At 66.1% G+C, this 54,130-nt stretch carries 55 protein-coding genes (1 of these 55 running past the window's edge); 25 read left to right on the top strand and 30 right to left on the bottom strand.

What is annotated here, in order from left to right; translation table 11 throughout:
* Nucleotides 1–963: the 3' portion of an ATP-binding protein gene (locus AC3WOS_RS04705; protein ID WP_492714685.1), read on the top strand. The gene continues 996 nt to the left of window position 1, outside the view; 963 of the gene's 1,959 nt are visible here — the last part of the coding sequence; its start codon lies off the left edge, out of view; its stop codon occupies nt 961–963.
* Here the strand turns inward: AC3WOS_RS04705 and AC3WOS_RS04700 are convergent.
* The 4 genes from AC3WOS_RS04700 to AC3WOS_RS04685 all read right to left on the bottom strand — a co-directional run bounded on the left by AC3WOS_RS04700 (nt 953) and on the right by AC3WOS_RS04685 (nt 5,000).
* The gene (locus tag AC3WOS_RS04700) at nt 953–1,954 is read right to left on the bottom strand and encodes a 2-hydroxyacid dehydrogenase (protein WP_492714754.1); all 1,002 of its coding nucleotides are present in this window, start codon (nt 1,952–1,954) and stop codon (nt 953–955) included. The two genes, AC3WOS_RS04705 and AC3WOS_RS04700, sit on opposite strands and share 11 nt — an antisense overlap.
* 99 nt (nt 1,955–2,053) lie before the next feature.
* On the bottom strand, nt 2,054–2,587 hold the full coding sequence (locus tag AC3WOS_RS04695; protein WP_492714684.1) for a DinB family protein: 534 nt from the start codon (nt 2,585–2,587) through the stop codon (nt 2,054–2,056).
* Nucleotides 2,588–2,862: 275 nt separating this feature from the next.
* A complete protein-coding gene (locus tag AC3WOS_RS04690; RefSeq protein WP_492714683.1) occupies nt 2,863–4,161 on the bottom strand; it encodes an NAD(P)/FAD-dependent oxidoreductase in 1,299 nt (432 codons plus the stop codon).
* 137 nt (nt 4,162–4,298) lie between these two features.
* Nucleotides 4,299–5,000, bottom strand: a complete 702-nt coding sequence (locus AC3WOS_RS04685; RefSeq protein ID WP_492714682.1) for an HAD family hydrolase — start codon at nt 4,998–5,000, stop codon at nt 4,299–4,301.
* A 115-nt stretch (nt 5,001–5,115) separates the two neighbouring features.
* On the opposite strand from AC3WOS_RS04685, the gene AC3WOS_RS04680 reads away from it, so the two are divergent.
* On the top strand, nt 5,116–6,093 hold the full coding sequence (locus tag AC3WOS_RS04680) for a LysR substrate-binding domain-containing protein (protein ID WP_492714681.1): 978 nt from the start codon (nt 5,116–5,118) through the stop codon (nt 6,091–6,093).
* A gap of 15 nt (nt 6,094–6,108) precedes the next feature.
* On the opposite strand, the gene AC3WOS_RS04675 is transcribed toward AC3WOS_RS04680, so the two are convergent.
* Genes AC3WOS_RS04675 through AC3WOS_RS04665 form a run of 3 tightly spaced genes read right to left on the bottom strand, consistent with a single transcriptional unit; the run spans nt 6,109 to nt 9,956 of the window.
* Entirely contained in the window at nt 6,109–7,803 is a 1,695-nt protein-coding gene (locus AC3WOS_RS04675; protein WP_492714680.1) for a CYTH and CHAD domain-containing protein, read from the bottom strand.
* A 53-nt stretch (nt 7,804–7,856) separates the two neighbouring features.
* Nucleotides 7,857–8,765, bottom strand: a complete 909-nt coding sequence (gluQRS, locus tag AC3WOS_RS04670; protein WP_492714679.1) for a tRNA glutamyl-Q(34) synthetase GluQRS — start codon at nt 8,763–8,765, stop codon at nt 7,857–7,859.
* 45 nt (nt 8,766–8,810) lie between these two features.
* Nucleotides 8,811–9,956 carry an alpha/beta fold hydrolase gene (locus tag AC3WOS_RS04665; protein WP_492714678.1) on the bottom strand — a complete coding sequence of 382 codons (1,146 nt, stop codon included), beginning with the start codon at nt 9,954–9,956 and terminating at the stop codon, nt 8,811–8,813.
* Nucleotides 9,957–10,083: 127 nt separating this feature from the next.
* Here AC3WOS_RS04665 and AC3WOS_RS04660 point away from each other — a divergent pair, with 127 nt between their 5' ends.
* Both AC3WOS_RS04660 and AC3WOS_RS04655 read left to right on the top strand, forming a co-directional pair.
* Nucleotides 10,084–11,022, top strand: a complete 939-nt coding sequence (locus tag AC3WOS_RS04660; protein WP_492714677.1) for a nucleoside recognition family protein — start codon at nt 10,084–10,086, stop codon at nt 11,020–11,022.
* A 128-nt stretch (nt 11,023–11,150) separates the two neighbouring features.
* Nucleotides 11,151–12,782 (top strand): M28 family peptidase, encoded by a 1,632-nt coding sequence (locus AC3WOS_RS04655; RefSeq protein ID WP_492714676.1) that lies wholly within the window; start codon nt 11,151–11,153, stop codon nt 12,780–12,782.
* A 125-nt stretch (nt 12,783–12,907) separates the two neighbouring features.
* On the opposite strand, the gene AC3WOS_RS04650 is transcribed toward AC3WOS_RS04655, so the two are convergent.
* The 6 genes from AC3WOS_RS04650 to AC3WOS_RS04625 all read right to left on the bottom strand — a co-directional run bounded on the left by AC3WOS_RS04650 (nt 12,908) and on the right by AC3WOS_RS04625 (nt 18,932).
* Nucleotides 12,908–13,600, bottom strand: coding sequence for a cyclic di-GMP-binding domain-containing protein, MshE-related (locus AC3WOS_RS04650; RefSeq protein WP_492714675.1), 693 nt, complete (start codon nt 13,598–13,600; stop codon nt 12,908–12,910).
* 62 nt (nt 13,601–13,662) lie between these two features.
* Entirely contained in the window at nt 13,663–14,667 is a 1,005-nt protein-coding gene (locus AC3WOS_RS04645) for an AraC family transcriptional regulator (protein WP_492714674.1), read from the bottom strand.
* A gap of 152 nt (nt 14,668–14,819) precedes the next feature.
* Nucleotides 14,820–15,401 (bottom strand): DUF2059 domain-containing protein, encoded by a 582-nt coding sequence (locus AC3WOS_RS04640; protein WP_492714673.1) that lies wholly within the window; start codon nt 15,399–15,401, stop codon nt 14,820–14,822.
* A gap of 32 nt (nt 15,402–15,433) precedes the next feature.
* Nucleotides 15,434–17,062, bottom strand: coding sequence for an OmpP1/FadL family transporter (locus AC3WOS_RS04635; protein ID WP_492714672.1), 1,629 nt, complete (start codon nt 17,060–17,062; stop codon nt 15,434–15,436).
* Nucleotide 17,063: 1 nt separating this feature from the next.
* Nucleotides 17,064–18,107 carry a transporter gene (locus AC3WOS_RS04630; RefSeq protein WP_492714671.1) on the bottom strand — a complete coding sequence of 348 codons (1,044 nt, stop codon included), beginning with the start codon at nt 18,105–18,107 and terminating at the stop codon, nt 17,064–17,066.
* A gap of 60 nt (nt 18,108–18,167) precedes the next feature.
* Nucleotides 18,168–18,932 carry a C39 family peptidase gene (locus AC3WOS_RS04625; protein WP_492714670.1) on the bottom strand — a complete coding sequence of 255 codons (765 nt, stop codon included), beginning with the start codon at nt 18,930–18,932 and terminating at the stop codon, nt 18,168–18,170.
* A gap of 562 nt (nt 18,933–19,494) precedes the next feature.
* Here AC3WOS_RS04625 and AC3WOS_RS04620 point away from each other — a divergent pair.
* The 5 genes from AC3WOS_RS04620 (at nt 19,495) to AC3WOS_RS04600 (ending at nt 23,140) form a co-directional block, all read left to right on the top strand.
* Nucleotides 19,495–20,007: a DUF6160 family protein gene (locus AC3WOS_RS04620; protein WP_492714669.1), complete on the top strand. Its 513-nt coding sequence runs from the start codon at nt 19,495–19,497 to the stop codon at nt 20,005–20,007.
* Between the two features lie 158 nt (nt 20,008–20,165).
* Nucleotides 20,166–20,678 carry a DUF6160 family protein gene (locus tag AC3WOS_RS04615; RefSeq protein WP_492714668.1) on the top strand — a complete coding sequence of 171 codons (513 nt, stop codon included), beginning with the start codon at nt 20,166–20,168 and terminating at the stop codon, nt 20,676–20,678.
* Between the two features lie 143 nt (nt 20,679–20,821).
* Nucleotides 20,822–21,334 carry a DUF6160 family protein gene (locus AC3WOS_RS04610; protein WP_492714667.1) on the top strand — a complete coding sequence of 171 codons (513 nt, stop codon included), beginning with the start codon at nt 20,822–20,824 and terminating at the stop codon, nt 21,332–21,334.
* 53 nt (nt 21,335–21,387) lie between these two features.
* Nucleotides 21,388–22,284, top strand: coding sequence for a hypothetical protein (locus tag AC3WOS_RS04605; RefSeq protein WP_492714666.1), 897 nt, complete (start codon nt 21,388–21,390; stop codon nt 22,282–22,284).
* A gap of 1 nt (nt 22,285) precedes the next feature.
* Nucleotides 22,286–23,140 carry a hypothetical protein gene (locus AC3WOS_RS04600; RefSeq protein WP_492714665.1) on the top strand — a complete coding sequence of 285 codons (855 nt, stop codon included), beginning with the start codon at nt 22,286–22,288 and terminating at the stop codon, nt 23,138–23,140.
* An 18-nt stretch (nt 23,141–23,158) separates the two neighbouring features.
* On the opposite strand, the gene AC3WOS_RS04595 is transcribed toward AC3WOS_RS04600, so the two are convergent.
* Nucleotides 23,159–24,205 carry an RNA-guided endonuclease InsQ/TnpB family protein gene (locus AC3WOS_RS04595; protein WP_492714664.1) on the bottom strand — a complete coding sequence of 349 codons (1,047 nt, stop codon included), beginning with the start codon at nt 24,203–24,205 and terminating at the stop codon, nt 23,159–23,161.
* A 119-nt stretch (nt 24,206–24,324) separates the two neighbouring features.
* Between AC3WOS_RS04595 and AC3WOS_RS04590 the strand changes: the two genes are divergently transcribed.
* Nucleotides 24,325–24,792, top strand: a complete 468-nt coding sequence (locus tag AC3WOS_RS04590) for a hypothetical protein (RefSeq protein ID WP_492714663.1) — start codon at nt 24,325–24,327, stop codon at nt 24,790–24,792.
* Nucleotides 24,793–24,795: 3 nt separating this feature from the next.
* Here AC3WOS_RS04590 and AC3WOS_RS04585 read toward each other — a convergent pair whose 3' ends face one another.
* A complete protein-coding gene (locus AC3WOS_RS04585) occupies nt 24,796–25,968 on the bottom strand; it encodes an MFS transporter (protein WP_492714753.1) in 1,173 nt (390 codons plus the stop codon).
* 237 nt (nt 25,969–26,205) lie between these two features.
* Here AC3WOS_RS04585 and AC3WOS_RS04580 point away from each other — a divergent pair, with 237 nt between their 5' ends.
* The 3 genes from AC3WOS_RS04580 to AC3WOS_RS04570 all read left to right on the top strand — a co-directional run bounded on the left by AC3WOS_RS04580 (nt 26,206) and on the right by AC3WOS_RS04570 (nt 29,737).
* On the top strand, nt 26,206–26,979 hold the full coding sequence (locus tag AC3WOS_RS04580) for a substrate-binding periplasmic protein (RefSeq protein ID WP_492714662.1): 774 nt from the start codon (nt 26,206–26,208) through the stop codon (nt 26,977–26,979).
* 73 nt (nt 26,980–27,052) lie between these two features.
* Complete coding sequence (locus tag AC3WOS_RS04575; protein WP_492714661.1) at nt 27,053–28,555, top strand: dipeptidase; 1,503 nt, start codon at nt 27,053–27,055, stop codon at nt 28,553–28,555.
* Between the two features lie 237 nt (nt 28,556–28,792).
* Nucleotides 28,793–29,737 carry a TraB/GumN family protein gene (locus tag AC3WOS_RS04570; RefSeq protein ID WP_492714660.1) on the top strand — a complete coding sequence of 315 codons (945 nt, stop codon included), beginning with the start codon at nt 28,793–28,795 and terminating at the stop codon, nt 29,735–29,737.
* A 45-nt stretch (nt 29,738–29,782) separates the two neighbouring features.
* On the opposite strand, the gene AC3WOS_RS04565 is transcribed toward AC3WOS_RS04570, so the two are convergent.
* Nucleotides 29,783–30,214, bottom strand: coding sequence for a hypothetical protein (locus AC3WOS_RS04565; RefSeq protein WP_492714659.1), 432 nt, complete (start codon nt 30,212–30,214; stop codon nt 29,783–29,785).
* Nucleotides 30,215–30,497: 283 nt separating this feature from the next.
* Between AC3WOS_RS04565 and AC3WOS_RS04560 the strand changes: the two genes are divergently transcribed.
* Nucleotides 30,498–30,836, top strand: coding sequence for a hypothetical protein (locus AC3WOS_RS04560; RefSeq protein ID WP_492714658.1), 339 nt, complete (start codon nt 30,498–30,500; stop codon nt 30,834–30,836).
* Nucleotides 30,837–30,853: 17 nt separating this feature from the next.
* Here the strand turns inward: AC3WOS_RS04560 and AC3WOS_RS04555 are convergent, their stop codons facing one another.
* On the bottom strand, nt 30,854–31,255 hold the full coding sequence (locus AC3WOS_RS04555; RefSeq protein ID WP_492714657.1) for a VanZ family protein: 402 nt from the start codon (nt 31,253–31,255) through the stop codon (nt 30,854–30,856).
* Nucleotides 31,256–31,698: 443 nt separating this feature from the next.
* Nucleotides 31,699–32,463, bottom strand: coding sequence for an SDR family NAD(P)-dependent oxidoreductase (locus AC3WOS_RS04550; RefSeq protein ID WP_492714656.1), 765 nt, complete (start codon nt 32,461–32,463; stop codon nt 31,699–31,701).
* A 144-nt stretch (nt 32,464–32,607) separates the two neighbouring features.
* On the opposite strand from AC3WOS_RS04550, the gene pyrF reads away from it, so the two are divergent.
* Entirely contained in the window at nt 32,608–33,432 is an 825-nt protein-coding gene (pyrF, locus tag AC3WOS_RS04545) for an orotidine-5'-phosphate decarboxylase (protein ID WP_492714655.1), read from the top strand.
* Between the two features lie 15 nt (nt 33,433–33,447).
* Here pyrF and sbcB read toward each other — a convergent pair whose 3' ends face one another.
* A complete protein-coding gene (gene sbcB, locus AC3WOS_RS04540; RefSeq protein WP_492714654.1) occupies nt 33,448–34,893 on the bottom strand; it encodes an exodeoxyribonuclease I in 1,446 nt (481 codons plus the stop codon).
* A gap of 176 nt (nt 34,894–35,069) precedes the next feature.
* On the opposite strand from sbcB, the gene AC3WOS_RS04535 reads away from it, so the two are divergent.
* Complete coding sequence (locus AC3WOS_RS04535) at nt 35,070–35,747, top strand: DUF5610 domain-containing protein (protein WP_492714653.1); 678 nt, start codon at nt 35,070–35,072, stop codon at nt 35,745–35,747.
* A 4-nt stretch (nt 35,748–35,751) separates the two neighbouring features.
* Here AC3WOS_RS04535 and AC3WOS_RS04530 read toward each other — a convergent pair whose 3' ends face one another.
* The gene (locus tag AC3WOS_RS04530) at nt 35,752–36,735 is read right to left on the bottom strand and encodes a GGDEF domain-containing protein (protein WP_492714652.1); all 984 of its coding nucleotides are present in this window, start codon (nt 36,733–36,735) and stop codon (nt 35,752–35,754) included.
* A 166-nt stretch (nt 36,736–36,901) separates the two neighbouring features.
* On the opposite strand from AC3WOS_RS04530, the gene AC3WOS_RS04525 reads away from it, so the two are divergent.
* Nucleotides 36,902–37,693, top strand: a complete 792-nt coding sequence (locus tag AC3WOS_RS04525) for a helical backbone metal receptor (protein WP_492714651.1) — start codon at nt 36,902–36,904, stop codon at nt 37,691–37,693.
* Nucleotides 37,694–37,732: 39 nt separating this feature from the next.
* Here AC3WOS_RS04525 and AC3WOS_RS04520 read toward each other — a convergent pair whose 3' ends face one another.
* The 3 genes from AC3WOS_RS04520 to AC3WOS_RS04510 form a co-directional block, all read right to left on the bottom strand.
* Entirely contained in the window at nt 37,733–38,098 is a 366-nt protein-coding gene (locus AC3WOS_RS04520) for an HPF/RaiA family ribosome-associated protein (protein WP_492714650.1), read from the bottom strand.
* Nucleotides 38,099–38,288: 190 nt separating this feature from the next.
* Nucleotides 38,289–38,954: a DUF1345 domain-containing protein gene (locus tag AC3WOS_RS04515; protein ID WP_492714649.1), complete on the bottom strand. Its 666-nt coding sequence runs from the start codon at nt 38,952–38,954 to the stop codon at nt 38,289–38,291.
* A gap of 127 nt (nt 38,955–39,081) precedes the next feature.
* The gene (locus AC3WOS_RS04510; protein WP_492714648.1) at nt 39,082–40,110 is read right to left on the bottom strand and encodes a CDP-6-deoxy-delta-3,4-glucoseen reductase; all 1,029 of its coding nucleotides are present in this window, start codon (nt 40,108–40,110) and stop codon (nt 39,082–39,084) included.
* 12 nt (nt 40,111–40,122) lie between these two features.
* Between AC3WOS_RS04510 and AC3WOS_RS04505 the strand changes: the two genes are divergently transcribed.
* Nucleotides 40,123–41,031, top strand: coding sequence for an SDR family oxidoreductase (locus tag AC3WOS_RS04505; protein WP_492714647.1), 909 nt, complete (start codon nt 40,123–40,125; stop codon nt 41,029–41,031).
* A 181-nt stretch (nt 41,032–41,212) separates the two neighbouring features.
* Here AC3WOS_RS04505 and AC3WOS_RS04500 read toward each other — a convergent pair whose 3' ends face one another.
* On the bottom strand, nt 41,213–41,479 hold the full coding sequence (locus AC3WOS_RS04500; RefSeq protein WP_492714646.1) for a hypothetical protein: 267 nt from the start codon (nt 41,477–41,479) through the stop codon (nt 41,213–41,215).
* A gap of 277 nt (nt 41,480–41,756) precedes the next feature.
* Between AC3WOS_RS04500 and AC3WOS_RS04495 the strand changes: the two genes are divergently transcribed.
* Nucleotides 41,757–42,002 carry a hypothetical protein gene (locus AC3WOS_RS04495; protein WP_492714645.1) on the top strand — a complete coding sequence of 82 codons (246 nt, stop codon included), beginning with the start codon at nt 41,757–41,759 and terminating at the stop codon, nt 42,000–42,002.
* Between the two features lie 248 nt (nt 42,003–42,250).
* The gene (locus tag AC3WOS_RS04490) at nt 42,251–42,490 is read left to right on the top strand and encodes a hypothetical protein (protein WP_008445950.1); all 240 of its coding nucleotides are present in this window, start codon (nt 42,251–42,253) and stop codon (nt 42,488–42,490) included.
* 193 nt (nt 42,491–42,683) lie between these two features.
* Here the strand turns inward: AC3WOS_RS04490 and AC3WOS_RS04485 are convergent, their stop codons facing one another.
* From AC3WOS_RS04485 to AC3WOS_RS04470, 4 genes are all read right to left on the bottom strand, one after another.
* Nucleotides 42,684–42,866 (bottom strand): hypothetical protein, encoded by a 183-nt coding sequence (locus AC3WOS_RS04485; RefSeq protein WP_492714644.1) that lies wholly within the window; start codon nt 42,864–42,866, stop codon nt 42,684–42,686.
* 104 nt (nt 42,867–42,970) lie between these two features.
* Entirely contained in the window at nt 42,971–43,897 is a 927-nt protein-coding gene (locus tag AC3WOS_RS04480) for a glycine-rich domain-containing protein (RefSeq protein ID WP_492714643.1), read from the bottom strand.
* Nucleotides 43,898–44,308: 411 nt separating this feature from the next.
* A complete protein-coding gene (locus AC3WOS_RS04475; protein WP_492714642.1) occupies nt 44,309–46,069 on the bottom strand; it encodes a CHASE domain-containing protein in 1,761 nt (586 codons plus the stop codon).
* Between the two features lie 324 nt (nt 46,070–46,393).
* The gene (locus tag AC3WOS_RS04470) at nt 46,394–48,157 is read right to left on the bottom strand and encodes a glutamine--tRNA ligase/YqeY domain fusion protein (protein ID WP_492714641.1); all 1,764 of its coding nucleotides are present in this window, start codon (nt 48,155–48,157) and stop codon (nt 46,394–46,396) included.
* 281 nt (nt 48,158–48,438) lie between these two features.
* Here AC3WOS_RS04470 and AC3WOS_RS04465 point away from each other — a divergent pair, with 281 nt between their 5' ends.
* The 4 genes from AC3WOS_RS04465 to AC3WOS_RS04450 all read left to right on the top strand — a co-directional run bounded on the left by AC3WOS_RS04465 (nt 48,439) and on the right by AC3WOS_RS04450 (nt 50,991).
* Nucleotides 48,439–48,732: a J domain-containing protein gene (locus AC3WOS_RS04465; protein ID WP_492714640.1), complete on the top strand. Its 294-nt coding sequence runs from the start codon at nt 48,439–48,441 to the stop codon at nt 48,730–48,732.
* Nucleotides 48,733–48,821: 89 nt separating this feature from the next.
* Nucleotides 48,822–49,325: a hypothetical protein gene (locus tag AC3WOS_RS04460; RefSeq protein ID WP_492714639.1), complete on the top strand. Its 504-nt coding sequence runs from the start codon at nt 48,822–48,824 to the stop codon at nt 49,323–49,325.
* A 2-nt stretch (nt 49,326–49,327) separates the two neighbouring features.
* Nucleotides 49,328–50,104, top strand: a complete 777-nt coding sequence (locus tag AC3WOS_RS04455) for a hypothetical protein (RefSeq protein WP_492714638.1) — start codon at nt 49,328–49,330, stop codon at nt 50,102–50,104.
* Between the two features lie 14 nt (nt 50,105–50,118).
* Nucleotides 50,119–50,991, top strand: coding sequence for a hypothetical protein (locus AC3WOS_RS04450; protein WP_492714637.1), 873 nt, complete (start codon nt 50,119–50,121; stop codon nt 50,989–50,991).
* Nucleotides 50,992–51,089: 98 nt separating this feature from the next.
* Here AC3WOS_RS04450 and AC3WOS_RS04445 read toward each other — a convergent pair whose 3' ends face one another.
* Entirely contained in the window at nt 51,090–51,998 is a 909-nt protein-coding gene (locus AC3WOS_RS04445) for a LysR family transcriptional regulator (RefSeq protein WP_492714636.1), read from the bottom strand.
* Between the two features lie 57 nt (nt 51,999–52,055).
* Between AC3WOS_RS04445 and AC3WOS_RS04440 the strand changes: the two genes are divergently transcribed.
* Nucleotides 52,056–53,330 carry an MFS transporter gene (locus AC3WOS_RS04440; protein ID WP_492714635.1) on the top strand — a complete coding sequence of 425 codons (1,275 nt, stop codon included), beginning with the start codon at nt 52,056–52,058 and terminating at the stop codon, nt 53,328–53,330.
* Between the two features lie 66 nt (nt 53,331–53,396).
* Here AC3WOS_RS04440 and AC3WOS_RS04435 read toward each other — a convergent pair whose 3' ends face one another.
* A complete protein-coding gene (locus AC3WOS_RS04435; protein ID WP_492714634.1) occupies nt 53,397–53,825 on the bottom strand; it encodes a hypothetical protein in 429 nt (142 codons plus the stop codon).
* Nucleotides 53,826–54,130 lie beyond the last annotated feature (305 nt).

Genomic DNA, 54,130 nt, shown 5'->3' with positions numbered 1-54,130 from the left:
TATATTTCGGAAAAATTCCCCCTGTTCGATGCGGACGGCAAGGTCTGGGCCGTGGGCGGGATATCGACCGATATCAGCGAACGCAAGAAGGGCGAGCTGGAACTGATGCAGTACCGCGACCGCCTGGAGGAGCTGGTGCAGCTGCGCACGGCCCAGATGCAGGAGGCCAACCGCGAGCTGGCCGAATCGCTGGCCACGCTGCAGCGGGCCCAGGATGAACTGGTGCGCAGCGAGAAGCTGGCCGCGCTGGGGGCGCTGGTGGCCGGCGTGGCGCACGAGCTCAATACCCCGATCGGCAACAGCCTGCTGGCCGTCAGCACCCTGATCGACCAGACCCGCCACTTCGCCAAGCGGGTGGCCGAGGGCATCAAGCGCTCCACCCTGCAAAGCTTCATCGACGACGTCAACGGCGGCGGCGAGATCGTGCTGCGCAACCTGCACCGGGCGGTGGACCTGGTGTCGAGCTTCAAGCAGGTGGCGGTGGACCGCACCACGTCCCAGTGCCGCCAGTTCCAGCTCGACGAGCTGACGGCCGAGATCCTGCTGGTGCTGGTGCCCACGTTTAAAAAGTCCGGCATCAAGGTGCGCCAGGAGATCCCGCCGGGGATCGCCATGAACAGCTACCCGGGCCCGTTCGGCCAGGTGCTCATCAACCTGATCAACAACGCCCTGACCCACGCCTTCGACGGGCGCAAGGATGGCGAGATCGTCGTCAGCGCCCGCCCGCTGGCGCCCGACGCGGTCGAGGTGACGGTGCGCGACAACGGCGGCGGCATCGCGCCCGAGCACATGGGGCGCATCTACGATCCCTTTTTCACCACCAAGCTGGGCAAGGGCGGCTCCGGGCTGGGGCTCAACATCGTCTACAACATCGTGTATGGCCTGCTGCGGGGCCGGATCGAAGTCGACAGCACGATGGGCCAGGGCACGCGCTTCGTGCTGACCCTGCCCCTCAACAGCTGATGCGGTTGGCGCACGGCTCCCCTTGCAGGTAGCACGCCAGGTTGTGCCAGGTGGTGGCGGCGATGTCGCGCATGGCCTCGACCGTGAAGAAGCCCTGGTGGCCCGTCACCAGCACGTTGGGGAAGCTCAGCAGCAGCTGGAACACGTCGTCGTCGAGGATGTCGCCCGAGCGGTCGCGGAAGAACAGGGCGCTCTCCTGCTCGTAGACGTCGATCGCCAGCGCGCCCAGGTGGCGCGACTTGAGGGCCTCGATCACGGCCGCCGTCTCGATCAGGCCCCCGCGCGAGGTGTTGACCAGCATGGCGCCCGGCTTCATGCGCGCCAGGCTGGCCTGGTTGATCATGTGGCGGGTGCCCTCGAGCAGGGGGCAGTGCAGGGTGACGATGTCGGACGCGGCCAGCAGGGCCGGCAGCGCCACCAGCTTGCCCAGGCTGGCGAAGTGGGGATCGGGCGCCGGGTCGCTGCCCAGCACGCGGCAGCCCAGGCCGTGGAAGATGCGGGCCGTGGCCAGGCCGATCTGGCCCAGGCCGACGATGCCCACCGTCTTGCCGTGCAGGGTCATGCCCAGCAGGCCGTCGAGCGCGAAATTGCCTTCCCGTACGCGGTTGTAGGCGCGGTGGGTGTGGCGGTTGAGGGTCTGCACCAGGGCCAGCGTGTGTTCGGCCACCGCCTCGGGCGCGTAGGCCGGCACGCGGGCGGCGAACATGCCCAGCCGCGCGGCGGCCTGCACGTCGAGGTTGTTGAAGCCGGCGCAGCGCAGCAGCACGGCCCGCACGCCCAGCGCGTGCAGCGCCTCCAGCACGGGCGCGTCGAGGATGTCGTTGACGAACACGCACACGGCCTGGCAGCCGTGGGCCAGCGGCACCGTGTTCGCATCGAGAGTGGCGTCGAAATAGCGCAGCGTGACGCTGGTGTGCGCTTCGTGCTGGGCCAGCGCCTCGTCGAGGAAGCGGCGGTCGTAGGGCTGGGCGCTGTAGATGGCGATCTGCATGGCGTGGCGGGGCGGCGGCCCGGTGGACGGACGGGTTCCCATCATACTCCGTTGGCCGCGCCGGCAGCGCGCGGCGCGTGGGCGGCGCGTACGTGGCGCCTATTCGTTGGGGATGCTGGCCAGCAGGTCGGTGATGCCGAATTCGACGCCGGCCTGGGACAGCATGGTGGTGGTCTGGCCGCGGTGGTGGGTCTGGTGGTTGAAGAAGTGCAGCACCAGGCTGGCCATGCGCTTGCGCGCCACCACGCCCTTGGTGTTGGTGTATTCGAGCACGTGGGCCAGGTCGTCCTCGCGCACTTCACGCACCCAGGCCTGGATGATGGTGTCGAGTTCGATGCGGTGCGGATGCCAGTGATCCAGCTCATAGAACTGCATCTGGGTCAGGGCCGTGGGCGCCGGCATGGCGCGCAACGGCGCCAGCGACGCGTAAACGGCCGGATGGCGGGCAAAGCGCTGCAGCCAGATGGTGTCGCCCACCACCAGGTGGTTCAGGGTGCCGAGGATGGAGCCGAAAAAGGCGCGCCGGTCGGCCAGCAGTTCCTCCACCGGCAGCTGGGCCGCCGCCTCGTACATGCGTTGGTTCATGGCAGCGTTGTAGTCGGCCAGCAGGATCAGGTGTTCGCTCAAACTCATGCGGTGCTCCGGGGTGGATGGTGTGGTGGGCAGATTGTCCCGCCTTCGGCAGAAAATTGCAAATTCGGCTACAGTAACGTCACAGGCTGCCCGTTGGCGGCGGCCCCTTTCCGGAAAGAGCGAGACAGGTGAGCGCCATGAGCGAATTACTGGCAATCGTAGGCATCTTTGGGCTGGGCGCCAGCATCGTCGTCAACCTGGTGCTGATCGCCTGCCTGCGCAAGGCGGACGACGCGCGGGAATAAGCGCGCCGCCGCCTCGCCGGCCGTGAACCGTCAGTACAGCTTGACGGGCGGGACCAGCTTGGCGCGCAGCCAGTCCACCAGCGTGTGGACGGCCATGCGCGCCATGCCGTGCAGGGCCAGCAGGTGCTTCTGGTACATCAGGCGGTACAGCAGGCGGGCCACGGCGCCGCTGACCTGGATGCGCTGACCCGTCACGGCGCCCGACAGCACGCCCACGGCGGCCAGCGGCCCGAGCGACACCAGCGAACCGTAGTCGCGGTAGCGGAAGTCGGGACCGCCTTGGGCGCCGCGCCGGGCCAGCAGGTCGGCCAGAAACATGGCCTGCTGGTGCGCCACCTGGGCCCGCGGCGGCACCACGCCCTTGACGGGGCAGGTGTAGCTGGCGCAGTCGCCCAGCGCGTAGATGGCTTCGTCGCCCGGCGCGCGCAGCGTGGCATCGACCACGATCTGGTTGATACGGTTGACCGGCAGGCCCAGCGTGGCGCACAGGGCCGGGCCTTCCACGCCGGCCGCCCACAGGGTCAGGTCGGCGCGGTGGGCGTGGCCGGCCGCGTCATGCACGGCGTGGGGCGCGACGCTGGCGACGGCCGTTTCCGTCAGCACCTCGATGCCGAGCGAGACCAGGTGGCGCGCGGCCCGCTCCGACTGCTGCGGATGCAGATGCGGCAGCAAATATTTGCCCCGTTCGATGATGCTGATGCGCACGTCCTGCAGCGGGTCCAGCGCATGCACCTTGTACTGGGCCAGGGCGCGCGCGCTGTGGCTCAATTCGGCCGCCAGTTCGACGCCGGTGGCGCCGCCGCCCACGATCACCACGTGGACCTGGCCCTGCACCCGGTCGCCGCGGGCCTTGCGTTCGCCGGCCTGGATGCAGGCGGCCACGAAGCGCTTGCGGAACGCCTCGGCCTGATTGACGTTTTCCAGCGTCAGCACGTGTTCGGCCGCGCCGGGCACGCCGAAGAAATTGGTGACCGAGCCCAGCGCCAGCACCAGCGTGTCGTACGGCAGGCGGCGCCGCGGCTGTACTTCCAGCCCGTCGGTGCAGCGCGGCGCCAGCTCGATGCTGCGGCTGGCGCGGTGCACGGCCAGCACTTCGCCTTGTACGAAGTCGAAGCCATGGGCGGCCGCCTGGGCCGCGAATTCCACCTGGGTCACCTGCGGGTCGCATTTGCCGGAAGCGACCGTGTGCAGAAGGGGTTTCCAGAAGTGACCGGGTGCGCGGTCGATCAGCAGCACGCGTGCGCGGCCGCTCTTGCCCATGGTGTCGCCCAGTCGCGTGGCCAGTTCCAGTCCGCCGGCACCGCCTCCTACGATAACGATGGTTTCCATGTTTTCGTCTCCCGTGTGGTTGAAAAAGGGTGTGACCGCGGCTGCGGCTGCGGTCGTGACCGCATCGCTAGCCTTGTGCAGGGCGGCTCCCGCCGCCTGCTGCCTGCCGTGCCGTGAGCTACGTGCTGTGTGCTGCGCTACGCGGCCAGGCTGTCCGCTTCCTGCGGATTGGGGGTAAACGGGCTGGTACGCAGTTCGCGCAGCGCGTCGAAGGTGATGAACTGCTGCGGGCGCAGCACGTCGGCGCCATACGGCGCCACGGAGACGGTCCACAGGCCGCATTGTTCGGCCGCGCGCAGGGCCGGCGCCACCGTGTCGATGGCAATCGCGGCCGCCGCCTCGATACCCATCGCGTGCAGCGCGTGGCCGAATGGGCCGGGACCGGCCTGGCCGTCGAAGCTGACGCCGCCGGCCACCACCGCGAACAAGCTGGTGACGTCGGCGCCGAAGCAGTATTCAAGCAGCGCGGCCGTCACCGGCGCCGGCAGGTCCGACAATACGGCCAGCTTGCAGCCGGCGGCCAGCGCGTCATCGATCAGGGCCAGCGCGGCCGGCGAGGCCTGGGGCGGATTGGCCGCCACGGCCAGCTGGAACTGACGGTGCTTTTCCGCCTGCAGCGCCGCCAGGCGGGCCTTGTCGCGCGCCAGCACTTCGCCGCTCAGGGCCGCCGCGATGGCGTTGGCGTAACCATGGCTGGCCGCCGCCGCGCGCAGGGCGGGCAGGGTCCAGCGCAGGGACAGTTCAGCCTCCGCAAAGGCTGCGTTGCAGGCTGCAAGGTGCAGGGCTTCGGTGTCGAACAGCACACCGTCCAGGCCGAGGAAGATGACGTCGATGCTCATGTCGCACTTTCTAGTGAGGTCGCGGTTGGAAGAGAAGGTTAGATGAGTGTCAATATAGAGGTAGAATTAGCGAAAGAAAAATTAAAGATTTTCGATAATCGATAAGGAAAAGCTTATGCATCATCCCAGTTTCCGCCAGCTGGAGGCGCTGGTCCTGGTGGCGCGCCACGAGAGCGTGTCGCGCGCGGCCGACGCCTTGCACGTGACGCAGCCCGCCATTTCGTTGCAAATCCGCACACTTGAGGACATTACGGGCATCGCCCTCACCCGCAAGGTGGGGCGCAACATCCAGCTGACGGCGGCCGGCGAGGTGATGCTGGAGTTCGCCGAGCGCATCCTGCGGCTGTGGGAGCAGGCCGGCGACGAGCTGGCGGCGCTGCGCGGCGTGACCAGCGGTACCCTGCGCATCGGCGCCGTGACGACGGCCGAGCACTTGCTGCCGCCGCTGCTGGTGCCGTTCACCATGGAGCGGCCCGACGTGCGGCTCAAGCTACAGGTGGGCAACCGGGCCGAGATCGTCAACATGCTGGCGCGCCACGAGATCGACCTGGCCATCATGGGCACGCCGCCGCGCGAGCTGCGCACCAACGCGGCGCGCTTCGCCCGCCACCCGATGGCCTTCGTGGCCAGCCCGGCGCACAAGCTGATGAAGAAAAAGAAGCTCACCCTGAACGACGTGATGGCGGCCAACCTGCTGGTGCGCGAACGCGGTTCGGGCACGCGCACGGCCATCGAACGGCTGTTCCGCGAGGCGGGCCATCCGCTCAATTTCGGTTCCGAAGTGTCGAGCAACGAGGCGATCAAGCGCATGGTGTCGGCCGGGCTGGGCATCGGCTTCCTGTCGGTGCACGCGTGCGGGCTGGAATTCGAGGCCGGCCTGCTGGCCATCCTGCCGATGCAGGAACACCCGGTGGAGGCGGACTGGCATGTGATGCACTTGACGGACCAGCCGATACCGAAGGTGGCGGCGGCGTTCCAGGACTACGTGATCGAGCACGGGCAGGAACTGGTGCGGCGCGAGCTGGAAGGGCTGTACAAGCAGCTGGGCCGGCAGCGCAAGCCGCGCGCGGGCGGCGTGGAGCCGGTCGAATAGACGGGCCGGCGTCGCTCAGGCCGGCCTGGCAAGCCTGGGTAGCCTGAAACGGCGCACGGCGGCGCAGGCTGCGCTCACGGCGGACGCATCCTGCGCACGCAAGGCGTGGAGGTAGCCGCGCACGAAGGCCAGCGCGGCGTCGGCATCGGCCGCGCCATGCGATGGCGTCGCCTGCCGGCATTGCAGCAGCAGCTGGTCGGCCACCGCCAGATCGTTGTTGCTGCCCAGTTGATCCTGCAGGGACGCCAGCTGCTTCAAGTAGCGTTGCGTGGATCGTTCGCGCAGCAGCGACGCGAAAAATTCCACACCGTAGCGGCAGCGCTTGCCGGCGATGCGCAGGCGGTGGACGGCGCGGGCGCCCGTGCCGTTTGCGGCCGGCGCCTGGTTGGCGGCGGTGGTCGTGTTGCCGGCTGCGGCGGCGTTGGTTCCGGCGGAGGCAGCGGCATGGTCCGGGCCATGCTTTGCGCGGTTCGCCTTGCGCGCGGTGTCGGCGCGGTGCAGCAGCTTGTTGTGCAGGCGCTGCAGGGCGCGGCGTGCGAAGGCGGCGACCGGGCGGGCCAGCGGGTTGTGGCGCGCGGGCGCGGTGGCGGCGGCCAGCTGCAGCTGCAGCAGCCATTGATTCAGTCCCAGCATCAGGTGGGCGTAACGGGGCGATTGCAAGGCGCTGGCGGCGACACGGCGGCGGGTGCGCGCTTCATTGAACACATGGTCGCGCAAGGCCGTCATGGCCGCCGCGCCGTCAAAGCCGTCCGGCGTGGCAAGGCAGCGCGGCAGCGTGACCTTGGCCAGCACGTCCCAGTCGCGCGCGGCGCCCAGCTCCGTCCCCAGCCAGGCGAGATCGCCGAGCAAGGCGGCCGGGCAGGGCGCGCAGGCGGCGAACAGGCGCAGCGCGGAACGCAGCCGGCGCGCACCCACGCGCAGCTGGTGCAGGCTTTCGCTGTCGGCACCGTCGATCACGGCCGCCTCGTTGTCCTGCATGTGGTGCAGGCAGTTGGCCAGCACAGCCTGCAGCGCCTGGCCGGTGCTGGCGTCGCAAGGCAATGCCAGCGGCGCGGCCTTGACGGCGGCGGCGCGCTTGTCCAGGCACAGGGCGTAACCGCGTTCGGCCTTGTTGACGTTGCTGACCTGTAGCGGCACGGTTTCCAGCAGGGCCAGCGCGAAGGCGAACAGGCTGGCCGGGTGGCCGGACTTGAGTTCCAGTTCGATTTCGTTGACGGGCAGGTGCCGGCCCAGGCGGTTGATGCGGCCTTCGTCGAGCACCAGTTCGATGACGCTGCCGTCGTAGTCCAGCTCCCAGGTGCTGCGTTCTACTTCGACCGAAAACAGGGACTGCAGCTGCTGCCCGAGGCCGGGCGCGTCCAGCACCTGCTGCCAGTGGCGGTCGTCGCCCATCAGCTTGCGCAGCTTGCCCAGCTGGGGCGCGTCGCCCGTCACCGGGCCTTCCCATTCCAGGCGCGCGTGCAGGCCGCCTTGCACGCTGCCGCCGGCCTTCATGGTCTGGGTCCACAGTCCGTCGGCCTGGCGCACGCGCAGGCCGGCGCCATGGCGCAACAGGTACAGCTCGGGCGTGTCGAAATAGCGGGCCGTGAGCCGCGCCTTGCGCTGGCGCGCGCGCGCATGGGCCGCCAGCAGGGGATGGCGTACCAGCCTGGCGTTATCGGCCGGATCGAGCAACAGTTTCAGTTCGACTTCCATCGCTTGGTCTGACATGGGGAGGCTGTCCAGTGTAGAGCAAATCGGCACGGCAGGTCGCGCGCCGCGCGTCACGCTTGATGCCGCAGCTGGCGCCAGGCGGAGATGGCGGCGCGCCAGAAATCGTCCAGCGTGGCGGCCTGCACGTCCAGGCCCAGGAAGCGGGCCGCGGGCAGTATGGCTGCACGCAACAGCTGTTCCGGTGCGGCACCGGTATCGAAGGCTTGCGCGCCCGTTTGCTTGGACAGCTTTTCGCCCAGCGCGTTGACCACGACGGGCACGTGCAGGTAGCGCGGCTGCGGCAGGGCCAGCAGCTGTTGCAGGTAGATCTGGCGCGGCGTGGAGTCGAGCAGGTCGGCGCCGCGCACGATGTCGGTGATGCCCTGGGCGCCATCGTCGACCACCACGGCCAGCTGGTAGGCCCAGAAGCCGTCGGCGCGCTTGATGACGAAGTCGCCCACTTCGTCCGTCAGGTCCTGGCGCACGTAACCGGCCCAGCGGTCCTGGAAGCCGATCACGCAGTGCGGTGATTGGGGCACCTTGAGCCGCAGCGCGCGCGCCGTCTTGCCGGGCGCCAGGCCGTGGCGGCAGGTGCCGGGGTAGATGTTGGCCTGGGCCTGTTTGCCCGTCAGGCTCAGCTGGGAGTCGGCGATTTCCTTGCGCGAGCAGCCGCAGGGATAGACGGCGCCGGCCGCTTCCAGCTGGCGCAGCGCCGCTTCATACAGTGCCGTGCGCTGGCTTTGCCATGTGACTTCGCCATCCCATTGCATGCCGCAGCGCTGCAGCGAGGCGAGGATGTGGCGGTCGGCGCCGTCCACGTTGCGGTCGCCATCGACGTCTTCGATGCGCACCAGCCACTGGCCGTCGTGGGCGCGCGCATCCAGATAGCTGGCCATGGCGGCCACCAGCGAACCGAGATGCAGCGGGCCGGTGGGCGAAGGCGCGAAACGGCCGATGTAGGAAGATGCGGAAACTGTCATACCGCAATTTTAGCGCCTGCAGCGCAGGGCGCGCCATGGCCGGGCTTACCGGCCCTGTCCTGGTTCGGCCAAGGGACGCACATAGCGCAGCATGCTGACCAGCACCTTGCCCGGTTCTTCCCAAGGAATCATATGGGCCGAATGTTCGAACCACACGCCCTGCTTGTACGGCGCCTTGAGCCGCGCCAGCCACTGGGCGGTGGGCGCGGACGGCGTGGTGTAGTCGTGGCGGCCCATGAACATGACGACCGGGATGGGGAAGCTGCGCACCTGCGAATAGTCTACCTGGACGAACTCGGGCAGCAAACGGCCCAGCGTCAGCAGGTTGCCCTGGTCGATGTTCTGCACATCGTCGGCCGTGTATTCGGGCGACAGCAGGGGGCCGTCGAAATAATAGTCCGACGATGCGCGGTAGGCCGTCATGCCGCCGTAGAACTGCGGCCACTTGCGGGCCAGGATGATGCGCTCGCGCGTGATGGGCTGGTCGCCGGGGTAGGGAGCGATCGACTGCAGGTCCTTGAGCGCCTCCGCGTTGTTGCGCACCCTGGCCTGCTGCAGCGCGTAGTCGTAGCTGACCCGTTCATTTTCGCGCACGCTGATCACCTGGCCCACCCCCACGTAGGCGGAAAACAGGTCGGGCCGCTTGAGCGCCGCGCCCATGGCCACCACGGTGCCCCAGCTATGCGCCATCAGGATGATCTTGTCCTTGTGGTACTTCTTGCGCAGGAACTCGGCTACTTCCACCGCATCGGCGATGTAGCGGGGGATGTGGATGGTATCGGCCACGGTCTGCGGGTCCGCCTCGCTGTAGGTCTTGCCGGCGCCACGCTGGTCCCAGTTGACGACGGTGAAGTATTCCTCGAGGGGGCGCTGGTATTGCCAGATGGTGGGCATGTTTGGCGAGGCGGGACCGCCGTGGACGAACAGCACCAGCGGGTTGGCGCGGTCCTGGCCGCGCACGTTGAGCCACTGGTCCACGCCGCCGATGCTGGTCTTGTAGGTTTCCTGGATGCCGGACGGGGTGCTGATTTTCTCCAGGTCGGCCACGGCCTGCCTGGCCTTGCGGTAGTTGGCCGCGTCCCGGACCGCAGCGGGATTGGCCGCCGCACTGTTCGCCTCTTGCGCGGGCGGCGTTTGTGCCTGCGCCGCAGTCAAACTCATCAGTATTAAAGCCAGCCATGCCAGTTTCATCGGTGCTCCTTGAACAGGTGGAAAACGGCGGCGCTTGCCGCCCCGGAATTACAAGTTGAGAAATAATAAACTTGTTTGGCCGCACCGGAAAGCGGGGGCGTGCGCGCCAGCGGGTAAGATAGCGGCCATGGAACTGCTCACCGACATCATTCTGCGGGCCGGCAAATCGGCCGTGGAACTGGCTTTCTTCATCCTGCTGCCGGTGATGGTGGTGATGCTGTCGCTGATGCGCCTGCTCGAAGCGAAAGGCATCCTGGACTGGCTGGTGGCGCGCCTGGCGCCGCTGCTGCGTCCGCTGGGCCTGACGGGGCTGTCCATCTTCGCCATGCTGCAGGTCAGCTTTGTCAGCTTCGCCGCGCCCATCGCCACGCTGGCCATGATGGACCAGCGCGGCGCCTCCGACCGGCACCTGGCCGCCACCCTGGCCATGGTGCTGGCCGCGGCCCAGGCCAACATTTCCATCCCCATGACGGCCATGGGCCTGCATTTCGGTTTTACCTTGCTGTGGGCGCTCGTCGGCGGGCTGGCCGCGTCGGCTTCGACCTACTACCTCTACGGGCGGCGCCTGAACGGGACGGAAGTGGGCGTGGACCAGTCCGTGCCCCATCCCGTGGCCGAGGATGCCAAGGGCGTGCTGGATGTGATCAACCGGGCCGGGGCCGAATCGTTCCGCATCGCCGTGGCCGCGCTGCCCATGCTGATCCTGGCGCTGGTGGCGGTGACCATGTTGCGCTCGGCCGGCGCCATCGACCTGCTGACGCGAGCCCTGGCCGCGCCCATGGCCTGGCTGCGGCTGGACCCGGCCATGCTGCTGCCGGCCGTGACCAAGTTCCTGGGCGGGGCCACGGCGTGGATGGGAGTGATGGCGGAAATGATGCGGCACGGCGCGGCCGACGCGGCCATGCTCAACCGCAGCGCCGGCTTCCTGCTCAATCCGTTCGACCTGCCCGGCGTGGCCATCCTCATTTCCTCGGGGCGGCGGGTGGCGGCCGTGTGGCGGCCCGCCGCGCTGGGCGCCTGCACCGGCATCGCGCTGCGCACGGCGGCCCACTTGCTGCTGGCCTGAGCGGCGGCGCCAGCCCGGCCGGCCCCGTTTGCTGCGCTGCGCAACGGCGACCGTTGCGACTTGACTTACAATGTGCGCGCGGCAATTATCCGGACCGCACTTATCCCCCTTTACGCCTACAGGATCCCATGAAGAAAATGTACCCAACCTTTGCCGCAACCGCCATGGCCCTCGGCCTGGCGCTGGCCTTTCCCGCCCATGCCGGCAGCGCCACAAGCGCGCCGCTGGTGCAGGAAGCCCCGCTGCGGGCCCACCTCGCCTTTCTCTCCAACGACGTGCTGGAAGGGCGCGGCACCGGCCAGCGCGGCGCCGATCTCACCGTCGCCTACCTGGAGACCCAGGCCCTGGCCGCTGGCCTGAAGCCGGGCAACGGCAACAGCTATCGCCAGTCCGTCAAGATCGCCGGCGTAGTGGCCCAGCCCGACCAGAGCTCGCTGCACCTGACGGCGGGCGGCCAGCCGCTGGCCATCAAGTTCGGCGACGATTGGGTGTGGGCGCCGGGCGATGCCCAGGGCACGCACGCGTTCAACGCGCCGCTGGTGTTCGTCGGCTACGGCGCCACGGCCTCGGAAGAGGGGTGGGACGACTACAAGGGCCAGGATGTGACGGGCAAGCTGCTGGTGATGATGGTCAACGACCCGCAGCCGACGGCCGAGCAACCCAACCGCTTCGCCGGCAAGGGCCTGACCTATTACGGCCGCTGGACCTACAAGTTCGAGGAAGCCAAGCGGCGCGGCGCGGCCGGCGTGCTGCTGATCCACACGGACGCCAGCGCCACCTACGGCTGGAGCGTGGTGCAGCACAGCTGGGCCGGCGTGGAACGCTTCCAGCTGGCCGAAGGCGCCACCGGCACGGCGCTGCAAGGCTGGATGACGGATGCCACCGCGCGCGCCCTGTTCAAGGCGGCCGGCCAGGACCTGGACCAGCTGCGTGCCGCCGCCGAGCGCAAGGACTTCCACCCCGTGGCCCTGAACGCCACGCTGGACGGCGAAATGAAGGCCGCCGTGCGCAAGGTCGAGCAGTTCAACATCGCCGGCGTGGTGCCGGGCACCGATCCCAAGCTCAAGGATGAAGTGGTGATCTACAGCGCCCACTGGGACCACCTGGGCAAGCAAGGCGACAGCGGCGACACCATCTACAACGGCGCCGTCGACAACGCCTCCGGCTCGGCCGCGCTGCTGGCCATGGCCAAGGCGGCCGTGCAGGCGCCGGCCAAGCGCAGCCAGATGTTCCTGTGGGTGGCGGCCGAAGAACAGGGCCTGCTGGGCAGCGCCGCCTATGCCGGCGCGCCCCTGTGGCCGCTGGCCAAGACGGCCGCCAACCTGAACCTGGACAGCCTGAACTTTGTCGGCCAGACGCGCGACATCGGCACCGAAGGCAGCGAGCGTACGGAACTGGGCAAGCTGGCCGTGATCGCCGCCAAGGGCATGGGCATGCACATCGCCGTGTCGGCGCCGGACCTGATCGGCGGCTACTTCCGCAGCGACCACTTTAACTTCGCCAAGGCCGGCGTGCCGGCGTTCTCGATCGACGCGGGCCGCGAGTTCATCCGCGATCCGCAAGGTTCGAAGGCCAAGGTCGACGCCTACCAGCAGCGCTACCACCAGGTGACGGACGAGTATGACGCCAGCTGGGACCTGTCGGGCATGACCCAGCAAGCCCAGTTCACGCTGAACCTGGGCCGGCTGGTGGCCAACGCGCCCAAGATGCCCGCCTGGCAAGCCGGCGACGCCTTCGGCAAGGCCCGCGCCGCCAAGTAACGCCAAGAAAATGGGGACGTACCCCATTTTCCAAGAAAATGGGGTACGTCCCCATTTTCTTGAGGCCTACAGCTAAGCCCGGCGGTCACGCAAAAGAAAAATGGGGTACGTCCCCATTTTTTTGCTCAGTGGTGGAACGAGAGCGAGATTACGGTGCCCGTCAGGTCGATGCCCTTGATGGCGATGCTGCCGAAGCTGGGGCCGTCCGAGCCGCGGATGCGGATGTTGTTGAAGTTCATTTCGCCGATCGAGGTGGGCAGGCTCAACGTCAGCGAGCCGTCCTTGTTGATGGTGGCGGCTGCCTTGCTGGGGTCGTACAGCACGTTCTTCATCGTCACGTCCGACTCCAGGAAGCCGAGCACGGGATTGACGATCTTGGCCATGTCGCCAATGATCTCCAGGCCGTTGCTCTTGACCGATTGCTTGACCTGCGACACCAGGTCTTCGCTCAAGCCCTGGGCCGCCGTGTCGCTCAGCTCGTCCTCGGTCAGCATCTGCAGGCCCGACTGTTCCTTGCGCAGCGTGACGGGCGTGGTCACGGCCAGCGTGGGCAGCACTTCGGCCGCGTACGTTTCCAGCGGCGCCAGCAGCGAGGTGGCGATGGCCGCCGCCATCCGCAGGTTGCGCTGGGTGCGCAGGATGTCGTGGATGTGCTCATGGGTGATGATGTCCCACTCGGCGAAAATGTCACCGAGGCGCTGGCCCGTGTTGCGCTGGTGTTCGATCGCGCGGTCCAGCTGTTCCTGCGTAATCAGCTTCTTCTTGACGAGCAGCTGACCGAACATTGATTTGTGGTGGTTGGTAGACAGCCATCCCATGGCGTACTCCCCTTCGTCGTGGTTAGGGTGGATCGAAATGCCGCGCCGCGGCCCGTTTCAGCTCAGGCCGAGCGGCGCAGCGGCGGCAACATGGCCGGCTCCTGCGGTCCCGGCTGGTGGGCCAGGTGCACGATGTCCGACGGCGCCATGCCGAACCAGCGCTTGCAGGCCCGGTAGAACGCGCTGGGCTCGGAAAAACCCAGCTGGAAACTGAGCATCTTGAGCGACAGCTCGCCGGCGCTCAGCGACTGGCGCGCCAGTTCGCGCCGGGTGTCGTCCACCAGCGTGGTGAAGCTGGTGCCTTCCTCGGCCAGCCGGCGCTGCAGCGTGCGCTCGCTCATCATCAGCTGGGCCGCCACGTCGTCGCGGTGGGGCGGCCCCTTGGGCAGCAGCGTGGCCAGCAAGCCCTGCACCTTGGCCGCAAAGGTGGGCGGCTCGGCGCGCGCCAGGCTGGCCAGCACGCGCTGGCCGCCACCGTCCTGCAGCGGCGGGTTGGGCGGCAGCGCCATCACCAGGTCGGCGTCGGAAAACTCCATCACGTTGTGCGGCATGCCGAACTTGACGGGGCAGCCGAACGTCTCCTCATAGGCGCGCGCATGGGCCTGGGCCGGCTGGGGGAAGGCGTATTCCACCGCCACCGGGGTGGCGTCGTCGCGCCCGGCCGCGCAGCGCAAGGTGCGCAGCAGCACGCACCACACGAAGTCGTAGCGCTGCTGGGGCACTTCGCGCCGCGCGCCCGGCAGCACCAGGCCGACCCGGGTGTGGCCGTGGCACCGTTCTATCGTGCTTTGCACGGTGGGCGAGACCAGCATGATGTGGCCCATCACGCCCAGCCAGCCGAGCCGGTGCGGGGTCGATACCTTCAAGCCCAGCAAGGGGTCGCCCGATTTTTCCACCAGCAATTCCCACAGGTGGCTGAGCTTGTCGGACAGGGTGAGAGCGTCGCAGGCCAGGCCGTCGCCTTCGTTCAGGCCGGCTTCGGCGAACAGGGCGTCGGCCTCGACGCCGGACTGGGCCAGGCGCGACTTGACGCCGCGGACCAGGTGCAGGGCAGAGGAGTAAGTCATGGCAAGGCCTCCGGCGAGGTCGATGGGGCGCGCTGGGCGCCGCGGGCAGTGTACGTGGACAAGTTGAACCTCCTGTGTGTCACCACTGTAAAAACATGGCCCTAGCGGCCATAAGGGACGTGAAGCGGATGCGGGGGCGCGGCATCACCGCCTCAGGGCGTGACGGCCGCGCGCAGGCGCAGGCCGATCTTTTCCGTCAAACCCTTCATCTTGGCGTCGATCACGGCGCGGCTGTCGGCCGCCACCCCTTCGCCCAGCTTGCGCTGCATTTCCGGCACCATGGCCTCGAACTTGGCCTTGACGGGCGACTCGAGGATGGCCAGCAGCTGGCGCAGCTCGTCTTCCGTGAAGCGCTCGGCCAGGATGGGCGCCACCGTGGTGGGGATCAGCTTGTCGGCGCTGGCGCGCGTGATGGGGGTGGCCTCGTCCATGAACTTGCGGGCTTCCGAGACGATGTCGGTCATGGCCGCGTCGCGCTTGTCGGGTGCGGCGCGCCCTTGCAGCATGGCGCGCGCCTGCTGCACGGCGTCGGCCACGGGGGCCTGCAACATGGACTGGCCGATGCTGTCGACCTTCCACAGCAGCACGATCTTGTTGATCAGTTCCTGCTTGGCCGGCGTGATGGCGGCGGCCGGCGCGGCCGGCGCCGCGGGCGCGGCGGCCAGCACGGCGCTGCCGGCGCTGGCGCCGCACAGGGCCAGCGCCGCAATCATGGTCTTGAGGGTAGGTGTCATAGTCACTCCTTGAAAAATGCCGTTGCGCCGGTTCAGAAGCGCTCGTTCAGCTCGAAGCCGAAATAGCGCACGTGGATGTCGCCCTTCACATCGAGCCCGGCATAGGGGTTGTAGATGATGTTGAGGAAGGTGTTGCAGTTCATGTTGCAGGACGAATTGGCCGGGTTGTTGAACTTGCCCGTCATATAGGAACCCGTCAGGCTGATGTCGGTGTTCTTGCTGAGCTTGAAGTTCAGGCCGGCGCTCAGCAGCTTGGTGTCGGGCAGCGGCGCCAGCAGGTCGATCTTGTCGGACGGGATGGACGACTTGCGCGGCTCGTAGCCAAAGCGCAACGTCAGCCGCCGGGTGGGGAACAGTTGCAGGCCGTAAGCGAAATTGACCATGCTCTTGTAGCCGCGCGGAATGTTCAGCTTGCCCGAATCGGGGATGCCGTACAGGCGCGCCACTTCCAGCAGGCGCACGCTCTGGTCGAACTGGAACGTCAGCGCACTCCATTCCTTCCAGTTGGCATAGCTGGCGTCCACGTTCAGCTGCACCAGCTCGATGGGGCGCAGCTTGATGCCCAGCTGCACGTGGTAGGGGAAGGGGATGGTGGCCGACATATTGCCCTTCTGGACCGCCGGGATCGACGACGGGAAGCCCAGCACGGCGCCGGCGATGGGGCCCAGCAGGCTGGAGTTCAAGCCTTGCACGAAGTTGCGCAGCATGGGGTCGGCGTTGAACTGGTAGGTGCCCGTGAAATGGGTGTTGGAGCCGCCCTGGTAGACGGCGCCCAGGGCGAACCATGGCCGCGGTTCCCACAGCACGCCCAGGTTGAGCGTGGGGTCGACCGGGGCCGTCAGTTCCAGCCGCATGTTGGCCGCCTTCTTGAACGGGCTGACCATGCCGTCCTTGCCGCCGCCGCACACGCCAAAGCCGAAGGTGTCGATGATGTTGCCGCCGTTCTCGGGGCACCAGCCCTGCTGCAGCTTGCCGAACACGCCCAGCAGTTCGTTGGGGAAGCGCATATTGGTGTCGACCACGAACGCTTCGTGGGCGATCGGCACGGCCACCCCGAAGCGCAGCGTGTCGGAATACTTGTAGCCGACGGAAGGCGCCAGGTAGACCAGGCGCTGCAGCTGGAACTGGCGGCCCTGGAACTGGCCCGGGTCGTCCTGCTGGGTGGTGCGGTCCAGGCTCATCGCTTGCGACATATAGCTGTCGGTGGCGAAGGTCCACGGCGAGCCGCGCTTGTTCCAGGCCATGCCCAGGCCCGGCACCAGCACGGCCGGCAGGCGCCAGCCGGGCATGCCGTAGCCGGGCACATAGGTCATCTGGCGTACCGGCCCCGTGCTGCGGCCGGACACCGGGTCCTCGGTCCAGCCGCCCACGTCGAAGCCGGCCGGGGCGTGGAAGCTGGCGCTGGTGCGGATCGAGGCGGCCCAGTTGTGGATGGTCTCGCTGTCGCCTTCGAGCCGGGCCAGGCCGGCCGGGTTGAAGTGGATGGAGCCGATGCCGGGCGGGTCGGCCGTGACGGCGTTGCCCAGCGCCATGGCCGTGACGTTGGTGGTCAGGTTCTCCGTCAGCGCCGCCCGCGCGGCCGGCGCGCAGGCGGCCGCCACGGCCGCGGCCATGGCCAGCCGGCGCAGCAGGGGCTGCAGGGGCGAAAAGGACCGCGCCATGTCAGAACGACAGCGGCAGGTTCAGGCCCACCGTGAGGTTGGGCGAGTCGGCCGTCAGGCCGATGCCCACCGACAGGTTGACGGTGGTCTTGGGCGAGACCTTGTAACCGAGGCCCATGTTGAGGATGGCCGAGGTCTGCATGGTGGTCTTGGCCACCAGGCCGTCGGCGAAGTGCAGCTTGGAGCCGGCCGAGATCGCTTCCTGGAAGGACATGGTGGTGGAAATGTCGTACGACAGGGCGTAGGCGAAGCCCAGGCCGAAGCCGACCGAGGCGCCCGGCTGCACCTTGGTCAGGATGCGGGTGCCGTTGACCTGGTACAGGTGGCTGGCCGGCAGGCTGATGGTGGTGCTAAGCGAGCCGAACAGGGCCACCGGGTCGACGATGCGGTTCACGTTCAGGCCGGCCGAGAACGCCGTCACGCCGCTGCCCGTGGCCTGGCCGCTGCCGGCGATGATCTTGAACGGGCTGCGGCCCGTGGGCAGGCGCACGTTGCCCGTCACGGTCAGGCCGGGCGCGTCGCGCTTCGCTTCCAGCGGCTGGTAGCGTCCGCCCAGCGAAATGTCGCCCAGCGAGTTCGACACGCCGCTGGCCGAGCCGCTGTCGGAATAACGCGACAGCACGGGCAGGGTGACGTTGCCCGTCAGGTTGTCGAACAGGCCGTAGTCGGCCGAGAAGGTGTTGGTGATGGTGTGCGAGCTGGTGTTTTCGATGTTAAACAGCGACACCCCGCCGCCGGCCAGGTCGGTGACGATCTTTTCCTGGCCGATGTAGCTGTAGGTGAGGTCGTAGCTGAACTGCATCTGGTTGCGCCGGATCAGCGTGTACTGTTTGTCGACCGAGGTCAGGGTTTCCTTCAGCAGGGCGCTCTGGTCGCCTTCGCCTTCCTTCTTGGCCAGCGCGTCGCGCACGGCGGCCGCGTCGGCCGGCTTGGCGGCGTCGGCGGGCGGGCTCTGCTGGGCGCGCGCGGGCGCGGCCAGCAGCAGGGCGGACGCGAGGGCACCGGCGAGGGCGGTGCGGGCGAGGGGCGTGATGCGTGCAATCATGGGTAATCCTCTGGCGAAAGTTGGGGCAGACAGATACGGTTATACGGTGTGCGGGGCGCGTTACTGGCGGTGCATCCAGGTGCCGGCGGCGCCCGAATTGACGGCCCGCTCCAGCAAGTGGGCCGCGTTGTTGAGGGCGTCGAGGCGCCCGTGGTTGGTGACCTGGTCCATGTCGACCAGGCCCAGCTCCTTGTCCGTCAGGGCCAGCTTGCCGGCCGCCGTCTGGCCCTTGCCGGGGCTGATGATGAACAGGGCATTCTTGTCCCACAGCTTGGCGAACTCGGCTAGCGAGAACACCAGGTTGCCGCGCGAGGGATCGGCGATGTAGACCACGTCCTGGCGGATGCCGCGCAGCACCACGAAGTGCTTGGTGCCGAAGTCGATCGGCACGATGCCCGGCTCGGTCAGCGTCAGCAAGTCCTTGATCTCGGCCCGGTAGCCGGCGCCGGAGGCGCCCAGCGAGGCCACATAGCGTTTCATGTCGAGCAGGGAAAAGCCGCGCCGCTCGATGATCTTTTCCTTCTCGCCTTTTTCCAGCATGCCTTCCATGGCTTGCTGTTCCGTCACGTTCAGGCCCAGGTGGTAAGTCAGCAGGGTGACCAGCGCGGCCGAGCCGCAGCTGAAGTCATAGGCCTGGTGCACGATGTTGTGGTACTTCAGTTCCGAGTACGGTTCCACGGTCACCGTCTGGTTGTAATGGCCGCCGCCCAGCAGGGCTTGCGGCATTTCCAGCTGGCCCTTGGGGCGGTCCAGCGGCTCGTGGCGCGACATGGCGCCGGCACCACCGATCAGGGCGGCCACCACGCCCAGCAAGATCATCAACATGGGACCGTTCCCCCCCTAGCGGGTGGCGGGCCAGGCCGCGCGTATGCACGGCCGGCGGCCGCTCCCGTGCGGTGAGAGGGCAGGCGCTTCCACTAGTCCCATGACTGCTTTCATCGTGTCTCCAGTAATCTCGATTAGAACGGTCGTGCTTTATTAAGGCAACAACTGTTCTTTGTTTTTTTGTAACTTATTAACGCATTTTTGAGCTGGATCAGCATCTGTTTTTTTAGAAAGTTACTTCTAGCGCGCGTGCGGAAACTTATGCTATCGCAAGCAACAGTGCCACAACCCATCTCTCCCTCTGGGTGGCTCGCGGGGTCAAGCGGTTGGCTTTGCAAGTCAGCGTGTGGCGGTAGACCGGGGCCCGGGGCGGCCAATATCATAAATTTAATTAATATTTAAATATTAAGAATTTCATGGCAGTCCAGCCCGCTGCGCCGCAGTTGGGGGTGGCCGACGACAGGCAGCCATTCCAGAACAGTGGCCCTTTATCCGGGGCCACGGGCCTGGTGGTCATGACACAAATACATAATTTTTAAATAACTTAATCTTGGAGAACAACATGCAGATCATCAAAACCGCAGTCGCCGCCGCCCTGGCAACCCTGGCCCTGTCCGCATCGGCCATGACCCCGATCCAGGATACCGAACTGAGCACCGTCAGCGGCCAGGATGGCGTGTCGATCGCCGCCAACCTGAACATCAAGATGGATTCCTTCGTCTACACCGATACCGACGCGCTCGACGCCAACGGCATGGGTGGCGGTTCGATCAGCTTCAACGGCATCAAGGTCCAAGGCCTGATCGCTGCCAGCATCGACATCCTGTCGAAGAACTCGTTCCTGGCCGCTGCCGGCGCCGCTGGCGTGACCAACCCAGGCACCTTCTACAACCCGGCTTCGGGCGGCGACGTGGTGCAGATCGCCATCCCGGCCGACGTGCAAGTGGCTGCCGGCAAGCTGCTGAACATCTCGGTGGACGCCATCAAGATGGGCAACAACGCCGCTTCCTACGGCTCGGTGGCCATGAACCAGGTCGACCTGCGCGGCACCCAGGTGTGGATCTGGGCCCACTAATCGGGCGTCTGTTGCGCTGGCTTCCCAGGCCGTTTGGTTGGCCTGCAAAGTCAGCGCAGCAAGCTGGACGGGCAAGACGGCAGCTCCTAACATGGACCTGCAACCTTAAAAGAATATAAATACCTCTTAATTAAAACCAAACTTTCGGAGACCACCAAATGCAAATCATCAAATCCGCAGTCGCAGCCGCTCTGGCAACCCTGGCCCTGTCCGCATCGGCCATGACCCCGATCCAGGATACCGAGCTGAGCACCGTCAGCGGCCAGGATGGCGTGTCGATCGCCGCCAACCTGAACATCAAGATGGATTCCTTCGTCTACACCGACACCGACGCGCTCGACGCCAACGGCATGGGTGGCGGTTCGGTCAGCTTCAACGGCATCAAAGTACAAGGCCTGATCGCAGCCAGCATCGACATCCTGTCGAAGAACTCGTTCCTGGCCGCTGCCGGCGCCGCTGGCGTGACCAACCCAGGCACCTTCTACAACCCAGCTTCGGGCGGCGACGTGGTGCAGATCGCCATCCCGGCCGACGTGCAAGTGGCTGCCGGCAAGCTGCTGAACATTTCGGTGGACGCCATCAAGATGGGCAACAACGCTGCTTCGTTCGGTTCGGTCGCCATGAACCAGGTCGACCTGCGCGGCACCCAAGTGTGGATCTGGGCACACTAATCCGGCCCTGGCTGGACCGGCCTGGCTGCCTGTCAGCCCTGCCGGTCTGACTTGACGGATACCCAGTACGGCGGCGCCATTGCGGCGCTGCCGGCAACAAAAAACCATAAGCAAAAACCAAAACTACTTTCGGAGACTACCAAATGCAAATCATCAAAACCGCAGTCGCAGCCGCTCTGGCAACCCTGGCCCTGTCCGCATCGGCCATGACCCCGATCCAGGATACCGAACTGAGCGCTGTTAGCGGTCAAGATGGCGTGTCGATCGCCGCCAACCTGAACATCAAGATGGATTCGTTCGTCTACACCGACACCGACGCGCTCGACGCCAACGGCATGGGTGGCGGTTCGATCAGCTTCAACGGCATCAAGGTCAAAGGCCTGATCGCTGCCAGCATCGACATCCTGTCGAAGAACTCGTTCCTGGCCGCTGCCGGCGCCGCTGGCGTGACCAACCCAGGCACTTTCTACAACCCGGTATCGGGCGGCGACGTGGTGCAGATCGCCATTCCAGCCGACGTGCAAGTGGGCGCCGGCAAGCTGCTGAACATCTCGGTGGACGCCATCAAGATGGGCAACAACGCTGCTTCGTTCGGTTCGGTCGCCATGAACCAGGTCGACCTGCGCGGTACCCAAGTGTGGATCTGGGCGCACTAATCGCTCCTTCCTGCTGACCAAAACGGCCGTTTGCGCGGCCGTCGCATTGCAAGATGCCGGCGCCTGGCGCCGGCATCCTGTTCATCCAGTCCGGGCGCGGCATGTCCGCCCACTGCACGATTGAACCGATGATGAAACCCTTCCCATTTCAGCCGGGCCTGCGCGCTCGCCTGTGCCGCGCGGCTGTGCTGCTGGCGGCCGGCCTGACGGCGCAACTGGCGACGGCCCAGATGCGGCCCCTGAGCGAAGAAGAGCTGTCGGCCACCCACGGCCAGGGCCTGATGGCCATGAGCAACAGCAGCTACGGCGGTTTCGATTTCACCCGCGTGGCGCTGGACGCGGACGTCACCCTGAGCGCCAATTTCCGCAACCTGCGCCTCGGCGAATACAACTACGGCGCCCGCAACGGCAGCGGGGCCGACATCGACATGTCGCTGCTGCAGTTCGGCCGCAGCGACGGCACCGAGGCCCAGCGCCTGGTGCACATCAGCAATCCCTATTTTGAATTCGTGTACCGCAACGCGGCCGACAACGCCAGCCGCGAAGTGATTGGCATGCGCTTCGGTTTCGACGGCATCAGCGGCGACGTGGGCATGAAGCTGAGCCAGCTGTCCGGCTCCATGCTGGTGCAGGGCCAGGCGGCCGACGGCAGTGCCATCACGCTCGACAGCCACACCGACACCATGGGCGGCAAGCGCTGGGACGGCAGCTGCAGCGGGTCTTGCCTGTCGCTGGCCCAGCTGGGAGGGGTGCGGGCCGGCGACGCGAACGGCCCCAGCCGCGACTTCTGGATTTCCGTGCTGAAGACGGGCGTGCAGTTCCAGGCCCCGTCCGGCACCAGCCAGCTGCCCGACGCGGCCCAGGCCGGTATCTGGATGAACTGGCGCGACAAGCTGCAGGCCATCAGCACCAACGGCGTGACGCCACCCAACCTGCCCAAGGGGCGCTGAGATGACGCCCGCCCGCTGCCTGCTCCTCATGCTCGGCCTGCTGTACTGGCAGGGCGCCGGCGCCATGCAGCCGCTGGCCGACAGCGCGCTGTCGGCCGTGCGCGGTGGCGACGGCGTGAGCTTCGACCTGAACGGCTTTTCCATGGGCGGCGACGCCCGCCTGACCTACACGTCGCCCGACGGCCGCAGCGCCTGGGTGGAGAAATTCAGCGCGGCGCGCAGCGACAATCCGCAACCGTACTCAGACCCGTACCGGCTCGACATCGTGCCCGGCGCCAGCGGCCTGGCCGACGTGATCGACCTGCGTTTTCCCATCAACGCCAACGCCGACCAGCGCTGGCAGTTCGCCTACGACTGGGGCGTGACGGCCGACGGTATCGCCCGCAACGCCGGCAGCGTGGTGGTGACGGACATGGTGCTGTACGGCGGCGGGCTGCAGTTCACCACGCCGCAAGTAAACGACGGCATCGCCTTTGGCGCGGCGCTGCGCATGGACGTGGGCCAGCTGGCGCTGCGCCCGCGCGGGCGCGCGGACGCGACGGAGCAGATGACGTTGAGCGGCATCCACCTGGGCGGAGTGGACGCCAACGGCGCCTTCAACAACACGCCGTGGACCATCGCGGCCGTGGCGGCCCAGCCGGCCGTGATCAATGCCTTGACGGACGAGACGGGTCCGCGCCTGCACATCGGCATCGACTGGCCCGACAGCCGCTACGGCAACGGCACGGCGCCGGCTGGCGGCCTGGTGGTCGACAACATCTCGTTCACCAGCCCCAACCAGCCCACGGTGGACCTGGGCTCCTCGCGCATCGGCTCGATGCAGATCCAGTATCTCGACATCAAATTCAGGCGCTGACTTGACGTCCTCTCCGCCCTAAAGGACGGAGATTCCCACAACTGGCGTCGCACGTCCGCGACGGAGTATGTTTATTGCAGCATTACGATCACGATCATGTACCATACCGCAATCACTGCAAGTCCACACTCTTATTCCAAGGTCTGCGATACCGTTGGGCCTCGTATCGGGCATGGCGCCGCAATGCGAGCAGACCTGGGTGGTGAAACGCTCGTCCACTTCCTCGAACCAGGCGCCATGCTTAACAGCCTTGTACGCCAGTTGACTACGAAAGGACGACCAGCCAATGTCATAAACCGACTTCGCCATGCTGGTTCTGGCGAGCGCACTGGCGTTGACGTTGCCGACGACAATGTAATCGAAGGCGGCGACGATGGCACTGGTGCGGGTATGCAAGTAATTGAGCCGTTGGTTGGCGACTTTGGCATGGATGGCCTTGATGCGCCGCTTCTTACGCGCACGCTGCGCCACTGCCAGCGCCGCCTCGGCGTTGCGGTAGAAATGGGGCGCGGCGATGGTGCTGCCGTCGCTCAGCGTGGCCAATTCCTTCAAGCCCAGGTCGATGCCGACGCCGCGAGTTGGCGCCCGGGTCGGGGCTGGGGTCACTTCGACGACGATATTGAGATACCAGTTGCCGCGCCGATCACACGAAAAGTTGGTGCCATCCAAAATTTTTCCTTCGGGCAGAGGCCGGGAATGGAAGACCCGAAACGTGTTGCCGGCAAACCGGAAGGCATCGCCTTCGCGCTTCAACTCCCGTCCCTTCAGCGGCACCCAGGGCAAGGACTTCCTGCCGCGATAGCGCAGGTAGGGACGGCGCGACAGGGTGCGCGACTTGGCGTATTGCTGACAGACATCGTTGACCGTGCCGGAATGCAGTCCAAGCTCCTTGCTGCATCCCGTCGTCAACTTGATCAGGTCGAACCCTGTATGCCAGCGCCGGCCGAATCGCAAGGCATCCTTCTGCCGGTCGTTGCAATAGTTCCACACGAAATTGACCGCCCGCGCTTGCCGGTTCAGCAAGCCCGTCAACGATTTGACGCGGTATCGGTAGACCAGTTTCATGTACGTTTGACCGGTGCGGAACGCATGAGTTCCGTGACTGCCGCCCGCGCATCGGCTCCTGCGGAGTCGGTTCCTTTCACTCCTCGCCCTGAAGGGCGAGGTTTCTCGGAACAAATCTGATGAAACGAGTTTGGCTCACCTTGCTGGCCCTGGCCGGCTGCACCCAGGCCCTGGCCGGCGGCCTGCGCCCGCTGGACGACCAGGAAATGTCGGGCGTGACGGGCGGCGACGGCATCAGCTTCGCGGCCCATATCGTGCTGAACGATCCCACCCTGGTGGGCGCCGTGGCCGACAGCCGGCTGTCGCTGGGCTTCAACGGCGACGGCCAGAACCGCTATCTGGTGATCAAGAACCTGCGCGGCAGCATCGACATGTGGGCCGTCAGCCTGGGCGTGCAGCAGCGCGCCGACGGCGGCGGCGACACCATCACCATCGGCCTGCCCGGTTATGTGCGCTACTCCAATTTCGGGTTCGAATCGCTGAGCGTGCAGACCGATCCGACGGCGCCCGTGACGGGCAACCTGGGCAGCCTGAACATCAACGGCAACGTGTCGCTGCAGGGCCAGGTCCGGCTCTGGTCGCACTGACGCTCAGGCCGGCTGCCGCTGCGCGGCCGGCGCCAGGTATTCCGTCACGAACACGCCCAGCGCCAGGCCGGGAAAGGCCAGCCCCGTCAACAACACACCCTGCCAGCCATGGTGGGCGAACATCCATCCCCCCAGCGACGAACCGGCCGCGCCGCCCATGAAGAACAGCGCCATGTAGAGCCCGTTCAAGCGGCTGCGGATGTCCGCGCCCAGCGCGAAAATGGCGCGCTGGCCCACCACCAGGCTGGCCGAGACGCCCATGTCGAGCACGATGGAGGCGGCCACCAGCAAGGCCAGGTCGGCCAGGCGGCCGGCATGCACCAGCAACGGCGCGGCGAACGCCAGCGCGCCCAGGCCCAGCGCCAGCGCCGTGGTGGGACGGCTGTGGCCGCGGTCGGCCAGGCGGCCGGCGATGGGCGAGGCGATGGCGCCGGCCACGCCGGCCAGCGCGAACAGCGCCACCCCCGTCTGGTCCTGCCGGAAATACGGTCCCATCAGCGCCAGCGGCACGGTGGTCCAGAACAGGCTGAAGGCGCCGAACATGCAGGCCTGGTAGGCGGCGCGGCGGCGCAGGATGGGCGTGGTTTTCAGCAACTGCCACATCGAGCCCAGCAGCGCGGGATAGCGCAGCGTGGCCACCGGCTGGCGCAGCGGCAGGCGCCGGTGCAGCACCAGGGCCAGCAGCGTCGTGCCCACGGCCGACAGGATGAAGATGGCGTGCCAGCCGAGTGCGCCGGCCACCAGGCTGGCCACGGGGCGGGCCAGCATGATGCCCAGCAGCAGGCCGCTCATCACCTTGCCCACCGTCTGGCCCCGCGTTTCCGGCAGCGACAGGTGGGCCGCAAACGGCACCAGCACCTGGGCCGCTACGGAACCGAGGCCGATGCACAGGGCCGCGCCAAGGAACAGGGGCGCGCTGCCGGCCACGGACGCGACCAGCAGGGCTGCCGCGCTGGTGAGCAGGGCGCTGACGATCAGGCGGCGGTTTTCCAGCAAGTCGCCCAGCGGCACGATGAACAGCAGGCCCAGGCAGTAGCCGATCTGGGTCAGCGTGACGATCAGGCCGGCCGCGCCCGGCGCCAGGCCGGTGGCGCGGCTGATGGGACCCACCAGTGTCTGGGCGTAGTAGAGGTTGGCCACGATCAGGCCGGTGGCGATGGCCAGCAGCCATACCATGGCCGGGGCGATGTCTTGTTGCCTGGCGTGCGTCGCGTTCACGGCGGACTCCTGTAGTCGATAGCCGGCCATTCTACCGGCGCCCACCGATTGCTGCTGAGCGCGCAACAAATCGGTCGAACGAGGGAAATGCTGGTGCGCAACAGCGCATATAATTCGGACATGGGCGGGCGACACTTTACGGGGCGGCAAGGAACGGATGGCAACAGCGCATTCCGCCGGCGGGCCTGCGCCTGCATGAAGGGCATGGCCCTGGTCTGGGAGGCCGTCTGCGCCGCGTCGGCGGCCACGGCAATCGCCGCGGTTACGGCCGCGGCCGCAACGGCAGCTACGGCCGCCACGGCAGCTACGGCCGCCTCGCTGGTGGTGCTGGTGGACACGGGGACGGAAATGCCCATGGCCGCCTTCCGCGACAATCAACTGGTGGACGGCGTGCACCACGACCTGGGCCTGGCGCTGGCGGCCAGGCTGGGCCGGCAAGCCGTGTTCCTGGGATTGCCCCGCAAACGCATCGCGCTGGCGCTCGAGCAGGGCAAGGCCGACCTGATCTGCATGTACATACCGGGCTGGTTGCCGGGCAATTTCCACTGGAGCCAGCCGTTCTTTCCCATGCGGGAAGTGGTGGTGACCGACACCACGGTGCCCCGTCCGGCCACGCTGGCGGACTTGAAGGGCCAAACCATCGCCACCGTGCTCGGCTATTACCATCCGGACCTGGTGCGGGTGCTGGGCGCCGGTTTCGTGCGCGAAGACGGTCCTTCCAATTACAGCAACTTGCGCAAGATGGTGGCTGGACGGCTGCACCATGTCGTCACCCAGCAAAGCACGCTGGACTACCACCAGAAGACGGGCAAACGGCTGTCCGTCTATCCGCCGCTGCTGGTCAAGACCTACCTGGGGCAATGCGCCGTCTCGCCGCGGGGCCAGGTCAGCGTGGAGGCCGTCAACAAGGCCATCGTGCAGATCGTCAAGGAAGGCGAAGTGGGGCAGATTTCCGCCCGCTACCAATAACGGGCGGCGCGCTGCAAGGCGCCTGGCCCCGTGCTAGACTCATTGCCCGATCATCACCATTGCGAAATTGTTTATGCTGAAAAAACTTGTGCTGCTGCCCCTGTTGCTGGCGCCATGGCTGGGCGTGGCCACGGCCGCGCCGCTGAGCAAGGCCGCCACCGGTACTGCGGCGTATGCGCTGGCCACCTACCGCGGCGCGCTGATCGATACCCTGGGCCAGATGGTGCGCTTCAACACGGTGGCCGATCCCGCCGTGCCGTATGAACACAATCCGCAACATCTGGCCTTCAAGCACTACCTGCAGGGCGAGGCCGAACGGCTGGGCCTGGATTTCCACGACTACGGCTATGTGATGGTGATCGGCCTGGGCAGCGGCAGCGAGCGGGTCGGCATCATCACCCACGGCGACGTGCAGCCGGTCGATCCGTCCAAGTGGGCCAGGTCGCCGTTCGAACTGGACCGCGTTAGCGAACCGGGCCGGTTGCTGGGGCGCGGCGCGGAGGACGACAAGGGCCCGATCGCCACCGCCCTGTATGCGATGAAGGCCATCAAGGACCGTCACGTCAAGCTGGGCAAGCGGCTCGAGCTGTACGTCTACATGGCCGAAGAGTCGGACTGGGCGCCGCTGCAGGCCTTCCTGAAAGAGCACACGCCGCCCCAGATGAACATCACGCTCGACTCCGAATATCCGGCCGTGACGGCCGAAAAAGGCTGGGGCGCGCTCAAGATCGCCATGCCGGCCCAGCCGGCGCCGGCCGGCGACGGCCCCGTGCTGCAGGGCTTCAAGGGCGGCTTCTTCGGCAGCCAGATTCCGGAAGACGCCAGCGCCGTCATCGCCCACGCCACGCCGGCACTGCAAGAACGCATCCGCCAGCGCGGCGCGGCGCAGCGCGGCATGCATTACCAGTTTGCCTGGCGCGACGATGAATTGACGGTGACGGCGCGCGGCCTGTCGGCCCACTCGTCCAAGCCGGAAGACGGCGTCAACGCGATCAGCATGCTGGCCGATGCGCTGCAAGTGCAGCCCTGGCAAGGCACGGCGCCGGCGGCCATGGTCAGCTTCCTCAATGAGCTGGTGGGCACGGGACTGTATGGCGAGCGCTTCGGCGCCATCGCCTACCGCGACGCGTTCATGGGACCGATGACGGTGGCGCCCACCGTACTCAAGCAGGATGGGGCGGGGTTGGAACTGAACATCAACCTGCGCCGCCCGCGCGGCAAGAGCAAGGATGAGCTGGAAGCCCAGGTCCGCCAGGCTTTCGACGGCTGGAAGGCGGCGCACCTGCCGCAGGCCACTCTCACGGCCGAGATCGGCGACCCGTGGCAGCAGGACAGCGCGCCCCAACTCGATACGCTGCTGGCCGTGTTCGGCCACTACACGGGCATGCGCGATGCGCATCCCGTGGCCATCGGTGGCGGCACCAATTCGCGCCTGTTCCCTCATGCCGTCAGCTTCGGTCCCGCCATGCCGCGCACGGTCTATACGGGCCATTCCGAACACGAGTTCATCACGGAAAAGCAGCTGCTGCTGAACTTGCAGATGTACACGGCCGTCATGGTGGAAATGGCGCGCTGACAAGCTTGTCCGGCGTGCCACGCAGCGCTGGCGGCCGTCTGGCCGCGGGCGTGGCCGCCGCCGCGCCACCATCGTCACGGCTGTTTTTTTTGTTGCCGCACCTCAAAAAAATGCTGTCATCAGCCCCGTCCTGATTTACCATAGGCAACGGTGATGCCCCGTCCTGGGCGCACTTTCTTCCTGTTCAATGTTTATTACCTGCCCGCCGCACCACGCCCGGCCCGGCAAGGGGGATGCATGCGTTTGTCTATCTTGCCGTACGTGCTGCCAGCCATATTCAGCGTGCTGTGCGCCGGCCCCGCGCGCGCGGTGGAAAGCTTACCCACGGAGGGCGCCGCCATTGCCGGCGCGGCGGCCTCGCCGCGCCACGGTGCGCTATACCGGGTGAGCCACGAAGGACACACGGGCTATCTGTATGGCACCATCCATGTCGGCAAGCCGGACGACACCCTGCTGGCGCCGGAAGTGGCGCGTGCGCTGGCCGATGCGAGCGCGCTCGTAGTCGAGCTCGATATCCGTTCCAACGACGCCTTCCAGCTGGCCCTGGCCAGGCACGGCATGTATGCGGACGGCGACACCATTGCCCGCCATGTGTCGCCGGCCACGTTGCGCCAGTTGGTGCAGGCGCTGGCGCGCGCCGGCATTGCGCTGCATGATGTCGAACGCTATAAGCCCTGGCTGCTCGGCAATTTGCTGCAGGGCCTGGAACTGGACCGCAACGGTTACCGGCGCAGCGGTGCCGCCGAATATGTCCTGCTGGCGGCAGCCAAGCAGCAGGACAAGACGGTGCGCGAACTGGAAAGCGCCGACTATCAGCTGGCCATGTTCGATGCGCTCGACGAGGCGCAGCAGGAACAGTATCTGCGCGAGAACCTGGCCGACCTGGAAGACGGCGCAGCCCTCAAGCGTTCCCGCGGCCTGATCGACGCATGGCGGGCGGCCGATACGCAGCGCATTGATGCCGCCCTGCGGCAGTTCACGGACGGGGCATCCGTCAATGCCACCTTCATGCAGACCACCTTGCTGGGCAAGCGCAATCCTGAAATGGCCAGCGCCATCGAGCGCATCCTGCAGCAGGACCAGGTCGCCTTTGTGGGCGTGGGCCTGCTGCATCTGGCCGGCGCCAACGGCTTGCCGCAATTGCTCAGGCAGCGCGGCTACACCATCGAACAGCTGTACTGAGCCCCGCGCGGGCCGGTCTAATAACGGCTTGCGGACCGCCGCGCTTCAGTAGCGCTGCAGGTTGCCGTTGCTGTAGCGGATACGGTCACCCACCTGGTAGGTCGGCATGGTGTCGACCACGACGATCTGTTCCGAGCCATCATCCAGCTTGACCTTGACGCGGTAGACCTTGTCCATCGGCGAGCCCATGCTGCCGCCCGCCGCAGCGGCGCCGACGGCGCCCACGCCCACGTCCTGGCGCGTCACTTGCTCTATGGTCTGCACTACGCCGTATGCGGTCTGCGCCATGGTCGTCGTGCTGCCCGCCATGGTGCCGGTCGCCGCGGTGCTGCTGCCGCTGTTGCCATAACTGCTGGTGCTGCCGTCCTGCGTGTTGCTGCTGTCGGTGGCGCTCATGCGATTGCTGTCGGTGCTGCTGCAAGCTGCCAGCAGCAGGCACAGTGCGGCCATCCAGCGTACCGGTATATTGTTGTTCATGCTCTTCTCCTTGTTTGGTGTTGACGCCCGGTCGTGTCGGGGTAACAAGGCAGGCCCGCAGTTGCGATGGGCTGCCAACGTAAGAGTAGCCGCGTCGGTATTCGTTCGGCGCGCGATAGAAGACGTTGAGCGGGATCAATCGTCAACGCTGCTGGCTTGAATCTGGCGCAAAGAATTGTCTGATTATCACGATCATTCCTCTAGCGAAAGAGTTGATTCTGCTCAAAAGAATGTTGTCGCGGACACGCAATAATCGATAGGTAGCCATTTATAGGATACCAATATGTTGACACGCGCGACAGATGACATTATCGAACAATTAATCGATGCCACCTATGGTGAAGCTGGCGATGCCCGGCAGCGGCATGTGTTGGCCCATGCCCTGCATGGGTTGGTGCGGCTGGCCAAGTCGGAACAGTTAATGGAGATGAGGAGGGATGTGGAGCGTGCCGCTTCCCTGCAGGCCGGCTACAGCAGCCGGCGCCAGACGCGCGTGCTGTTGCGCAAGATCGGGATGGAGCGTGCGCGCGACGCGGGCGGCGGCGCGGGCCGCCCGCAGCATGTGGCCGGCCCGGCGCCGGAAGCGCCCGATTCCCTGCATGGCGGCCTGGACGGCCTCTGACGGGCCGGCTCGCGTGCTCAGCCGGCCAGGGGAGCCTGGCGCCACCGCCACAGCCAGCACATCAGGCTGGCCGTCACCATGGCGGCCGTGCAGTCGACCAGCCAGTCCGACACGGCGCCGTGACGGTAGGGGAAGAAGCTTTGCACATACTCGTCGAGCGCGCCCATCAGCGCGATGGTCAGCACGGCCTTGGCGGCCCGCATGGCGGCGCTGCCGCTGCCGCCCGTAAACAGCAGGAAGGTCAGGCCGGCGTACGCACAGGAATGCAGTACGAGGCCGGAGGCCACTTCGCCGACATCGCTGCGGGCGCCGGGAATGGAGCCGATGATCAGGATCAGCAGGTAGAGCACGATGGCGCTCCAGTAGCGCAGGCGCGCATGGGATGCGGTCAGGAAAATCTGATTCAGCAGGACGGACATGGGGCACGCAGGAAAAATGATGCGAACAATACCACGCCGCCATCGAAAAAAAAGCCCGCTGTTGAAAGCGGGCTCAAAAAACCCTGACGGGCCAAGAGAGGTGTAGCGGGCGCCGCCGTCCGGCCGCGCCGGAAATCGGCAAGTGATGCGGGGGAAGTGGTGCGCCGGAACGGATCCGGCGCACCTGCCTGCAATCATGCGTATCGGTTGCATGTATTGCAGATGTAGCCAGTATAGGAGGGGAATGTGACGCGGCCATGACAGTGCGCAACATTGCGCCGGCCACAGGCAAAAAAAAAGCCCGCTGATGAAAGCGGGCTTAAAACTATTTTCTTGGAGGAGAATAGTGGAGACAGGTGTAATTATGCGGCGACGCGTTATATATGTCTAATTGTCGTTTTGGATACCAGTCATGCCTTTTGGTTATATCTCCTCGGAAACACTCAATCCTTGACGGGAACAGTGTAGTTCAGGGCCAGGCGGCCGCCATCCACGAACAGGGTCTGGCCCGTCATGTAGCTGGCGTCGTCGCTGGCCAGGAAGGCGGCGATGGACGCCACTTCCTCCGGTTCGCCGCAGCGGCCCATGGGCGTGCGCGACAAAATGGTGTGGCGCGCCTCCGGGCTGCCCAGCACGGCCTTCTTGGCCAGTTCCGTCAGGATGGTGCCGGGGCCGATGCCGTTCACGCGCACGCCGTGCGGCGCCAGGTTCAGCGCCATCACCTTGGTCAGCTGGTTGATGCCGCCCTTGGAGACGACATAGGGCACCTGGTTGGGAATGGCCAGTTCTGAATTGACGCTGGACATGTTGATGATGCAGCCGCTGTGCCGCTTGACCATCTCGCGCGCCACGGCCTGGCCGCACAGGAACATCGATTTGAGGTTGATGCGCAGCACGCGGTCGAAATCCTCTTCCGTCAGGTCGAGGAAGTCGGCGGCGTGGGTCACGCCCGCGTTGTTGATCAGGATGTCGATGTGGCCGAAGGCGGCCAGGGTGGCGGCCACCAGGGCGTCCACGTCGGCTTTCTGGCTGACGTCGGCGGCGAAGAAGCGGGCCTGTTCGCCCAGCGCGGCCGCGGCCAGCGCGCCGTCGGGCTTGATGTCGACCAGCATGACGCTGGCCCCTTCGGCCACCAGGCGTTGGGCGCAGGCCAGGCCGATGCCTTGGGTGGCGCCGGTCACAATAGCGACTTTGTTGGTCAGTTTCATGGGGTTCGCTTTCATGCTGAAGGTTGAGGGCGCTTGTGGCGCCCGTGGTGTAGCGGATTTTACTCCACCGCCGCAGCCGTTTCGCATGGGGCAGGGGTGGCCGCGTTACAATTGAGGGTTTGCAACCGAATAAAGGGAAGTGTCGTGAATTTCATCAATAAATTATCCGCCGCCTGGACGGCCAACGACTCCCTGCTGTGCGTCGGCCTCGATCCCGACATGGCCAAGCTGCCGGCCCAGTTCCAGTCCGCGCCGGACGGCATCTACCAGTTCTGCCGTGAAATCATCGATGCCACGGCCGACCTGGCCTGCTCGTTCAAGCCGCAGATCGCTTACTTCGCGGCGCTCGGTGCCGAACAGCAGCTGGAACGGATCTGCGCCTACGTGCGCGCCAACTATCCGCACATTCCCCTGATCCTGGACGCCAAGCGGGGTGACATCGGCGCCACGGCGCGCCAGTATGCGCGCGAAGCGTTCGACCGCTATGGCGCGGACGCCGTTACCGTCAATCCCTACATGGGGTCGGACTCGGTCGAGCCCTACATGGAGTGGAGCGAGCGCGGCGTCATCATCCTGTGCCGCACTTCGAACCCGGGCGGCTCCGACCTGCAATTCCTGAACGTGGACGGCCAGCCCCTGTACCAGCACGTGGCGCGGCTGGTGGCGGAAAAGTGGAACAGCAACGGCCAGTGCGCGCTGGTGGTGGGCGCCACCTTCCCGGAAGAGCTGGCGCAGGTGCGCGCCATCGTGGGCGACATGCCGCTGCTGGTGCCCGGTATCGGCGCCCAGGGCGGCGATATCGCGGCCACCGTACGCGCGGGCAAGACGGCCGGCGGCAGCGGCATGATGATCAATTCCTCGCGCGCCATTATCTATGCGCCGCAGCAGGGCGCTGAAGACTTCGCCGCCGCCGCCCGCCGCGTGGCGCTGGAGACGCGCGAAGCCATCAACCAGTTCCGCGCTGGCTGAGGCGGACCAGCGGCATCAGTAGCGCGCCGGCGCGACCATCTCCGCATAGTCGTACAGCTCGCCGAGGATGTGTTCGCCGCGCTCGTCGGCCGTTTCCTGCAGCTGGTCGATCTCGCTGAACAGCAGGTCGACCGTGCGGGCGCCGCCTTCGCCGTCGAACAGGCGGGCTGCGCGGTGCTGTTCCCAGTGTTCCATTTCAGCCGCCGACAGCGTCTCGGGGAAGTTGCGGGCGCGGTAGCGGAATAGCAGTTCGGCCAGCCGCGCATCGTCGAACACGGGCGACATCGTGGCCAGCCTGGCCGGAGTTTCCTTGCGCAGCGATTCGAGCAGGCGGCGGTCGCCCGTGCCGACGAAGCCGTTGTACAGATCCTCATCCACATCCAGCGCCGGCGCGCCCGGACGGTGGAACACGGCGGCCCAGGTGGCCGCCATGTCCGGCCCGGCCGCGGCCAGGGCCGCGTTGGCGCGGCACCCTTCCACGTCGATGCCCCAGCGCGCGGCCATGGCCGGCGACAGCGTCTTCAGGTTGGATACCAGCATCGGCGACTTGTTCAGGTGGATGCTCTTGATGGGCAGGCGGGTCATGCCTTCGGGCAGGGCGTCGGCCTTGCTGAACAGGCGCAGCCGTATCGTGTCGGCGTCCAGCGCGGCCAGCTCGCGCGGGTCGTAGCTGCAATCCCAGACGATCACTTCATTCTTGTTGGTCGGGTGCACGCCCAGCGGCCACACCACGCCCAGGCAGCCGCGCTCGGCCGGGAACATGCCCGACACGTGCAGGAAGGGCGCGCGCAGGGCGGGCGCCAGGTGCATGCCGATCTCGTCGGCCACGCGGTCCTTTTTGTGCAGGGCGAAGCAGAAGTCGAACAGCTTGGGCTGCTTTTGCTTGATCAGGCGCGCCAGCGCGATGGTGGCGCGCACGTCCGACAGCGCGTCGTGGGCCGCCTCGTGCAGCAGGCCGTTGGCGGCGGCCAGGTGTTCCAGCCGGAAGCTGGGCTTGCCATCTTCGCGCGTGGGCCAGTTGATGCCGTCCGGCCGCAGGGCGTAGGTCATGCGCACCACGTCCAGGATGTCCCAGCGGCCGCACTGGTGCTGCCACTCGCGCGCATACGGATCGATCAGGTTGCGCCAGAACAGGAAGCGGGTGATCTCGTCGTCGAACCGTATCGTGTTGTAGCCCACGCCCACCGTGCCCGGCTTGGAGAATGCCTGCTCGATGGTGGCGGCGAACTGGTGTTCGGGCACGCCCCATTCCAGGCATTGCTGGGGCGTGATGCCCGTGATCAGGCATGACTGCGGGTCGGGCAGGAAGTCGTTGGCCGGCTTGCAGTACAGCATGATCGGCTCGCCGATCTCGTTCAGGTCGGCATCGGTGCGGATGGCGGCGAACTGGGCGGGACGGTCGCGGCGCGCCTGCGCGCCGAAGGTTTCATAGTCGTGCCAGAGGAAAGTGTGGGAAGTCATAAATTTGTTGAAAATACTGCAGTTTTCTGGCCGCGGGCCGATAGTATAAGGTGGAAGGCCAGATTCAGCCTGCCCGGCGCCACAGCAGCGCCGCGCACGCCTGGCCAGCCCCCGGGGCCGGTGGCGTGGTCATTGGCCGCGAGTTCATCCAGTATGCTGGAGCAAGGAGCGTCATCATGTCAAATCACGTTTCCGTCAACGCCACCGTGGCGGCACCGGCTGCCCCGGTGAATGTGGCGGCCAGCCAGCAGACCGGCGAGGCCGGCCCGGCGCCGGCGGCCCAGGCCCGGCTGCAACTGAACGCGTCCATCGTGCAGGCTTCGCTGACGGTGTCGATCGGCGCCCAGGACGATCCGCTGGCGCTGTTGCTCAAGTCGGCCCTGACCGGCATCAACGAAGCCTTGAAAGGCCAGCTGGGCGACAACGCCATCCAGAACGCCATGTCGCAAGACAATACGCCGGCCGGCACGGCGGGCCGCATCGTGTCCCTGTCGACGGCCTTCTACGGGGCCTACCAGAAACAGCATGCGGGGGAAGATCCGGACCAGATGCTGAGCAACTTCATGTCCACCATCAAGGGCGGCATGGAGCAGGGCTTCAAGGAAGCGCGCGATATCCTGACCGGGCTGAGCGTGCTGAACGGCGACATCGCCAGCAATATCGACAAGACCTACGAGCTGGTGCAGAAGGGCTATGCGGACTTCGAGGCGGCGCAACGCAGCAAGCCGGCCACCGCGCCATCGGACGGCGCACCGGAGCCGGCCACGTCGGCAGCGACGCAGACTGTGGCGGTCTCGGCCCACGCATCCATTGCGGCGTCCGCGCCCGCCACGGCGGCCGGTCACGCCGCCTGAACCGTCAGGCCGGCAGCTCCTGCAGGGCCACGCGGTTGCGGCCCGCTTCCTTGGCGCGGTAGAGGGCGGCGTCGGCCACCGCGATCAGTGCGTGCTCGTCCTGCTGCGGCTGCAGGCTGGCCACGCCCAGCGAGGCCGTGATATGGGGCAGCGGCAGGCGCATGTCGCCGAACACGACGGCCTGCTGCATCCGCTCGCACAACCGTTCCGCCACGGCCACGGCCACCTTGTCGCTGGTGTCGGGCAACAGCACCATCATTTCCTCGCCGCCGTAGCGTACGGCGCAATCGGTCGGGCGCAGGGCGCCGCTCAGCACCTGGGCCGCCGTGCGCAGCGCCTGGTCGCCGGCCAGGTGGCCATGGCTGTCGTTGAATTTCTTGAAATGGTCGAGGTCGATCATGATGAGGGCCAGCGGCGTGCCGGCCCCGTGCGCCGCGGCCACCATGGTGGGCAGCACATCGTTGAGCCAGGCCCGGTTATACAGGCCCGTCAGGCCGTCTATCATGGACAGCTGGCGGTAGAACTCGCCCAGCTTCTGGCGCCGGCGCAACTGGGCGTTGGCGGCGCGGATGCGGAACGACAGCAGCCGCAGCAGGTTGCGCGCCAGCGCGTTCGATTCGTCGATCAGCTGCCAGACCAGATCGGCCTCGATCACCAGCAACTCACTTTGTTCCAGGGCGGTGATGGACGACAGATTGGTTTCCTCGTCGAGCACCGATTGTTCCCCCACGCTTTCGCCCGGTAATACCTTGCTGACGGTGCCGTCGGCCATGCCGGTGCGGGTGTCGGCCGCCACGGCCAGCGCGCCCCGCAGTACGATGTAGAGCCTGGCCCGCTGGCCGTCGGCGACGGGCTGGCCCGCTTCCACCCGCACCACGGCGCAGCCGGCCAGACGCTGCGCGATGGCGGCCGCGTCGTCGGCGTCGCGAAATAACTGCAATTCGCTGAGCGGGTAGCCGGAGGCGCCAAAGGTGCTGATTTGTTTCACGATCGTCTTTCAGGGAAGAGGCTGCCAACATGCAAGCCTGGCCATTATCATAGCGCAAACAAAGTTGTCATGAAACGTGATCGGGGTCCGCTTGATAAAAGTGGCGCCGGCGCGCCGCCCCGTGTTTCAATAGCGCCATTCTCCGCAACCGCAGGCCGACACTAATATGAACTTGACCGACGCCATCGGCCAGCAACACGTGGCCGCGCCGCAGGCGCGCATCGTCTCGCTGGTGCCCTCAATCACGGAACTGCTGTGCGAGCTGGGCCTGGCCGGCCGGATCGTGGGGCGCACCGGTTTTTGCATCCATCCGGCCGAGGTGGTGCAGGCCATCCCCAAGATTGGCGGCACCAAGGATGTCAACGTGGACAAGATCCGCAAGCTGGCGCCGACCCACCTGGTGGTCAACATCGATGAGAATGAAAAGCCCACCGTCGATGCGCTGGCCGAGTTCGTGCCGCACATCGTCGTCACCCATCCCAACCGGCCGTACGACAACGTGGCGCTGGCGCGCCTGATGGGCGCCGTGTTCGGCGCCGACGAGCAGGCGGCAGCCTGGTGCGCCGCCTTCGAACAGGAATATGCGGACCTGCATGCGAACCTGCGCGCGGCGCCGGCAACGCGCCCGCAGACCATGTTGTACTGCATCTGGCAAGACCCATGGATGAGCGTGTCGCGCGACACCTATATCGCCAGCATGCTGGCCGAGATCGGCTGGCAGGTGCCGGACCTGGGCCCGGTGCGCTATCCGCGCTTCGAGTGGACGCCGGCCTTGCTGGAGGGCATAGACGGCGTGCTGCTGTCGAGCGAGCCCTACCGATTCACGGAGGCGCACTGCGACGCGCTGGAACGCCAGATCGGCAAGCCGGTGTTGCTGGTCGATGGGGAGATGATGTCGTGGTATGGCAGCCGTTCGCTGCAGGGATTGCGCTATCTGCGCCAGCTGGCGCAGCGCTGACGGCACGCCGCGCCAGGCGGCGGGCCGTCCTGGCCGTGGTCAGTCGGCCGCTTCCTCGGCGGTGGCGCCGTCCGGTACGGGAGTGCGCAGCTTGCTGTCGTGCAGGCGGCCCAGGGCGCTGTCGATGGCGCGTTTGAGCTTGTCGGCGGAGCCGCCGATGGCCTGGTGCAGCGTGGCGGCATGGTCGCTGACGGCGATCGGCTGATAGCCCGTCACACGTGCTTCCATCAGGCAGCGGTTATCGCCGTCGGCCGATTTCTGGCTGTTGTTGTCGCTGAGGTGGACTTCGACCCGGCTGATATGCTCGCCAAACCGGTTGAGGGCAGCGTTGACGACGGAATGCACATGTTCGTCCAGGCCTGCATGACGTTCGATGGTTTTATCGGTGTTGATATTGATCTGCATATGCTTACTCCCGGTTATACAAGAAGGCAGGGTCAAAGCATTTGTGCTTCGGGGGTGGCGCCCATGGCGTCGCCCGGTGTGCACCCAAACCTGGTGGCCAAAATGCCTTGCACACGGGTTTATCTTACTCCTTTTCGGCAGCGGCGAAACCCGCGTCAGATCATCGCTTCGGAATAGCCCTGGATCGCGCTCAGGTATTGATAATGCCTGCTGCAATATTGATGGACAGCCCCAATATGACCAGGTTGAAGAAGAAGCTGAGCACTGACTGGCCCAGCACCAGCTTGCGCATCGGCGGCGTGCGCACCGTGACGTCTGACGTCTGCGCCGCCACCGCGATGGTGAACGAGAAATACAGGAAGTCCCAGTAGTCGGGTTGGCGCGTGCCGTCGGGGAAGGCCAGCGACGCTTCGCCGTCCGGCTCCGTGTAGTACAGGTGGGCGTAGTGGAAGGTGAACAGGGTGCCGACCAGGAACCAGGAGCCAAGCAGCGTCAGCACGACCAGGCCGTAATGCAAGGCCCGCTCGGTGCCGGCCACGTCCTTCAGGGCCGACAGTTGCGACACGATGGCCACCAGGCTGGCCAGGGCGGCCACGCACAGGGTGGCCAGGATCACGGGCGAGCGTTCGTCCTGGCGGGCCGCGAAACGTTTGACCAGGACATGGTCGGCCCGCATCATCATCCAGCCCGTGGTCAGCAGATAGCCCCACACGCCCGTGTCCCACGCCACCAGCAGGCGCGTCAGCCCGGACCAGGCATGGGGCAGGAAGAGGCCGACCACCGCGCCCAGCGCGATGGCGCCGACCAGGTGAGGGCGGCTGCGGATGAATCCGCGCAATGGCAGTTGGACACGCATCGTCAGTTGGCGAGTGGGGATGGCGCCATCTTACAGGCATCGGACGCGGGCAGGGGTAGGGCGACGCGCCACCTTGGCACGCCGCGTCGCCAAGGCGGGGCACCTGCGTGGGCAGGCGCCGTTGCCATTACGGCTTGTTGAGGTCCGCTTCGGTGGTGAACGCGTCCGCGTAGAACTCGTCGTCGGGCAGGCGGCACTGGGCCACGAAGTCGTGACGGGCCGAGTCGACCATGACGGGCGCGCCGCAGGCATACACCTGGTAGCCCGACAGGTCGGGCAGGTCGGCCATCACGGCCTGGTGCACGAAGCCGGTGCGGCCTTGCCAGGCGTCGTCCGGCTGGGCGTCCGACACCACGGGGATGTACTTGAAGTTGGGCAGCTCGGCGGCCCACTGACGGCACAGGGCGTCCATGTACAGGTCCTGCGGGCGGCGGCCGCCCCAGTACAGGGTCATGGGGCGGGTCGAGCCCTGCTGCACCAGGTGTTCGACGATGGCCTTGATGGGCGCGAAGCCGGTGCCGGAGGCCAGCAGCACCATGGGCTTGTCGCTGTCGTCGCGCACGAAGAAGGTGCCCAGCGGTCCTTCGAAGCGCAGGATGTCGCGCTCCTTGAGCGTGGTAAACACCTGTTCCGTGAACAGGCCGCCCGGCATGTGGCGGATGTGCAGCGCCAGCGGCTGTTCCGATTCCGGCGCCGTGGCCACGCTGTAGCTGCGCCGCTTGCCGTCGCGCAGCATAAATTCGATGTACTGGCCGGCCCGGTACTTGAGCTTTTCGTTGGCCGGCAATTGCAGCGTCAACACCACCACGTCCGGCGCCACTTTTTCGATGGTGCTCACGCGCGACGGCATCTTCTTGACTGGATAGTCGCTGCTGCCTTCCACTTCGCGCGCCTCGATCACCAGGTCGCTGTGGGCGGTGGCGCAGCAGAACAGCGACCAGCCGGCGCTTTCCTCTTCCGCCGTCAGGGCGCGCTGCTGGTGCGCCTTGTGGCTGACGTTGCCCGACACGATCTTGCCCTTGCAGGAACTGCAGGCGCCGTTCTTGCACCCGTAGGGGAGGCCGACGCCGGCGCGCATGGCGGCCGCCAGCACGGTTTCGTCTTCCTCGCAGGCGAATTGATGGCCGCTGGGCTGTACGGTAATGTGAAACGTCATACAATCTTTCATATGAAAAATACAGTTATTCGAAAATTCCATCGGCCGCGCCTGCTTATCGTCGGCTGCGGCGACGTCGGCATGCGCTTGCTGTCCTTGTTGCGCACGCAGTTCCGCGTGTTCGCCCTCACCAGCCAGCCGGGGCGCTGCGCCGCGCTGCGCGCGCTGGGCGCCGTGCCGCTGGTGGCCGACCTCGACCGTCCGGCCACGCTGCGCCGCCTGGCGGGCCTGGCGCAATATGTGGTGCACCTGGCCCCGCCCCAGTCCGACGGCGCGCTCGATCTGCGCACGCGGCATCTGACTGCCATTTTACCCGAGCATGGTCGGCTGGTTTATGTCAGCACCAGCGGCGTCTACGGCGATTGCGGCGGCGCCCTGATCGATGAGAGCCGGCCGGTGGCGCCCTCTAACGGCCGCGCCCGCCGCCGGGTGGATGCGGAGCAGGTGCTGCGCAGCTGGGCGATCCGGGCAGGCGCCGCCTTGTCCATCCTGCGCGTGCCCGGCATCTATGCGCCCGAGCGATTGCCGCTCAAGCGCCTGCAGCAGGGCACGCCGGCGCTGGCCGAGGCGGAGGATGTGTACACCAACCACATCCATGCCGACGACCTGGCCCGCATCGTGGCGCGCGCGCTGCTGCGGGGACGGCCGAACCGGGTCTACCATGCCGTCGACGACAGTGAAATGAAAATGGGCCAGTACTTCGACGCCGTGGCCGATGCCTGTGCATTGCCGCGTCCGCCCCGCCTGCCGCGGGCGGCGCTGGAGCAGGTGGTCACGCCGACGCTGCTGTCGTTCATGTCCGAATCGCGGCGCATGGACAATACCCGCTTGAAAAGGGAGTTGGGCGTGCGCCTGCGCTACCCGACGGTGGCCGATGCCCTGGCTGCCGGAATGGTGCCATCCGCGGTTGCGCCGGTCTGAAGCTGGCCAGGGGGTGACCGCAATCCGGGCTCAATCCGGCCTGAAATCGGCCTGGAACCGACGTGTAACCAAAATGAAGCCGAGCTGAATCCGGCGCCGTGCCGGCCTGGCCACATGTGGCGCGCCGTGGCGCCGGGGCATGGCGTGCCGCGGCGGGCGACGGGCAGCTGCGCCGGACAGGTCAACGTTTCTTCTGCTGGACGCGTTGTTGTTGTACGCGCTGCTGTTGCTTCTGCTGGGTGCGTTGCTTGTTCTGCTTGCTTTCGTAGAGGGCGACGGCTTCCTTCTTCGCCTGCTCGGCCGTGCGCAGCTCGGGCTGGTCGTCATGGGTGACGAAATAATCGGCGGCCTGGGCATCGACCACCAGTTTGATGGCGGCCTCGTCGGTCATGTCGTACAGCTCGGTGAGCAGGGTGGTGATCTCGTCGAGGAATTCTTCGTAAGTCATGGGGGCCTTCTAGTGCGGTTAAGTGGGCGGCCGGTGCCGGCGGGCCAGGGCCGCTATTCTAGCGCATGGCCGTTGCCGGGCCGGCCGGCCGGTGCAAGTTCCGTGTAAGCTTGTTGCGTCACACTGGCAAGTCGAGTTGCATGATATATATCAAACAGCCCGCTCTATGGTACGATATGGTGAGCGAGATCGTGGTGACGGCTGCAGAATTCGGTTAGCTGGCCGTTAACTACTATATCGCCGACGCAAGCCGGCGAGGACCGTGAAGGAGCGCAACATGCAAACCCCATTGCATCCGACCAAAGAGCAGGTTCGGGCCTATATGCACCTGCGCGAGTTCGACCGCCGCCCCCCTCCCACGCCAGACGAAATCCGCCGCCAGCTGGGCTGGTACGGCGGTTCCCGTTGTAGCGATTTCTCCACAGGCCAAGGCCTGTTCTTCCCAGGCACGATCGCCCAGCTGGCCACGCTGCTCGCTGTCGAATGGTGCTTCCTCGCCGCAGGTTTCAGCCGCACACGCTAGGGATTTTTACTTATTTCGCAAGAAAAATATTCCTACCACAAGAAATAGGCGTAAAATCTCTCTAAATCTCACAGAAATGTCTGATGAGTTAGCCTTACGTTAACGGAAGCGTGTATTATCCCGGCCGCGCACCGGATGCCAGTATGAAAGCTGGTGTCTTGGGCTGCGATCGAGGTAATGAAGCTAAATATTTTTTATTTGAGTGTCGTTTTCTTACCAAGAGACGGCCAGAAACCTACTGAACTATCATGTCTATCAAAGAAATCACCGCGTCGCCTACGTACAACCCGAACCGTGTGCTGGACGCCATCATTGAGAAACTGCAACTGAAAAATGATGCTGCCCTGTCGCGCGCGCTGGAAGTTGCGCCACCTGTGATCAGCAAGATCCGTCACAACACGCTGCCGATCGGCGCGACCATCCTGATCCGCATGCACGAGATCAGCGACTTCAGCATTCGCGAACTGCGCGAGCTGATGGCTGCCTAAGCAGCCGCTAGCCACGGCGTAAGCGCAGCCTTACGCCGTTGCCCCTGTTGCCAGGCCGTGGGCCTGACGGGACGGCGCCGTTTGGCGTGCCGTCTGCTCCGTGTTGTTTTTTCATCAGGCCGGCGTGCTCCATGCCCGGCATGTCATCGTTCCGGCCTTGCGGCCAGTTCCCTTCCTTTTCAGTTCGCCGCCCTCAAGCCCTGGTGCTGATGGTCGTGCCTATCGTCTGTCCCTGCGTGTTGACGGCGGGCGCCGGCGGTGGCAATGGCGGCGGGGCGGCCGTCTGTTCGGTTGTGGCCTTGTGCGTCGGCTTGGGCTGCGGCGCAGGCGGCGCCTGTACCGTCGTGGTGCTGCTGGTGACTGTATGGACGGCCATGACGATCTCCATGGGGGGGGCGAAAAAAATGCCGGCGGCCCTGCAAGGGCCCCGGCATCATCGTGCGCAGCGCCTGGCGGTTCAGCCGCCAGGACGCCGGACACTCAAGCGCTCAGGCGTGGCCGCACTGTGTACATGCTGTCGGTCAGGGCAGCACCGGCCGCGCCGGAGTAGGCAGTCTGTTTCTCTGCCGGTAATCCAGAATAGGCCATTTTTTGCGCGCCTGCATTGGAATTTGCTGCGCCCGAATAGGCGACCGTCTGCGCGCCGGAGTAGGCCGTGTCCTTGGCCTGCTTGGTGGCTGCGCCCGAATAGGCCACGGTCTGGGCGCCGGAGTAAGCCGTTTCCTTGGCTTGCTTGGTGGCCGCACCCGAATAGGCCACGGTCTGGGCACCGGAGTAAGCCGTTTCCTTGGCCTGCTTGGTGGCCGCACCCGAATAGGCCACGGTCTGGGCGCCGGAGTAAGCCGTTTCCTTGGCCTGCTTGGTGGCCGCACCCGAATAGGCCACGGTCTGCGCACCGGAGTAGGCCGTTTCCTTGGCTTGCTTGGTGGCCGCACCCGAGTACGCTACCGTTTGCGCGCCCGAATACGCCGTTTCCTCGCCCGCCGCCTGGACGGCCGCGCCGGAGTAGGCCGGGCGGGCGCTGCGGTCATAGCTCTCGCCGAAGGTGGCTTCATACAGTTCGCGCATGCGCTCGCCGACACGGTGGTGGACTTGCTCGTCGTCTTCGCCGCGCAGGCCGATGTACGGGAAGTGGTGCAGGAAGTAGCCGAACACGGCTTCGCAGTCGGCCGCATACTTCATCGTATCCAGGATGTGGTAGTGCCAGAAGATATCGACATCCATCAGCGGCGCCGTCTGCTCATGGGGGAAGGTCTTCATCAGGTACAGGAAACGGCGGTATTCAAATTCGACCGCATTGACCTGGTCCAGCGACCATCCCTCACCCGATTCCTCGTGCATCAGTTTGACCTTGATCGGTTCCAGGTCCAGGTCGGCGATTGCTTGAAAGCTGTCATGTGAAATCATGGATGAAATTCCTTTGCCTTGAATGAGTGAAAAACGAAATGTCTATCGTCGCGGCGGCGTTTCGGCTGGATATAGTAGCGTTGGCCGGCGGTCGGCGCGGTGTCGCCTGGGCCGGCGCTGCTACGAGGGTCAGGTAGCAGTTAGTTGATGCATGTCAACAGTCCTAGTATATTCGGCGCGCCACCAATTTCAACATGAAATTCAAAAAATTGTCGGTAATTTGCACTATGAAGATGACTTGCAAAATGACAGTAAGTCGGACTCTGCAGTAGCCTGCGCCGCGGCGCCCCTGGCACGACATTTACGCCCTGCCGGAATGAAGGATTCTTTCTTAAAGGCAATCCACTGTTATTGATTTTGCGCAAACTATCGACATATTTCCGGCACCGGCTTGGCCGGGCGGCAGCGGATTTATACGGCCAGCTCCTGTTCGGCGCAGGCGGAGGCTGCACCATCGTCAGCGCCACCGTCAACCGGCACCGACACGGTGACCGTGGTGCCGGCAGCTGGCCCGCCGCTGATCGTGCAGCACCCGCCCAGGATGCCGATGCGCTCCTCGATGCCGACCAGGCCGAACGAGCCATGCTTGTGGCGCTGCCTGGGCACTATGCCCACGCCGTTGTCGCTGACCGTCATGCTCAGCACGCCGTCCTGCTGGCGCAGCTCCACCCGCACGGCGCTGGCGCGCGCGTGCTGCAGGATATTGCTCAGTGACTCTTGTAACACACGGAAGAAAGCCGTGGCGCACAGATCGTCGACCGTGATCTCGGCCTCGCCTTCGACCAGTTCGCACACCATGCCCGAGCGCTGGCGGAACTGGTCGATCTGCCATTCGACGGCCGCGCTCAAGCCCAGGTCCAGCACGGCCGGGCGCAAGTCGTTGATGATGTGGCGCACGCTGCGGATGGTGCGGTCGATCTGGCCCAGCGTGGTGCGGGCGCGCGCGTGCAGGCGCGGATGGCGCTGGCGGGTGCGCGAGGCCAGCAGGTCGGCCTCGATGCGCAGCACCAGCAGGTTCTGGCCCAGGTCGTCATGGATTTCACGGGCGATGCGCTTGCGCTCCAGTTCCTTGATCTGGTCGGCGTGGGCCGCCAGCCCGCGCAGCTTGTGGTGCGACTGCTGCAGCCGGGCCTGGCTGTCGCGCAGCTCGCGCGTCATGGCCTTGGCCATGCGGATGGCGTGCCGGCGCGACGCGGCCAGCGTGTGGAACAGCACATACAGCAACAACGTGACGACGCTGCCCGTGGCCAGCGCCAGATAGGGCAGGTAGCCGTCCACGGGCGAGCGCCAGGCCGCCTTGGGGCCGCTGAAGCGGGCTTGCCACAGGCGCCCGCCAAACTCCACCGGCAAGTTCGTGGCAAAAAGATCGTCCGTTTGTTCGGCGCCGGTGGCGGGCGGGCTGTCGAACAGCAGCACTTCGTCCGCCGGGCGGGGGCGCGGTTCGTCCAGTTCGCCGCTGTCGTACAGCGACAGGCGCAGGTTGCGTCCCGCGATTTCGTCCAGCGCCGCCTGCACCAGGCGGTGCACGCTGAAGCCGATGCCGACCGAGCCCAGATAGGCGGCGCGGCGCCGGGCCACGCTGTCGAGCGCCGCGTCCTTGCGGTAGACGGGCATGCGCATGGCCAACCCGGTGCGCTGCGGCTGCTCGAGCAGGGCGATGGTCTGGCCGGAGGTGGCCGGCGCGCCCGTGTCGCGCGATTGCGCCAGGACGCGGGCCACGGGGGCGCGGGCGGCGATGTCCATGCCCAGCTTTTCGCTGAACTGCTCGACCGGCTCGATCAGGGTGATGACGGCATAGTCGGCCCGCCGGCCCGGCGGCTGGATGGCGAACGGCGGATAGCCGTCCAGCGCCCTTCCGCTGGCACGCACGGCCTGCTCGAAGCGGGCGCGCTGGCTGTCGGTTACGTGCTGGGCGAAATTGACGTTGTCGATGGCGGCGAACTGCTGTGGCAGGTTCAGGCCGCTGACATAGCGGTGGAAGCTGGCGCGGTCGACCTTGTCGGCCGCCTGGAAGAAGCTGGCCGCGCCGCGCAGCACGTCCGTATAGGCGCGCACGCGGGCGGCGAGGGCGTACTGGGCGTTGCGGGCCTGGTTCAGGAAGCGCTGGTGCGCGTCATGCTCGATGGAGCGGGCGGTGACCACATACAGGGCCAGCCCCACGGTGAGCGACAACAGGAGCCCTGTCCACCACACGGACGCCGCAACGGAGAACCAATTCTTTTGCGCTGGGACGGTGGGCATCGGGTATCGCGCGGAACAGTTCCTGGTTCGTGGGACGGGACCCGGGCATGGCGCAGCGGCCTTAACGGCGGGCAAAGTTGCCTGATTTATAAACGGGTTCTGGCCGCACAGTCAAGTTATTTTGTTAAATTGTCATTTGTCTTATGCAAACGATCAAAAAAATGGGGTACGTCCCCATTTTCCAGGAAATGGGGACGTACCCCATTTTTCAATAAAAAAGCCGCCCGGAGGCGGTTGGGCGGGAGCGGCGCCGGCTTACTTGGCGGTCCAGCTGTCTTTCAGGGTGACGATGCGGTTGAACACGGGCTTGCCTGGCTGGGAGTCGACCCGGTCGGCCACGAAATAGCCGTGGCGCTCGAACTGGTAGCGCTGGTCCGGCTGGGCCGCCGTCATGCCCGGCTCCAGGTAGGCCGTGATCACTTCCTTGGCGTTCGGGTTCAGCGCTTGCATGAAGTCCTTGCCGCCGCCGTCCGGCTGCGGGTCCGTGAACAGGCGGTCGTACAGGCGCACTTCCGCTGCCAGCGCGGTGGCGGCCGATACCCAGTGGATGTTGCCCTTGACCTTGTAGTTGTCCGATCCGGGCGTGCCCGATTTGCTGTCCGGGAAGTAGTTGACGTGGACGGCGATGACCTTGCCGTTCTCGTCCTTGTCGTAGCCCGTGCATTCCGTCACGTAGCCGTGGCGCAGGCGCACCCGGCTGCCCGGCGCGTCGCCGATCGGCGGGTAGTAGCGGAAATAGCCCTTGCTCGGCACTTCCATGAAGTCTTCTTCCTCGATCCACAGTTCACGCGTGATGGGGAAGGTGCGCAGCCCCAGTTCCGGGTGGTGCGGGTGCACGGGCGAGCTGCATTCCTCGCTGGCGCCGGCCTCGAAGTTGTCGATGATGAGCTTGAGCGGGCGCAGCACGGCCGTGGCGCGCGGCGCCTTGGGGTCCAGGTCTTCGCGCAGGCAGCCTTCGAGCGTGCTCATGTCGATCCAGCCGTCGGACTTGGTCACGCCGATGCGTTCGCAGAACAGCTGGATCGCTTCCGGCGTGTAGCCGCGCCGGCGCAGGCCGACGATGGTGGGCATGCGCGGGTCGTCCCAGCCGTCGACGATGTTTTCTTCCACCAGTTGGCGCAGCTTGCGCTTGCTGGTGATGACGTAGGTCAGGTTCAGGCGCGAGAATTCGTACTGGCGCGGCACCGGTTGCTGGAAGAAGCCGCCTTCGGCCAGCGTGGCCAGCAGCCAGTCGTAGAACGGCCGGTGGTCCTGGAATTCCAGGGTGCAGACGGAATGGGTGATCTGTTCCAGCGCGTCCGAGATCGGGTGCGTGTAGTCGTACATCGGGTAGATGCACCAGGCGTCGCCCGTGCGCACGTGGTGCGCGTGACGGATGCGGTAGATGGCCGGATCGCGCAGGTTCATGTTGGGCGAGGCCATGGCGTCGTCGCTGATCTTGGCGCGCAGGATGTGGGCGCCGTCGGGGAACTTGCCGGCCTTCATGTCGCGGAACAGTTGCAGCGATTCTTCGCGCGGGCGGTCGCGGAACGGCGAATTCTTGCCCGGCGTGCTGAAGTTGCCGCGGTTGGCCGCCATGTCTTCGGCGCTCTGGCTGTCGACGTAGGCGTAGCCGGCCGTGATCAGGTATTCGGCCATCGCGTACAGCTGGTCGAAGTAGTCGCTGGCGTAGTGCAGGTGGTGCTCGGTGCCGGCGGGGCCTTCATGGTCCCAGCTGAAGCCCAGCCACTTGACGCTGTCCATGATGGTGTCGACGTATTCCTGCTCTTCCTTCTCGGGATTGGTGTCGTCAAAGCGCAAATGGCAGCGGCCCTGGTAGTCGCGCGCCAGGCCGAAGTTGAGGCAGATCGACTTGGCGTGGCCCACGTGCAGGTAGCCGTTGGGCTCCGGCGGGAAACGGGTGATGACAGGTGGCAGGCCCGGACGGACGTGGGTGCCGGCCGCCAGGTCGGATTCGACGATGGCGCGCAGGAAGTTGGAGGACAAGGCCGGCGCAGTGCTGTTTTTATCGTTGCTCATCTGAAAAGTTGCTTTGCAAAGTGTCGAGTAGCGGGCATTTTACCGTATCCCCCCGGCGGGGAGCGCGATTTGCTGCGGCACGGCATTGAAATGGATGAATTGACAAGATTGTGACATGAAACGGGGTGCGTTGCATGCCGATGGCGGCAGGTTGGGGCCGGGATCGGCCCCAAATCGCGCTGCTATCGGACGCTGCGGACAGCCAAAACGGGACGCCGGAGGCCGATCTATAGGATAATTCGTCTTTAATTGTTATGGCATTCGGCCCGGAGAATTTCCTAATGGAAAATTTATACAATGTGCTCGGTGTCGCGCCCAACGCCACGGACGATGAAATCAAGAAGGTCTACCGTTCGCTGGCCATGCGCTTCCACCCCGACCGCAACCCGGCGCCCGGTGCGGAAGTGCGTTTCAAAAGCATCACCAAGGCATATGAAATCCTGTCCGACCCGGTCAAGCGCGAAGAGTACAACCAGAGTGTGAACCACCGCATCATCATCGACCCGGAAGCGGAGGCTTACCAGCTGTGGCGCTCGGTCTTCAACCTGCACGGCACCACGCTGCCGCCGGCCTGACGCCCACCGGGGCCACAGCGCAGCAACCGCAACGGCGCCCGCGTGGCGCCGCGCACCATTCAGACAGCAGTACAGAAAGAAAGCATTCCATGAGAAAAGTACACCCCGAATTTGCCTATCAGTCGCGCGAACTGGGCGGCCAGATCGACGGCATTCTGGGCGACCCGCCCGATCGCAAGAACTACAAGAACATGGTCGACGCCCTGGTGTCGGAATACGCCAGCGGCGGCGGCATCGAGGATGTGAACATGCTGGCCTTCGCGCTGGTCGATCATATCGAGTTTTCCAACCCCAAGGGCTTGCTGGCCGAGGCGGAAGACTATGAATTCGGCGACCCGGCCCGCGTGTTCGCCATGGCCTCGTGCCAGGGCGAAGCGCCGGCCAAGATGTATGCGGCGCTGGAGGAGAGCTTCCCCGACCTGGCGCGCCAGGCCATCATCACCGCCTTCCTGTACAAGAACCCGCGCAAGTGGGACGACGACGACCAGTCGCTCGAGCAGCTGTCGGCCAACGACGACGGCGACGACGACGAGTACGAGGAAGACCAGGCGACGGACGATTTCGCCCAAATGTTCGATCAGGAAGGAGAATGACCATGTCCGAGAAAAGCAATCTGCCCGCGCTGCGCAAGCAGGTGACGGAACTGGTGCTGGCCGGCTCGCTGGGCCACGCCGAGCAAGCCTTTGCCGATGCCGCCGACCAGTACGGCGACCTGGCCGTGGTGGACGTGCTGCAGGACCTGCCGCCCCAGGTGACGGCGCTGCACATGGCCGGCTTTGACGGCGGCAAGATGTCGCTGGCCACGCTGCTGGTGCCGCCCAAGGCCTGGGCCGACAGCCTGGCCTTCTTCGCCGCCACCTGGGCCGACGACCTGATCGAGGACGATCCCGAGCGCATCGCCGAATCGCTGTTCGCGCACGTGCACGGCGTGGTGTTCGCCAACGACGACGAGGATCGCCGCAACGCGCTGCTGGCCGAAGCGTCGGCCACCGACTGGGGCTCGACCGTGTTCGCCATCCTGTTCTCGATGGCGCCCAAGGAGATTTTGGAAGTGGCCGGCGAAATCATCGCCAAGGGCCCTTACCTGACGGGCCAGACTTCGTCCGACAACGACGTGGTGCCGCTGGCCGTGGCGCTGGCGCAGGCGTCGGAAGATGGCTGGGACCGCGCCCTGTTCGAGCTGTTCCCGGAATTCCGCCACAGCGCCGACCTGGCCGACGCCGAGTTCAGCGACGACCCGGACGAGGAACCCAAGCACCTGCAGCGCTCCACCAAGGAACTGCTGTACCGCTTGCGCAAGCAGGTTCCGTCCACCCGCAGCGCGGCCAAGCCCGGCACGCGCCGCAGCATGGGCACCGGCATTTTCTCGTAATGGAATCCTGATACATGCTGCCAGCAATTGTTGTAGAAAACCTGCCGCGCCTGACCCGCGCCATCAAGCAACTGGCCACCGATCCGCGCCAGGACGCGGCCTTCAACCTGGCCGACGAGCTCACGGGCATCACGGCCATGGTGGCCGAGAAGTTCACCAACGACCGCACGGCCGACGGCATCCAGAAGGCGCTGCAGCTGACCGTGGGCGGTGTCTCGCTGGGCCTCGACAGCGTGCTGCTGGACGAGAGCGACCAGGCGGCGCTGGACTTCCTCGTCGAGCATGGCGCCGAGCACGCGTTCCAGGCCGGCTTCCGCCTGATCCGCGAACTGGCCGCGCTGCCGGAAGATGCGCTGGTGGGCGAGTATGACCTGGACCCCGTCTATGCACAGCGCCGCCTGCGCGACCTGTTCGTCGACCTCTGCCAAGCCGACCCGAACCAGAACTGGTCCGGCTACGAGCGCTATGCCCAGCAGCTCAAGCAGCGCAAGGAAACCCAGGCCATCGTGCGCCTGGCGTCCTGGCTGCGCCGCCACAACAGCGAAGGTCCCGTCAACGACACCGATCTCAATGCGGAAGGCGTGATCGCGCTGGCCGTCATCTTCGCCGTCGAAGGCGGGGGCAGGGTGGTGGCGCGCACGGGGCAGAAGGAGTTCGAGCGCTTCGTCAAGTCGGTGCGCAAGAACAAGCCGGACTTCGAGGAGGGCTGGGCGGCATTGGTGGCCGCCGTGCCGGTGCAGCACCATCCCGTGCTGCTGGACCGCATCGCCAGCTACCGCGGCACATGCACGGTGCTGCAGCATATCCGTGGCCGCACGGCCATGAAGACGCTGTTCGCCGAGCTGGAAAACTATGCCGGCTCCGAACTGGACGCCGACTACGCCTGATCGCCTGATCGCTTGATCGTCCGCGTCATTGTCGCCCCGGCGGCGTGGCGCATCCGGCCAGCCCTTCCGCCAACGCGGAACGGCTGGCCGTTTGTTTTTCAGGCCCGCCGCTGCGCTTCCTGTGCCGCCGCCAATGCCAGCGCCACGAATGCTTCCACCAGCGGCGAGCTGTCGTCCTCGCGCTGCGCCAGCAGCAGCGTGGTGGTCGCATCCGGATCGGCCAGCGCGCGGTAGCACACCCCCTCCATCCGTATGCTGTTGAACGAACCAGGGAGGATGGAAATGCCGCAGCCGGCCGCCACCAGGCCGATGATGGACGATGCCTCACCCGCCTCCATCGCGATCTGCGGCTCGAAGCCGGCCGCCCGGCACAGGCGCAGGATCTGGTGATAGATGCCGGTGCCGGCCGTGGGCGGATACATCACGAACGGCTGTCCCTGCAGCTCGCGCGCGGCCACCACCTGCCGTTCCGCCAAGGGGTGGCCGACCGGCAGCACCAGCAGCAGCGGGTCCTGGCGCAAGGTGGTCATGCGCACGGCCTCCAGCACGGCCACTTCGGGCGGGCGCACGAAGCCCAGGTCCAGCGTGCGGGCGGGCAGGGCGGCGATCTGGGGCAGGGTGGCCATTTCGTGCAGGGTCAGGGTGACGCCAGGATAGCGCTGGCGGTAGCGGTTGATGACGGTGGCAAACAGCGGCGTGAACGGGGTGGAAAACGTGAAGCCGATGCGCAGTTCGCCTGCCTCGCCCCGCTGGGCCCGGCGCGCCGTCTGCATGGCTTGCTCGGACAGGGCCAGCACGCGGCGCGCATCGTCGAGGAACAGCTTGCCCGCCTCCGTCAGACGCACCCAACGCTTGCTGCGCTCCAGCAGGCGGGCGCCCACTTCCGCTTCCAGCGCCTGGATCTGTTGGCTCAGCGGCGGCTGGCCGATGTGCAGGCGCTGCGCCGCGCGGGTGAAACTGAGTTCCTCGGCGACGGCGATAAAGTAGCGCAGGTGGCGTAATTCCATGTCCAGTAATCGCTTTAAAGTATTAGTAGTGCCTTAAATATATATTGGACAGTATTAATGAGCAATCCTAAGATGGATTCATTGTTCCAGCTCAAGGCCATCATGTCCGCCTCCGCTCTTCCCCGCATCGCCGCCGGCACGCCGGCATTCAAGCGCACCAACCGGGCGCTGTTTTTCGGCGGCTTTTCCAGTTTCGCCCTGTTGTACTGCGTGCAACCGCTGATGCCCGTGCTGTCGCACCAGTTTGCGCTCACTCCGGCGCAAAGCAGCCTGACGCTGTCCGTTTCGACGGCGACGCTGGCGTTTTCGCTGGTGGCGTCGAGCGTGCTGTCCGAACGGCTGGGACGCAAGCCGCTGATGGTGACGGCCATGGCGCTGGCCGCCGCGCTCACCGTGCTGTGCGCGCTGGCCCAGAATCATGTGCAGCTGCTGGTGTTGCGCGCCCTGCTGGGGCTGGCGCTGGGCGGCATGCCGGCCATCGCCATGGCTTACCTGGGCGAGGAGATCGAACCGTCATCGCTGGGCCTGTCCATGGGGCTGTACATCAGCGGCAGCGCGTTCGGCGGCATGGCTGGGCGAGTGCTCACTTCGGTGCTGAGCGACTATTACTCGTGGCGGCTGGCGCTGGCCGTGATGGGAACGGCCGGCCTGGCGGCGGCCTGGGAATTCTGGCGCAGCCTGCCCGCCTCGCGCCATTTCGCGCCCGGCCGGGGCGGCTGGCGCGCCATGCGCGACGGCTTTAAGCTGCACCTGACGGACGCCGGCCTGCCGCTGCTGTTTGCCCTGGCGTTCCTGCTGATGGGCAGCTTTGTCAGCCTGTACAACTACATCGCCTACCGGCTGCTGGGCGGGCCATACGGTCTGAGCCAGAGCACGGTGGGCGCCGTATCCTTCCTGTACCTGCTGGGCATCTACAGTTCCGTGTGGGCCGGGCGGCTGGCCGACAAATTGGGCCGGCGCGGCGTGCTGTGGCGGGTGCTGGCGCTGATGCTGGCAGGACTGCTGCTGACCCTGTCGTCCGCCTTGCCGCTGATCGTGGCCGGCCTGGCCCTGTTCACGTTTGGCTTCTTCGCCACCCATTCCGTGGCCAGCAGCTGGGTGGGGCGGCGGGCGGCGGCGCCCAAGGCGCTGGCTTCCGCGTTGTACCTGTTCTTCTACTACATGGGATCGAGCGTGGTCGGTTCCGCCACCGGCGTGATGTGGGCCAGGGCCGGCTGGCCCGGCGTGGTGGCGGTGCGGGGTGCGGGGCTGGGCCTGGCCTTGCTGATCGCGCTGCGGCTGCGTCAGCTGGTGCCGGTGGCGCCTGCCCAATCGGCGCTGGTGCCAGGCTGAGCTTCCGAACACGCACCGTTATCGTTGTCCTACGCTGCGCAAACGGCGCAGCAGCGCAGCAGCACATCAGCGTGGGCAGTTGGTAACAGCTTTGCGGCCGTCCTCAGACTGCGAGAAGCAATAGGTGCCCAACGCCGTCGTAATCTTGTAGACGCGCGTTTTGCTGCCGGGGTCGCTTAGCTCCACTATGACCGGGGCTTCGTACCATTTGGGCCCGGCCGCTTCGTGGGCGGCGTTAATGCCGCGCGCCAGTCGAGCTTGCACGCCTTCGGGTGGCGCCTCGATGCCCCGCTTGGCAAATTCCTTGCGTAATTCCTTGTCGATACCGGCGATATCGCGCCGCGCCCGGCTCATGATGTCGGCCGCGCTGGGGCGGGCCGGGCCGAAGTCCGGTTCCGGCGGCGCCTGTTCGGGCGGGGTGATCGGCTGCGGAGTGGCCGGCGGCCGCGCTGGCGCGACGTCGGCAGTCCGGTCCGGCACGGGTGGCGTGGGCAAGTGCGTCACCGGGGCAGCCGGGGCAGGGCGGAGCTCTGGTTGCCGTGGCGAAGGCTGGGCCGGGGCGGGACGTGGCGAGAGCGGCAACAGCCACTGGATGGCAGGACGCCCATCCGCCGGCCGAACCGCGGGCCGGTCTGGCAGCTGTCGCCACATAGCATAGAGCAAAGCAATGTGGATGAGCGCCGTCAGCAACAAGCCGGGCCAGTGGCGGGCAGTGCGCAATGCAGGGTCGTCCATGCGATTTGTGTGGATGGAAAAGGTTGCGCATAGTAACTTATATTTTCGATATGTTTTGCGAATGT

The organism is Rugamonas sp. FW305-51 (assembly GCF_058786935.1).
The sequence above is the reverse complement of the archived record's forward strand: the minus strand, read 5'-3'. Positions and strand labels throughout refer to the sequence as shown.

Excerpts from the sequence above, each read along its gene's own strand:
- AC3WOS_RS04525 (WP_492714651.1), top strand. The coding sequence starts at position 36,902 with ATGAACTTGACCGACGCCATCGGCCAGCAACACGTGGCCGCGCCGCAG.
- AC3WOS_RS04535 (WP_492714653.1), top strand. The coding sequence starts at position 35,070 with ATGTCAAATCACGTTTCCGTCAACGCCACCGTGGCGGCACCGGCTGCC.
- AC3WOS_RS04700 (WP_492714754.1), bottom strand. The coding sequence starts at position 1,954 with ATGCAGATCGCCATCTACAGCGCCCAGCCCTACGACCGCCGCTTCCTC.
- AC3WOS_RS04550 (WP_492714656.1), bottom strand. The coding sequence starts at position 32,463 with ATGAAACTGACCAACAAAGTCGCTATTGTGACCGGCGCCACCCAAGGC.
- AC3WOS_RS04485 (WP_492714644.1), bottom strand. The coding sequence starts at position 42,866 with ATGGCCGTCCATACAGTCACCAGCAGCACCACGACGGTACAGGCGCCG.
- AC3WOS_RS04500 (WP_492714646.1), bottom strand. The coding sequence starts at position 41,479 with ATGACTTACGAAGAATTCCTCGACGAGATCACCACCCTGCTCACCGAG.
- AC3WOS_RS04555 (WP_492714657.1), bottom strand. The coding sequence starts at position 31,255 with ATGTCCGTCCTGCTGAATCAGATTTTCCTGACCGCATCCCATGCGCGC.
- AC3WOS_RS04570 (WP_492714660.1), top strand. The coding sequence starts at position 28,793 with ATGCGTTTGTCTATCTTGCCGTACGTGCTGCCAGCCATATTCAGCGTG.
- AC3WOS_RS04650 (WP_492714675.1), bottom strand. The coding sequence starts at position 13,600 with ATGGGATGGCTGTCTACCAACCACCACAAATCAATGTTCGGTCAGCTG.
- gluQRS (WP_492714679.1), bottom strand. The coding sequence starts at position 8,765 with ATGACAGTTTCCGCATCTTCCTACATCGGCCGTTTCGCGCCTTCGCCC.
- AC3WOS_RS04610 (WP_492714667.1), top strand. The coding sequence starts at position 20,822 with ATGCAAATCATCAAAACCGCAGTCGCAGCCGCTCTGGCAACCCTGGCC.
- AC3WOS_RS04455 (WP_492714638.1), top strand. The coding sequence starts at position 49,328 with ATGTCCGAGAAAAGCAATCTGCCCGCGCTGCGCAAGCAGGTGACGGAA.
- AC3WOS_RS04490 (WP_008445950.1), top strand. The coding sequence starts at position 42,251 with ATGTCTATCAAAGAAATCACCGCGTCGCCTACGTACAACCCGAACCGT.
- AC3WOS_RS04680 (WP_492714681.1), top strand. The coding sequence starts at position 5,116 with ATGCATCATCCCAGTTTCCGCCAGCTGGAGGCGCTGGTCCTGGTGGCG.
- AC3WOS_RS04635 (WP_492714672.1), bottom strand. The coding sequence starts at position 17,062 with ATGGCGCGGTCCTTTTCGCCCCTGCAGCCCCTGCTGCGCCGGCTGGCC.
- AC3WOS_RS04655 (WP_492714676.1), top strand. The coding sequence starts at position 11,151 with ATGAAGAAAATGTACCCAACCTTTGCCGCAACCGCCATGGCCCTCGGC.
- AC3WOS_RS04620 (WP_492714669.1), top strand. The coding sequence starts at position 19,495 with ATGCAGATCATCAAAACCGCAGTCGCCGCCGCCCTGGCAACCCTGGCC.
- AC3WOS_RS04640 (WP_492714673.1), bottom strand. The coding sequence starts at position 15,401 with ATGACACCTACCCTCAAGACCATGATTGCGGCGCTGGCCCTGTGCGGC.
- AC3WOS_RS04565 (WP_492714659.1), bottom strand. The coding sequence starts at position 30,214 with ATGAACAACAATATACCGGTACGCTGGATGGCCGCACTGTGCCTGCTG.
- sbcB (WP_492714654.1), bottom strand. The coding sequence starts at position 34,893 with ATGACTTCCCACACTTTCCTCTGGCACGACTATGAAACCTTCGGCGCG.
- AC3WOS_RS04520 (WP_492714650.1), bottom strand. The coding sequence starts at position 38,098 with ATGCAGATCAATATCAACACCGATAAAACCATCGAACGTCATGCAGGC.
- AC3WOS_RS04510 (WP_492714648.1), bottom strand. The coding sequence starts at position 40,110 with ATGACGTTTCACATTACCGTACAGCCCAGCGGCCATCAATTCGCCTGC.
- AC3WOS_RS04660 (WP_492714677.1), top strand. The coding sequence starts at position 10,084 with ATGGAACTGCTCACCGACATCATTCTGCGGGCCGGCAAATCGGCCGTG.
- AC3WOS_RS04600 (WP_492714665.1), top strand. The coding sequence starts at position 22,286 with ATGACGCCCGCCCGCTGCCTGCTCCTCATGCTCGGCCTGCTGTACTGG.
- AC3WOS_RS04615 (WP_492714668.1), top strand. The coding sequence starts at position 20,166 with ATGCAAATCATCAAATCCGCAGTCGCAGCCGCTCTGGCAACCCTGGCC.
- AC3WOS_RS04575 (WP_492714661.1), top strand. The coding sequence starts at position 27,053 with ATGCTGAAAAAACTTGTGCTGCTGCCCCTGTTGCTGGCGCCATGGCTG.
- AC3WOS_RS04585 (WP_492714753.1), bottom strand. The coding sequence starts at position 25,968 with ATGGTATGGCTGCTGGCCATCGCCACCGGCCTGATCGTGGCCAACCTC.
- AC3WOS_RS04690 (WP_492714683.1), bottom strand. The coding sequence starts at position 4,161 with ATGGAAACCATCGTTATCGTAGGAGGCGGTGCCGGCGGACTGGAACTG.
- AC3WOS_RS04645 (WP_492714674.1), bottom strand. The coding sequence starts at position 14,667 with ATGACTTACTCCTCTGCCCTGCACCTGGTCCGCGGCGTCAAGTCGCGC.
- AC3WOS_RS04580 (WP_492714662.1), top strand. The coding sequence starts at position 26,206 with ATGAAGGGCATGGCCCTGGTCTGGGAGGCCGTCTGCGCCGCGTCGGCG.
- AC3WOS_RS04460 (WP_492714639.1), top strand. The coding sequence starts at position 48,822 with ATGAGAAAAGTACACCCCGAATTTGCCTATCAGTCGCGCGAACTGGGC.
- AC3WOS_RS04505 (WP_492714647.1), top strand. The coding sequence starts at position 40,123 with ATGAAAAATACAGTTATTCGAAAATTCCATCGGCCGCGCCTGCTTATC.
- AC3WOS_RS04595 (WP_492714664.1), bottom strand. The coding sequence starts at position 24,205 with ATGAAACTGGTCTACCGATACCGCGTCAAATCGTTGACGGGCTTGCTG.
- AC3WOS_RS04445 (WP_492714636.1), bottom strand. The coding sequence starts at position 51,998 with ATGGAATTACGCCACCTGCGCTACTTTATCGCCGTCGCCGAGGAACTC.
- AC3WOS_RS04480 (WP_492714643.1), bottom strand. The coding sequence starts at position 43,897 with ATGATTTCACATGACAGCTTTCAAGCAATCGCCGACCTGGACCTGGAA.
- AC3WOS_RS04605 (WP_492714666.1), top strand. The coding sequence starts at position 21,388 with ATGCCGGCGCCTGGCGCCGGCATCCTGTTCATCCAGTCCGGGCGCGGC.
- AC3WOS_RS04465 (WP_492714640.1), top strand. The coding sequence starts at position 48,439 with ATGGAAAATTTATACAATGTGCTCGGTGTCGCGCCCAACGCCACGGAC.
- AC3WOS_RS04495 (WP_492714645.1), top strand. The coding sequence starts at position 41,757 with ATGCAAACCCCATTGCATCCGACCAAAGAGCAGGTTCGGGCCTATATG.
- AC3WOS_RS04450 (WP_492714637.1), top strand. The coding sequence starts at position 50,119 with ATGCTGCCAGCAATTGTTGTAGAAAACCTGCCGCGCCTGACCCGCGCC.
- AC3WOS_RS04590 (WP_492714663.1), top strand. The coding sequence starts at position 24,325 with ATGAAACGAGTTTGGCTCACCTTGCTGGCCCTGGCCGGCTGCACCCAG.
- AC3WOS_RS04625 (WP_492714670.1), bottom strand. The coding sequence starts at position 18,932 with ATGTTGATGATCTTGCTGGGCGTGGTGGCCGCCCTGATCGGTGGTGCC.
- AC3WOS_RS04560 (WP_492714658.1), top strand. The coding sequence starts at position 30,498 with ATGTTGACACGCGCGACAGATGACATTATCGAACAATTAATCGATGCC.
- AC3WOS_RS04695 (WP_492714684.1), bottom strand. The coding sequence starts at position 2,587 with ATGAGTTTGAGCGAACACCTGATCCTGCTGGCCGACTACAACGCTGCC.
- AC3WOS_RS04685 (WP_492714682.1), bottom strand. The coding sequence starts at position 5,000 with ATGAGCATCGACGTCATCTTCCTCGGCCTGGACGGTGTGCTGTTCGAC.
- AC3WOS_RS04440 (WP_492714635.1), top strand. The coding sequence starts at position 52,056 with ATGAGCAATCCTAAGATGGATTCATTGTTCCAGCTCAAGGCCATCATG.
- AC3WOS_RS04675 (WP_492714680.1), bottom strand. The coding sequence starts at position 7,803 with ATGTCAGACCAAGCGATGGAAGTCGAACTGAAACTGTTGCTCGATCCG.
- AC3WOS_RS04665 (WP_492714678.1), bottom strand. The coding sequence starts at position 9,956 with ATGAAACTGGCATGGCTGGCTTTAATACTGATGAGTTTGACTGCGGCG.
- AC3WOS_RS04470 (WP_492714641.1), bottom strand. The coding sequence starts at position 48,157 with ATGAGCAACGATAAAAACAGCACTGCGCCGGCCTTGTCCTCCAACTTC.
- AC3WOS_RS04515 (WP_492714649.1), bottom strand. The coding sequence starts at position 38,954 with ATGCGTGTCCAACTGCCATTGCGCGGATTCATCCGCAGCCGCCCTCAC.
- AC3WOS_RS04630 (WP_492714671.1), bottom strand. The coding sequence starts at position 18,107 with ATGATTGCACGCATCACGCCCCTCGCCCGCACCGCCCTCGCCGGTGCC.